Source organism: Streptomyces sp. NPDC002520 (assembly GCF_053595235.1).
Genome location: NZ_JBSFXG010000004.1, coordinates 171,173 through 227,143, shown reverse-complemented (window position 1 = coordinate 227,143; position 55,971 = coordinate 171,173). Strand labels below are relative to the sequence as shown.

The 55,971-nt window shown below is 71.8% G+C and carries 51 protein-coding genes and 3 tRNA genes (2 of these 54 only partly in view); 27 read left to right on the top strand and 27 right to left on the bottom strand.

Features of this window, described 5'->3' with window-relative positions:
* On the top strand, positions 1 to 47 hold the end of the coding sequence (locus ACWD5D_RS09190; protein WP_451372151.1) for a hypothetical protein. Its footprint begins 1,426 nt before the window's first position; 47 of the gene's 1,473 nt are visible here — the last part of the coding sequence; its start codon lies off the left edge, out of view; it ends in the stop codon at positions 45 to 47.
* A 127-nt stretch (positions 48 to 174) separates the two neighbouring features.
* Here ACWD5D_RS09190 and ACWD5D_RS09185 read toward each other — a convergent pair whose 3' ends face one another.
* Positions 175 to 771: a histidine phosphatase family protein gene (locus ACWD5D_RS09185; RefSeq protein ID WP_451372150.1), complete on the bottom strand. Its 597-nt coding sequence runs from the start codon at positions 769 to 771 to the stop codon at positions 175 to 177.
* 224 nt (positions 772 to 995) lie between these two features.
* Here ACWD5D_RS09185 and ACWD5D_RS09180 point away from each other — a divergent pair, with 224 nt between their 5' ends.
* The 7 genes from ACWD5D_RS09180 to ACWD5D_RS09150 all read left to right on the top strand — a co-directional run bounded on the left by ACWD5D_RS09180 (position 996) and on the right by ACWD5D_RS09150 (position 7,714).
* Positions 996 to 1,949 carry a phosphatase PAP2 family protein gene (locus ACWD5D_RS09180; RefSeq protein ID WP_451372149.1) on the top strand — a complete coding sequence of 318 codons (954 nt, stop codon included), beginning with the start codon at positions 996 to 998 and terminating at the stop codon, positions 1,947 to 1,949.
* Complete coding sequence (locus tag ACWD5D_RS09175) at positions 1,882 to 3,081, top strand: hypothetical protein (RefSeq protein WP_451372315.1); 1,200 nt, start codon at positions 1,882 to 1,884, stop codon at positions 3,079 to 3,081. Before ACWD5D_RS09180 ends, ACWD5D_RS09175 begins: the two co-directional genes overlap by 68 nt.
* A gap of 187 nt (positions 3,082 to 3,268) precedes the next feature.
* Positions 3,269 to 4,867, top strand: coding sequence for a hypothetical protein (locus tag ACWD5D_RS09170; RefSeq protein WP_451372148.1), 1,599 nt, complete (start codon positions 3,269 to 3,271; stop codon positions 4,865 to 4,867).
* The gene (locus tag ACWD5D_RS09165) at positions 4,864 to 6,222 is read left to right on the top strand and encodes an AAA family ATPase (RefSeq protein ID WP_451372147.1); all 1,359 of its coding nucleotides are present in this window, start codon (positions 4,864 to 4,866) and stop codon (positions 6,220 to 6,222) included. Before ACWD5D_RS09170 ends, ACWD5D_RS09165 begins: the two co-directional genes overlap by 4 nt.
* 304 nt (positions 6,223 to 6,526) lie before the next feature.
* The gene (locus ACWD5D_RS09160) at positions 6,527 to 6,898 is read left to right on the top strand and encodes a hypothetical protein (RefSeq protein ID WP_451372146.1); all 372 of its coding nucleotides are present in this window, start codon (positions 6,527 to 6,529) and stop codon (positions 6,896 to 6,898) included.
* Between the two features lie 167 nt (positions 6,899 to 7,065).
* Positions 7,066 to 7,650: a bifunctional DNA primase/polymerase gene (locus tag ACWD5D_RS09155; protein WP_451372145.1), complete on the top strand. Its 585-nt coding sequence runs from the start codon at positions 7,066 to 7,068 to the stop codon at positions 7,648 to 7,650.
* Positions 7,641 to 7,714, top strand: a tRNA-Lys gene (locus tag ACWD5D_RS09150). Before ACWD5D_RS09155 ends, ACWD5D_RS09150 begins: the two co-directional genes overlap by 10 nt.
* 106 nt (positions 7,715 to 7,820) lie before the next feature.
* On the opposite strand, the gene ACWD5D_RS09145 is transcribed toward ACWD5D_RS09150, so the two are convergent.
* Entirely contained in the window at positions 7,821 to 9,035 is a 1,215-nt protein-coding gene (locus ACWD5D_RS09145) for a M6 family metalloprotease domain-containing protein (RefSeq protein ID WP_451372314.1), read from the bottom strand.
* A 365-nt stretch (positions 9,036 to 9,400) separates the two neighbouring features.
* Between ACWD5D_RS09145 and ACWD5D_RS09140 the strand changes: the two genes are divergently transcribed.
* Positions 9,401 to 11,212 (top strand): putative bifunctional diguanylate cyclase/phosphodiesterase, encoded by a 1,812-nt coding sequence (locus tag ACWD5D_RS09140; RefSeq protein WP_451372144.1) that lies wholly within the window; start codon positions 9,401 to 9,403, stop codon positions 11,210 to 11,212.
* On the opposite strand, the gene ACWD5D_RS09135 is transcribed toward ACWD5D_RS09140, so the two are convergent.
* From ACWD5D_RS09135 to ACWD5D_RS09125, 3 genes are all read right to left on the bottom strand, one after another.
* A complete protein-coding gene (locus ACWD5D_RS09135; RefSeq protein ID WP_451372143.1) occupies positions 11,191 to 12,279 on the bottom strand; it encodes an LLM class flavin-dependent oxidoreductase in 1,089 nt (362 codons plus the stop codon). The two genes, ACWD5D_RS09140 and ACWD5D_RS09135, sit on opposite strands and share 22 nt — an antisense overlap.
* Before the next feature lie 106 nt (positions 12,280 to 12,385).
* Entirely contained in the window at positions 12,386 to 13,117 is a 732-nt protein-coding gene (locus ACWD5D_RS09130; protein WP_451372142.1) for a maleate cis-trans isomerase family protein, read from the bottom strand.
* Between the two features lie 11 nt (positions 13,118 to 13,128).
* Positions 13,129 to 13,935, bottom strand: coding sequence for a maleate cis-trans isomerase family protein (locus ACWD5D_RS09125; RefSeq protein WP_451372141.1), 807 nt, complete (start codon positions 13,933 to 13,935; stop codon positions 13,129 to 13,131).
* Between the two features lie 172 nt (positions 13,936 to 14,107).
* Between ACWD5D_RS09125 and ACWD5D_RS09120 the strand changes: the two genes are divergently transcribed.
* Entirely contained in the window at positions 14,108 to 15,064 is a 957-nt protein-coding gene (locus tag ACWD5D_RS09120) for a D-2-hydroxyacid dehydrogenase (RefSeq protein WP_451372140.1), read from the top strand.
* A gap of 16 nt (positions 15,065 to 15,080) precedes the next feature.
* Entirely contained in the window at positions 15,081 to 16,475 is a 1,395-nt protein-coding gene (locus ACWD5D_RS09115; RefSeq protein ID WP_451372139.1) for an amidase, read from the top strand.
* On the opposite strand, the gene ACWD5D_RS09110 is transcribed toward ACWD5D_RS09115, so the two are convergent.
* A complete protein-coding gene (locus tag ACWD5D_RS09110; protein ID WP_451372138.1) occupies positions 16,450 to 16,950 on the bottom strand; it encodes a DUF3830 family protein in 501 nt (166 codons plus the stop codon). The two genes, ACWD5D_RS09115 and ACWD5D_RS09110, sit on opposite strands and share 26 nt — an antisense overlap.
* 222 nt (positions 16,951 to 17,172) lie before the next feature.
* Between ACWD5D_RS09110 and ehuB the strand changes: the two genes are divergently transcribed.
* The 6 genes from ehuB to ACWD5D_RS09080 all read left to right on the top strand — a co-directional run bounded on the left by ehuB (position 17,173) and on the right by ACWD5D_RS09080 (position 21,422).
* Positions 17,173 to 18,072: an ectoine/hydroxyectoine ABC transporter substrate-binding protein EhuB gene (ehuB, locus tag ACWD5D_RS09105; protein WP_451372137.1), complete on the top strand. Its 900-nt coding sequence runs from the start codon at positions 17,173 to 17,175 to the stop codon at positions 18,070 to 18,072.
* A 13-nt stretch (positions 18,073 to 18,085) separates the two neighbouring features.
* Entirely contained in the window at positions 18,086 to 18,832 is a 747-nt protein-coding gene (gene ehuC, locus ACWD5D_RS09100) for an ectoine/hydroxyectoine ABC transporter permease subunit EhuC (protein WP_451372136.1), read from the top strand.
* On the top strand, positions 18,829 to 19,473 hold the full coding sequence (ehuD, locus tag ACWD5D_RS09095; protein WP_451372135.1) for an ectoine/hydroxyectoine ABC transporter permease subunit EhuD: 645 nt from the start codon (positions 18,829 to 18,831) through the stop codon (positions 19,471 to 19,473). Before ehuC ends, ehuD begins: the two co-directional genes overlap by 4 nt.
* Positions 19,469 to 20,284, top strand: coding sequence for an ectoine/hydroxyectoine ABC transporter ATP-binding protein EhuA (gene ehuA, locus ACWD5D_RS09090; protein WP_451372313.1), 816 nt, complete (start codon positions 19,469 to 19,471; stop codon positions 20,282 to 20,284). The genes ehuD and ehuA overlap by 5 nt, the downstream gene beginning before the upstream one ends.
* A 209-nt stretch (positions 20,285 to 20,493) precedes the next feature.
* Positions 20,494 to 21,252 (top strand): IclR family transcriptional regulator, encoded by a 759-nt coding sequence (locus tag ACWD5D_RS09085; RefSeq protein ID WP_451372134.1) that lies wholly within the window; start codon positions 20,494 to 20,496, stop codon positions 21,250 to 21,252.
* A gap of 96 nt (positions 21,253 to 21,348) precedes the next feature.
* Positions 21,349 to 21,422: transfer RNA gene (locus tag ACWD5D_RS09080), tRNA-Lys, on the top strand.
* A 359-nt stretch (positions 21,423 to 21,781) separates the two neighbouring features.
* Here ACWD5D_RS09080 and ACWD5D_RS09075 read toward each other — a convergent pair.
* The 4 genes from ACWD5D_RS09075 to ACWD5D_RS09060 form a co-directional block, all read right to left on the bottom strand.
* Positions 21,782 to 22,213: a hypothetical protein gene (locus ACWD5D_RS09075; RefSeq protein ID WP_451372133.1), complete on the bottom strand. Its 432-nt coding sequence runs from the start codon at positions 22,211 to 22,213 to the stop codon at positions 21,782 to 21,784.
* Between the two features lie 101 nt (positions 22,214 to 22,314).
* Positions 22,315 to 22,929 carry a lytic polysaccharide monooxygenase auxiliary activity family 9 protein gene (locus tag ACWD5D_RS09070; RefSeq protein WP_451372132.1) on the bottom strand — a complete coding sequence of 205 codons (615 nt, stop codon included), beginning with the start codon at positions 22,927 to 22,929 and terminating at the stop codon, positions 22,315 to 22,317.
* 168 nt (positions 22,930 to 23,097) lie between these two features.
* Positions 23,098 to 24,246, bottom strand: coding sequence for an SPFH domain-containing protein (locus ACWD5D_RS09065; protein ID WP_451372131.1), 1,149 nt, complete (start codon positions 24,244 to 24,246; stop codon positions 23,098 to 23,100).
* Positions 24,247 to 24,397: 151 nt separating this feature from the next.
* Entirely contained in the window at positions 24,398 to 25,702 is a 1,305-nt protein-coding gene (locus ACWD5D_RS09060; RefSeq protein WP_451372130.1) for a peptidoglycan-binding protein, read from the bottom strand.
* A gap of 196 nt (positions 25,703 to 25,898) precedes the next feature.
* Between ACWD5D_RS09060 and ACWD5D_RS09055 the strand changes: the two genes are divergently transcribed.
* Positions 25,899 to 25,972: transfer RNA gene (locus ACWD5D_RS09055), tRNA-Lys, on the top strand.
* 346 nt (positions 25,973 to 26,318) lie between these two features.
* Here ACWD5D_RS09055 and ACWD5D_RS09050 read toward each other — a convergent pair.
* From ACWD5D_RS09050 to ACWD5D_RS08995, 12 genes are all read right to left on the bottom strand, one after another.
* Positions 26,319 to 26,969 (bottom strand): class F sortase, encoded by a 651-nt coding sequence (locus tag ACWD5D_RS09050; protein ID WP_451372129.1) that lies wholly within the window; start codon positions 26,967 to 26,969, stop codon positions 26,319 to 26,321.
* A gap of 16 nt (positions 26,970 to 26,985) precedes the next feature.
* Complete coding sequence (locus ACWD5D_RS09045) at positions 26,986 to 27,612, bottom strand: hypothetical protein (protein ID WP_451372128.1); 627 nt, start codon at positions 27,610 to 27,612, stop codon at positions 26,986 to 26,988.
* A gap of 131 nt (positions 27,613 to 27,743) precedes the next feature.
* Positions 27,744 to 28,523, bottom strand: a complete 780-nt coding sequence (locus ACWD5D_RS09040) for an HAD-IIA family hydrolase (RefSeq protein ID WP_451372127.1) — start codon at positions 28,521 to 28,523, stop codon at positions 27,744 to 27,746.
* A gap of 170 nt (positions 28,524 to 28,693) precedes the next feature.
* Positions 28,694 to 29,752 (bottom strand): 2-aminoethylphosphonate ABC transporter substrate-binding protein, encoded by a 1,059-nt coding sequence (locus ACWD5D_RS09035; protein WP_451372126.1) that lies wholly within the window; start codon positions 29,750 to 29,752, stop codon positions 28,694 to 28,696.
* A 53-nt stretch (positions 29,753 to 29,805) separates the two neighbouring features.
* Entirely contained in the window at positions 29,806 to 30,603 is a 798-nt protein-coding gene (locus ACWD5D_RS09030) for an ABC transporter permease (protein ID WP_451372125.1), read from the bottom strand.
* A complete protein-coding gene (locus ACWD5D_RS09025) occupies positions 30,590 to 31,492 on the bottom strand; it encodes a 2-aminoethylphosphonate ABC transporter permease subunit (protein ID WP_451372124.1) in 903 nt (300 codons plus the stop codon). Before ACWD5D_RS09025 ends, ACWD5D_RS09030 begins: the two co-directional genes overlap by 14 nt.
* Complete coding sequence (locus tag ACWD5D_RS09020; protein ID WP_451372123.1) at positions 31,485 to 32,531, bottom strand: ABC transporter ATP-binding protein; 1,047 nt, start codon at positions 32,529 to 32,531, stop codon at positions 31,485 to 31,487. Before ACWD5D_RS09020 ends, ACWD5D_RS09025 begins: the two co-directional genes overlap by 8 nt.
* Position 32,532: 1 nt before the next feature.
* Positions 32,533 to 33,189 carry an HAD family hydrolase gene (locus tag ACWD5D_RS09015; protein ID WP_451372312.1) on the bottom strand — a complete coding sequence of 219 codons (657 nt, stop codon included), beginning with the start codon at positions 33,187 to 33,189 and terminating at the stop codon, positions 32,533 to 32,535.
* Positions 33,190 to 33,263: 74 nt separating this feature from the next.
* A complete protein-coding gene (locus ACWD5D_RS09010) occupies positions 33,264 to 34,388 on the bottom strand; it encodes a TIGR03364 family FAD-dependent oxidoreductase (RefSeq protein ID WP_451372122.1) in 1,125 nt (374 codons plus the stop codon).
* Between the two features lie 231 nt (positions 34,389 to 34,619).
* A complete protein-coding gene (locus tag ACWD5D_RS09005; RefSeq protein ID WP_451372121.1) occupies positions 34,620 to 35,375 on the bottom strand; it encodes a GntR family transcriptional regulator in 756 nt (251 codons plus the stop codon).
* Positions 35,376 to 35,607: 232 nt separating this feature from the next.
* The gene (locus tag ACWD5D_RS09000; protein ID WP_451372120.1) at positions 35,608 to 36,678 is read right to left on the bottom strand and encodes a hypothetical protein; all 1,071 of its coding nucleotides are present in this window, start codon (positions 36,676 to 36,678) and stop codon (positions 35,608 to 35,610) included.
* A gap of 215 nt (positions 36,679 to 36,893) precedes the next feature.
* Positions 36,894 to 38,057 (bottom strand): ROK family transcriptional regulator, encoded by a 1,164-nt coding sequence (locus ACWD5D_RS08995; protein ID WP_451372119.1) that lies wholly within the window; start codon positions 38,055 to 38,057, stop codon positions 36,894 to 36,896.
* A gap of 251 nt (positions 38,058 to 38,308) precedes the next feature.
* On the opposite strand from ACWD5D_RS08995, the gene ACWD5D_RS08990 reads away from it, so the two are divergent.
* From ACWD5D_RS08990 to ACWD5D_RS08980, 3 genes are all read left to right on the top strand, one after another.
* Positions 38,309 to 39,376 carry a Gfo/Idh/MocA family protein gene (locus ACWD5D_RS08990; protein WP_451372118.1) on the top strand — a complete coding sequence of 356 codons (1,068 nt, stop codon included), beginning with the start codon at positions 38,309 to 38,311 and terminating at the stop codon, positions 39,374 to 39,376.
* The gene (locus ACWD5D_RS08985; RefSeq protein WP_451372117.1) at positions 39,376 to 39,876 is read left to right on the top strand and encodes a heme-degrading domain-containing protein; all 501 of its coding nucleotides are present in this window, start codon (positions 39,376 to 39,378) and stop codon (positions 39,874 to 39,876) included. Before ACWD5D_RS08990 ends, ACWD5D_RS08985 begins: the two co-directional genes overlap by 1 nt.
* 119 nt (positions 39,877 to 39,995) lie before the next feature.
* Positions 39,996 to 40,874, top strand: coding sequence for an LLM class F420-dependent oxidoreductase (locus ACWD5D_RS08980; protein ID WP_451372116.1), 879 nt, complete (start codon positions 39,996 to 39,998; stop codon positions 40,872 to 40,874).
* A 104-nt stretch (positions 40,875 to 40,978) separates the two neighbouring features.
* Here the strand turns inward: ACWD5D_RS08980 and ACWD5D_RS08975 are convergent, their stop codons facing one another.
* Entirely contained in the window at positions 40,979 to 41,836 is an 858-nt protein-coding gene (locus ACWD5D_RS08975; RefSeq protein ID WP_451372115.1) for a fumarylacetoacetate hydrolase family protein, read from the bottom strand.
* Positions 41,837 to 42,254: 418 nt separating this feature from the next.
* A complete protein-coding gene (locus tag ACWD5D_RS08970; RefSeq protein ID WP_451372114.1) occupies positions 42,255 to 43,085 on the bottom strand; it encodes a class E sortase in 831 nt (276 codons plus the stop codon).
* Between the two features lie 212 nt (positions 43,086 to 43,297).
* On the opposite strand from ACWD5D_RS08970, the gene ACWD5D_RS08965 reads away from it, so the two are divergent.
* The 6 genes from ACWD5D_RS08965 (at position 43,298) to ACWD5D_RS08940 (ending at position 52,201) form a co-directional block, all read left to right on the top strand.
* Complete coding sequence (locus ACWD5D_RS08965) at positions 43,298 to 44,317, top strand: SEC-C domain-containing protein (protein WP_451372113.1); 1,020 nt, start codon at positions 43,298 to 43,300, stop codon at positions 44,315 to 44,317.
* 207 nt (positions 44,318 to 44,524) lie between these two features.
* On the top strand, positions 44,525 to 46,105 hold the full coding sequence (locus ACWD5D_RS08960; RefSeq protein ID WP_451372112.1) for an ATP-binding protein: 1,581 nt from the start codon (positions 44,525 to 44,527) through the stop codon (positions 46,103 to 46,105).
* A 126-nt stretch (positions 46,106 to 46,231) separates the two neighbouring features.
* Entirely contained in the window at positions 46,232 to 49,120 is a 2,889-nt protein-coding gene (locus tag ACWD5D_RS08955) for a Z1 domain-containing protein (RefSeq protein WP_451372311.1), read from the top strand.
* Between the two features lie 54 nt (positions 49,121 to 49,174).
* Complete coding sequence (locus tag ACWD5D_RS08950; protein WP_451372310.1) at positions 49,175 to 49,606, top strand: very short patch repair endonuclease; 432 nt, start codon at positions 49,175 to 49,177, stop codon at positions 49,604 to 49,606.
* A gap of 9 nt (positions 49,607 to 49,615) precedes the next feature.
* A complete protein-coding gene (locus tag ACWD5D_RS08945) occupies positions 49,616 to 50,602 on the top strand; it encodes a DNA cytosine methyltransferase (protein ID WP_451372111.1) in 987 nt (328 codons plus the stop codon).
* A 45-nt stretch (positions 50,603 to 50,647) separates the two neighbouring features.
* Positions 50,648 to 52,201, top strand: coding sequence for a DNA cytosine methyltransferase (locus tag ACWD5D_RS08940; RefSeq protein WP_451372110.1), 1,554 nt, complete (start codon positions 50,648 to 50,650; stop codon positions 52,199 to 52,201).
* A gap of 10 nt (positions 52,202 to 52,211) precedes the next feature.
* Here the strand turns inward: ACWD5D_RS08940 and ACWD5D_RS08935 are convergent, their stop codons facing one another.
* The 3 genes in view from ACWD5D_RS08935 to ACWD5D_RS08925 are tightly spaced (at most 3 nt apart) and all read right to left on the bottom strand, a layout consistent with a single transcriptional unit that may run on beyond the window.
* A complete protein-coding gene (locus tag ACWD5D_RS08935; RefSeq protein ID WP_451372109.1) occupies positions 52,212 to 53,090 on the bottom strand; it encodes a DUF6339 family protein in 879 nt (292 codons plus the stop codon).
* Complete coding sequence (locus ACWD5D_RS08930) at positions 53,087 to 54,082, bottom strand: hypothetical protein (protein WP_451372108.1); 996 nt, start codon at positions 54,080 to 54,082, stop codon at positions 53,087 to 53,089. The genes ACWD5D_RS08935 and ACWD5D_RS08930 overlap by 4 nt, the downstream gene beginning before the upstream one ends.
* A gap of 3 nt (positions 54,083 to 54,085) precedes the next feature.
* Positions 54,086 to 55,971: the 3' portion of a helix-turn-helix domain-containing protein gene (locus ACWD5D_RS08925; protein WP_451372107.1), read on the bottom strand. 259 nt of this gene lie beyond the right edge of the window; 1,886 of the gene's 2,145 nt are visible here — the last part of the coding sequence; its start codon lies off the right edge, out of view; it ends in the stop codon at positions 54,086 to 54,088.

Genomic DNA, 55,971 nt, shown 5'->3' with positions numbered 1-55,971 from the left:
ACTTCCTCGACCGTCATGCGTCGCTGCCAAGGGCTGCGCGGACCTAGCGGGGGGGCTGAGGGTCGGTAGGGTCGGTTCTTCGGCCGCGGGTGCGTGGGGGCTTGTCGCGCCCACGCGGCGGAGCCGCACATCGATACAGCCCCGCGCCCCTGGGGAGTTGGTGGTGCCCGGCGGTCAGCAGGTCAGGTGGCCCAGGTCGTTCCAGGATTCGATCGCCGGGTCGCCGTAGGCCCAGCCCAGGACGGACAGGGAGGTCGGGTTCAGGCGGATCCGGGCGGCGAAGTCCAGCGGCAGGCCCAGCCAGCGCGCGCCGATGGAGCGCAGGATGTGGCCGTGGGCGAAGACGAGGACATCGCGGTCGGCGGAGCGGGCCCAGGTGACGACCTCGTCCGCGCGGGCGGTGACTTCGGCGAGGGTCTCGCCCTCGGGGACGCCGTCGCGCCAGATGAGCCAACCCGGCCGGAGGGCCTGTATCTCGGCGGGGGTCATGCCTTCGTAGGCGCCGTAGTCCCACTCCATGAGCGTGTCCCAGGACTCCGCCCGCTCACCGAACCCGGCCAGTTCGCACGTCTCACGCGCGCGTGCCAGCGGGCTGGTCCGCACCTCCACCCCGGGCAGCCCGTCCAGCGGGGCGTGGTGCAGGCGTTCGCCGAGCAGCTTGGCCCCGCGCCGGCCCTCCTCCAGGAGCGGTATGTCGGTCCTGCCGGTGTGCTTGCCGGACAGCGACCACTCCGTCTGTCCGTGCCGGGCCAGCAGGATGCGCGGTGCCATGAGGGACCTTCCAGGAGAGGGGTGTCGGACGAGCGCCGGGAAATCGCCGGGAAATGACGAGGCGCCGCCCGTCCATCATCGCTCACCCTGGACCGGGGCAACCCGCCGGGCGATCTCGGCGTCTTTGAGGGCCGGAGCGCCGGCACGGGCTGGACACGGACACCGTAAAGTGTCACGGTCGCCCGCCAGGGCGCACCGCACAGCAGAAGGGGGAGGGCGATCGGATGCCGCAGACCGAGACACCGGGCACCGAGGTGACCCCGCGAACCCGGCTGCGCTGGTGGACCGAGCTGCCCCTGATCCTGCTGGTCTACGGCTGCTACACGGCAGGCCGCCTCCTCGCACGAGGTGACGTTTCCTCCGCCGTCGACCACGGTCTGGCGATCCTCCGCTTCGAGAAGGCCTTCCGCCTCAACGCCGAGCACCCCCTCAACCGCCTGTTCACCCGCGAGCCCTGGCTCGGCATACCGGCCGACTTCTGGTACGCCTCACTGCACTACGTGGTCACGCCCATCATCCTCGTCTGGCTGTTCCGGGCCCGTGCCGAGCACTACCGGGCGGCCCGCACCTGGCTGATGTCGTCCACCTTCATCGGTCTGATCGGCTTCACCCTGCTGCCCACCTGCCCGCCCCGCCTGCTCTCCCCGGAGCACGGCTTCGTGGACACGATGGCCCAGTACAGCTCGTACGGCTGGTGGGGCGGCGAGGCCAGCGCCCCGCGCGGCATGGGCGCGATGACCAACCAGTACGCGGCGATGCCGAGCCTGCACGTCGGCTGGGCCCTGTGGTGCGGGGTCATGCTGTGGCGCCACGGCGGCACCCGTGCCGCGAAGGTCCTCGGCGTCGCCTACCCGCTGCTGACGGCGCTCGTCGTCATGGGCACCGCCAACCACTACTTCCTGGACGCGGTCGCGGGTGTGGCCGCGATGGGCGTCGGGCTGCTGATCGCGCCGCGCGTGATGCGGGCGACGGACCTGCTGCGGGCCCGCCTGACCACTCCCGCCACCCCGGTCACGGGTGGCTCGGACGGCGCGGTCTCCCCGATTGTCAGTGCCGAATGCCAGACTTCCGCGGGTGAGCACATTCCCAGGCAGCGCCAGTCGCGGCACGATGCCGCAGCCGAGCCGGACACCTCCCCCAGCGACGCGGGCGAGGACGCTCCGGCACCGGCTCGCTGAGCTGCGCGGTCCCGAGGTACCGGCCAAGGCCCTCGACGCACGTGCCCTCGCGGCGCTCGCCGCGAACCCGGGGTGCCGCAGGCGGGCGATCCTGGACGGCGCGGGGGTGGACAAGGCGGCGCTGGCGAACGCGCTGGGCACCCCGTCCGGCTTCGGCCAGTCCCAGTTCGCGCTGACCCGGGGCAACGCGTTCGAGGCGAAGGTGAAGGCCGACGGCGGCGCGGAGCTGCTGCGGCTGGTGCACGCCCGGCTGGACCCGGGCGCCGAGCCGCCCGCCGGGGCCGCTCTGCCCGACCTGAGCGCACAGGGCCCCGAGGGGCGTACGGCGCGTACGGCGCTGGCGCTGCGCGAGGCCGTGCGGGCGGGCGGCTGGACGCTGCTGGACCACCCGATGCTGGCGCTGGACGTGGCCGGCTCGTCGGCGTTCCTGGAGCCGGACGCGGTGGTGGTGCACCCGGACGGCAGCTGGACGGTCGTGGAGATCAAGTCGTTCCCGATGCTGGACGGTTCGGCGGACCCCGCGAAGGTCGGCGCGGCCGCCCGGCAGGCGGCGGTGTACGTGCTGGCCCTTGAGGACGTGGCCGCACGCCTCGATCCGCCCCCGCGAGTACGTCACCGGGTGCTGCTGGTGTGCCCGAAGGACTTCTCCAACCTGCCCACGGCCTCCGCCGTCGACGTGCGCAAGCAGCGCGCGGTCACCGCCCGGCAACTGGCCCGGCTCACCCGGGTCGAGGAGATCGCCGACACCCTGCCCGAGGGCACCTGCTTCGCGCCCGACCGGCCGGCCGAGGAGCTGACGGCGGCCGTCGAGGCGGTCCCGGCGGCCTACGCGCCGGAGTGCCTGTCCGCCTGTGAACTGGCCTTCCACTGCCGGGAACGCGCCCGCGCGGCCGGCGCGGTGACCCGGCTCGGCCGCCCGCTCCGGGCCGAACTGGGCGGCCTGAGCACGGTCGAGGACGTCCTGGCCGCGGCCCGGGGCGAGACCGGCGACCCGAACGACCCGACAGTGGCCGCACTGCGCCGCGCGGCGATCCTGCGCACCGAGGCACTGACGAAAGCGGCCCTGCCCGCACAGGCACGCCCGGACGGCGCCCGGCACACCGACGTGCTCGCGGCGGAGGTGGCCTCGTGACCGCGGCCCTCCCCCGCTGTGAAGCCACCGGCACCGGCCGCCGCCGGCCCGCCCGACCGCCGGCCACCGCCCCGCGCACCCTCCGCCTGCCGACCGCCCCGCGCACCCCCGCCGCCGCATCACGCGCCCCTCTCGGCGCCCCCGGGACGTCCGCCCTCCGCGCCGCGGCCCCCGTGCAGGAGGCCCCGTGTCCCTGATCGCCACGCTCGCCCGTCTGGAGGCCGTCAGCACCGGTCGGGCCCAGCCCGCCGCGACCGTCCGTCATCGCCGGCTGTCCGAGCGCCCGCTGGTGTTCGTGCCGCTCACCACGGCGGGTGAGGCCGGTGCGCCGCTGGGCGCGCTGGTGGGCACCGACCGGGACGCCCCGCGCCTGCTGGTCGTACCGCAGCCCCGCGACCGCGACCTGCGTTTCGCGTTCCTCGCCGACCTGGCCGACGTCGTCCTGCCGTACCTCGACTCCTACGCGCAGGACATCGAGGCGGCCGAGCGCACCGAGACCGACCCGGAGACCGGCAAGCGGGTGAAGGTCGAGGTCGAACTGTGCGCGGACGCGCCCCAGCTGATCGTGCCGAGCCGCGCGGGCATCGACCACGTGCGGCTGCTCGGCCGTTCGACGCGGTTCCGGCGCACCGCCGAGCAGGACCCCGAGACGCCGTACCCGGCACCGCCCCGGGTGCCGCTGCTGGGTCGCTGGCTGACCCACTACGGCGAGCGCGCCCGGGTCCCCGGCTCGTCCCTGCTCCTGGCGCTCACCGAGGTGCTGTCCCGGCACTGGGCGACCGGCCAGTCCGGCCTGGAGGACCAGCACCTGGGCGCGCTGCTGGCCTGGATCGCACCTCCCGGGGACAGCACCGGCGCCGAGGCCGCCCAGCGGGCCGAGCTCGCGCGGGACGCCGACGGCCAGCTGCTGTGCCCGCCGGCCGGCCCGGCCACCGACCCGGCGTTCGACAACAAGCTGCTGGCCCCGGCGATCGAGCGCTACGACCGCGCGCGCGGCGCCCTGGCCGCCGCCGAGGACGCCCTGGAGGCGGACGACCGGCTGGCCACGCTCACCGCCGCCGAGCGGGACATCCGCGACCTGGTCGAGAGCCGTACCCGGCCCACCTGGGACGCGGTGTGGCGGGGCCTGGACCTGCTGCGGGCACTGCCCGAGGGCGCGCACGTCGAGGAGCGCTGGACCCGGGACCGCTGGTCGTTCACGGGCCACCGGGACCGGGTCGTGGCCGGCGAGCCCCCGCAGCCGCGCCGCGACGACGCGGTGACGGCGGCGAACAAGCTGGCCACGCGCGAGCGTGAGCAGGCCCGGCTGGAGGCGCAGGAGGCGCTGGACGACCCGCTGGTGATGGCGGGGCGGCGGCTGTCCGGTGAGGCGTTCGCGGGCGAGGTGACCGAGGTCGTCATGGCGTACAGCGAGGGCAAGCGGCCGAGCCCCCGCCCGCTGGTGACGGTCCGCACCGAGGACCGGCCGCATCTGGCGGAGCGGGCGAAGGTGTACCGCTCGCTGGGCGGCAAACCGCAGGCGGCGGAGTTCGTGGGCCACGAGGGCTCCCCGGACGAGGGCGTTCTGGTCCTGCGGATCGTGGACAAGATGGGCCGGGGCAAGGAGCCCGAGCCCGGTTCGGTGCCGGAGAAGGGCGACGCTATCTGCTTCACCCTCTTCGAGCACGAGCAGCGCGGCGGCGCGAAGCTGCCCGACCCGGAGGACACCCCGTGGACGCACGGCGGCCCGCCCGGCGAGGCCGCGCCGGAAGCCCCCGACACCGTGACCGAGGAGGACCTGCTGTGACGACGGTCGACTTCGACCCCGGAGCCGCTGCCGGCCGCGCCACGGACGCGATCCTCCACGACACCCTGCACGGCACCGAGCGGGGCGTGGTGGTCGACTCCCCGCCCGGCGCCGGCAAGTCCACCCTGGTGGTCCGCGCGGCCCTCGAACTGGCCGAGGCCGGGCGCCCGTTGATGGTGGTGGCGCAGACCAACGCCCAGGTGGACGACCTGGTGCTGCGGCTCGCCGCGAAGAACCCCGAGCTGCCGGTGGGCCGGCTGCACAGCAGCGACTCCGACGCGTACGACAAGGCGCTGGACGATCTGCCGCAGGTGCGCACGTCGGCCAGGGCGGCCGACCTGAGCGGGCTGCCCGTCGTGCTCTCCACCGCCGCGAAGTGGGCGCACGTGTCGGTGGACGAGCCGTGGCGGCACGCGATCGTGGACGAGGCGTACCAGATGCGCTCGGACTCCCTGCTGGCCGTGGCAGGTCTGTTCGAGCGGGCGCTGTTCGTGGGCGACCCGGGCCAGCTGGACCCGTTCGCGATCGTGGGCAGCGAGCAGTGGGCGGGCCTGTCGTACGACCCCTCGGCCTCGGCGGTCTCGACGCTGCTGGCGCACAACCCGGGCCTTCCCCAGCACCGTCTCCCGGTCTCCTGGCGCCTCCCGGCCTCGGCGGCGCCACTGGTCTCGGACGCGTTCTACCCGTACACACCGTTCCGCAGCGGCACCGGCCACGGCGACCGCCGGCTGACCTTCGCCGTCCCGTCGGACGGTACGGGCCCCGACCGGGTGATCGACGAGGCGGCGGAGTCCGGCTGGGGCCTGCTGGAGCTGCCCGCCCGGCACACCCCGCGCACGGACCCGGAGGCGGTGCGGGCGGTGGCGGCGGTCGTACGACGCCTGCTGGACCGGGGCGGCGCGACCGTCTCCGAACTCCCTCAGGCCCCAGCCGGGGGGACCCCCGTCCCGGCCCCGCTCACCGCCGACCGCGTCGCCGTCGGCACGGCGCACCGCGACCAGGCGGCCGCGGTCCGCTCGGCACTCGCGGAACTCGGTGTCACGGACGTCACGGTCGACACCGCGAACCGCCTCCAGGGCCGTGAGTACGACGTCACGGTCGTCCTGCACCCGCTCTCCGGCCGCCCCGACGCCACCGCGTTCCACCTGGAGACCGGCCGCCTCTGCGTGCTTGCCTCCCGGCACCGTCACGCCTGCATCGTGGTGTGCCGCGCGGGCGTCGGTGACCTGCTGGACGACTACCCGTCCACGGAGCCGGTCCAGCTGGGCACCCTGGTGAAGTTCCCGGACGGCTGGGAGGCGAACCACGCGGTCCTGGCCCACCTGGCCGAGCACCGGGTGGCCTGGCGGCCATGACCGACGCCGCCGCCCTTGCCGACGGACGTCGACTGCCGCACCCAGCCGCCGGACGGAGTCCGGCACGCCGCCGGAGGCGGCCGAAGGTCGCAGCCCGGACGGCTGGGAGGCGAACCACGCGGTCCTGGCCCACCTGGCCGAGCACCGGGTGGCCTGGCGGCCGTGACCGGACCTGCGCGCGACTCGGTGATCCCGGCGGTCCGAGGTCCCCTTGCGCACGCGCGAGACAATGGACGGTGGCCCACCTGAGGGGGGTCCACCGGACCCTACGAGGAACCGGACCGTACGAGGAGGAGATGAAGACATGGCGGAGCCCACGCCGCGTCAGAGCCAACCGCGGCTACGCCCCGCGCCCCTGATCTTCGAGCCCGCCGCGGCGGCCGGCGATCCGGAGCATTTCTTCGACCTGGATTCGATCGAGGACCCCCGGGTGCTGCTGTCGCGGGCCACGGAGCTGACTCAGGCGTTCCGCGCGGCGGCGGACCGTGCCGTGGAGTTCCAGGCCATGGCGGCGGCCCAGCTCGCCGACCCCCGCCGGTTCGACCGGCTGACCCCGGCGGACATCGCCGAGCGGGCGGAGTGGACCGAGGACTACGCGAAGCGGATGGTCGAGTTCGGGCGGGACCTGCTGCGGGGGGCGGACACGGAGGGCCGCACGCCGGTCGATCCGGTCTAGGACAGGTCCAGGACCTGATCCGGAAGACGGGAAGAAGGGTCACGGGCCCGCGGGCCCGCGCACCCGGCATATGCCAGGCGGGCAAGGTACTCCTGCCCGCCCGCTCCTGTCCCGGTTTTCCGCAACCCAGCGGAGTCGCGCACGCACCGCCGGTAGACGTAGACGGCATGAGGAGCGCACCGAACGTCACGTCCGCCACCGCCGACGGAGCCGCCTGGCTCGCCTCCGCCGCACCGTATCCGCGCAGCACGTCCGCCCTGTGGGAGGAGCGGCCCGGCGCCCCGGTCGTGCTGCCCTGCGGCGCCGTCTTCGACGTGGTGAGCGCCCCGGCCGTCTTCGGGCGCCGGATGCTGGACCGCTTGTGGGAAGAGGGGCCGGGCTCGGGGCCCGTCGCGGCGCACCGGGGCCGGACGCTGCTGTTCGCCGCTCCGGGCACGGCCCAGCGGCTGCCCTCGCTGCTGACCTGGGAGGAGTGGGGAGGCGCCCACGGCAGCCGTACGGACGCCGTACCGCCGCTGCTGTGCCACGGCACGGGGGACGCGGTGACCCTCCCGGCGCCCGTCGGCGGCGACTCCCGCGCGCCTGGCGACTCCCGCTGGCTGGTCGCCCCGGACACCCGTCACCCCTGGCTGCCGGGCCCCGAGGTGGTGCTCTGGGCGGCCGTACGGGCGGCCCGGGCAGCGGTGCGGATATCGATTTTTCCTCCCGCCGATCAGGATGCTAAGGTCTACGACGTCAGCAGGCGCCGCTAGCTCAGTTGGTTAGAGCAGCTGACTCTTAATCAGCGGGTCCGGGGTTCGAGTCCCTGGCGGCGCACGCGAATGAAAGCGGTGGGCCGGTTTCGAGAGAAGTCGGCCCACCGCTTTCGTATGCCCGGACCGCGCCTCCACGGGCCGCTTCCCGACCGGTGTCGCGGCCCCGTTCACCCGGTCGCCCCCGGCGTGATCTTCACCGTCCACGCCCCGGACGCCGTCCGCCCCTCCACCTCCACCCTGACTCCCTCGCCGGGCACCGTGAAGCTCTCCCCCTGGCCGACCGGGGCGTCGGCCAGGGGCGGGTAGACGGAGTTCTCCCAGCAGGCCTCGGAGTGCGGATGGGCGTCCACCACCTCGACGGGACCGCCGCCGGACTCGGCGCCGCCGCGGACCCGGTAGACGAGGATGCCCTGCCGGCAGGCGGCCCGGTCGTTCCCGGCCGGGCCGCGCGCCTCGAAGGCCAGCACGCTGTCCGGGCCGGTGCGCACGACTGCCAGTTTGGTGCCGTGACCGAGGCCGAAGGCGGGTTCGCCGGCGGTGCCCTGCACCGGGACCCCCGGTCCGGCGGCCAGCGGCTCCAGCGTCAGCCGCGTCGACCCCTCCCCCCGGACGCACACCACCTGGCGCGGATCCAGCCAGCCCAGCTTCCACTTGTGCCACGCGAACAGGTCGGGGGCGAGTCCGAACTGGCTGCCCATCAGGTCCCAGTCACCGACGTAGGTGTCCCAGTCGCCCTTGCCGTCGACCGGGCGGTGGTAGAGGTCCGGGAGGTCGAAGACATGGCCGGTCTCATGGGCGAGAACCAGCCGGTCGGGCGGGTGCTTCTCGAAGACCGTGACGACCCGGCGCACGTCCGTGCCGTCCACGCGCATGGGGGTGTCGAGGTTGACGACCTTCGTGGCGTCCGAGTCCACCCCGGGCGCGTCCGGGTCGGCGACGAAGTAGACGACGGGGTAGCGCGAGAAGTCGACCTCCTTGTCGGCGACGGCGAACGCGTCGCTCAGGTAGTCGGCGCGGTCGGCGGCGCTCCAGTCCCGCTTCATGGAGTACGAGGACGAGGAGTGCGGCATGCGCAGCCAGTGGTTCAGCGGGTGCGGGCGCAGGGTGAACCGGCCGTAGGAAGCCTGTGCGAAGAAGCGGCTGGTGGCGGGGAAGTGATCGGCGGTCAGCTCGGCCGGTGTGGTGTGCGGGGTGGCGTCCGGGAACGACAGGAAGATCATGACGGCGTCGAGCGAGCCGACCGGACGGGTGTAGGCGGGGTTCCAGTTGTCCACGCCCTCCGAGTGGTGGGCCTCGGTGCGGTGCAGCGCGCACGGGGTCGTCGAGAAGGGCTCGGCGGCCGACGGGCCGGAGAGGATCGAGGTCGCGGCGAGCGCCGACATCGTGGTGACCACGGCGGCGGTGCTGCGCAGCTTGGGCACGGAAGGACCTCCGGATGCGGTTCGCGGGACACCACCTCCAGGTTGTGGTTGCTTGACGCGCTTTGCCCTGTTTGTCTGAACCAGAAGGGTGAGTACGGCCGTTTGTGCTCCGGCGCGCATCGGCGAACGACACCCCGAACCACTTACGGAACGTCACAACTGGTCGGGGGCTCGTGGAGCCCGTCCAGGTGTGGGCAGAAACGGTCTGTCAGAACCGTGGGCCGGTCGGGGACACTGGTTGGTGGCTGGAAGGGCCGGGGGCCACCCTCTATGATCGGCACACTTTCCGGCACGGACAGAGATCGAGTGCACTGCGGGAGCGAGCGGTGAGCGCAACGTCCGAAGGACCGACGCCCGTGGCAGACCTCGACCGGTCAACCGTCACAGACGGTGACCGGTCTCCCTATCACCATGTCTTCACAGCCGCCCCGCTCGCCATGGCCGTCGTGGACCGCGAGGGGCTCGTCGTCAGCGCCAACCCCGCCTTCGCGGAACTGCTCGGCACCGGCGTCGAGGCGCTGACCGGCCGGGTCGCCGCCGACCTGGTCGACCTGGCCTCCGACGCCCGTACCTGGCACGCCTACCGGGAGGTGCTGCGCGGCCGGCAGGCGAAGCTGCGCTGCACCCGGCGGCTCAAGCACCCCGACGGGAACTCGCTGTGGGCGCAGGTCACCGTCGCCCCGCTGGCCGAGGGCGAGCCGGGTGTCCTGCTCTCGGTCGCCGACATCAGCGCCCGCCGTGAACTCCAGGCGCGGCTGCGGCACTTGCAGATGCACGACCCGGTGACCCGGCTGCCCAACCGCACCCTGTTCTTCGAACGCCTGTCGGCCGCGCTGGAGGCCGATTCGTACGAGCGGAGCGGCACCGGGCGGATCGGTCTGTGCTATCTGGACCTCGACGGATTCAAGGCCGTCAACGACACCCTCGGCCATCGCGTCGGCGACCGGTTGCTGGCCGCCGTGGCCGAGCGCCTCACCCGGGTGGCCGACGAGGCCGGGTACGCCCGCACCGGCACTCCTTTGGTGGCCCGGCTCGGCGGTGACGAGTTCGCCCTGCTCGTGGAGGACTCCACCGGCACCGAACAGGTCGCCGACCTCGCGGAGTCCGCGCTGAGGGCCCTGGAGGAGCCCTTCGACCTGGCCGGGCAGCGGCTGTCGCTGACCGCGTCCATCGGGGTGGTGGAGCGGCACGCGGCCGGCACCACCGCCACCGGCCTGATGCAGGCGGCGGACACGACGCTGTACTGGGCGAAGGCGGACGGCAAGGGCCGCTGGACCCTGTTCGACCCGGAGCGCAACGCGCATCTGGTGACCCGCCAGGCACTCGCCTCCACCCTGCGCCCCGCCATCGAGCGCGGTGAGTTCACCCTGGAGTACCAGCCGTTGGTGGGCATGGAGGACGGCCGGCTGAGCGGGGTCGAGGCGTTGATCCGCTGGAATCATCCTCAGTTCGGCACACTGACGCCGAATCGGTTCATCGGACTGGCCGAGGAGGACGGTTCGATCGTCCAGCTCGGCCGCTGGGCGCTGATGACCGCCTGCCGGCAGGCCCGGCGCTGGCAGCTGGACCGCCCCGCCGAGCCGCCCATCTTCGTCAGCGTGAACGTGGCCGTACGGCAGGTGTGGGACTCCGACCTGGTGGCGGACGTGGCGAAGACCCTGGCCGAGACCGGGCTCGCTGCGCACCTGCTCCAGCTGGAGCTGACCGAGTCGGCCGTGATGGGGTCGGCGGGCGGCCCGCTGCAGGCCCTCCAGGCCCTCAGCGACATGGGCGTGCGGATCGCCATCGACGACTTCGGCACCGGCTACTCGAACCTGGCGTACCTGAGCCGGCTGCCGGTGAAGGTCCTGAAGCTGGACGGTTCCTTCGTGCGCGGCTTCCAGTACGAGGAGACAGCGGCGCCCAAGGGGGTGCCGCCCAATCCGGCCGACGAGGTGATCGTGGAGGCGATGATCCAGCTGGCCCACCGGCTCGGCCTCACGGTCACCGCGGAGTGCGTGGAGACCTCGGCGCAGGCCTCGCGGCTGCGCCGGATCGGCTGCGACACCGGGCAGGGCTGGCTGTACTCCCGTCCGGTGCCGCCGGACCGTATCTCCGAGCTGCTGGGCGTGCGGACCTACGCGGCCGGCAAACCGTAGGCGTCCGCGACCAGGGTGTAGGAGCGCAGCCGCACGTCGCCGCGGTGCGCGTGCGAGGTGAGCATCAGCTCGTCGGCGCCGGTGCGCTTGTGCAGGTCGTCCAGGCCGGAGCGGACCTCGTCCGCCGTGCCGTGCACGACGTTCGCGGACCAGGAGGCCACGAACTCCTCCTCCATCGGGCTGAACTCGTGGGTCTCCACCTCCGCCGGGTCGGGGAAGAGACCGGGGCGGCCCATGCGCAGCCGCAGCATGTTCAGCGCGGCCGCCCGCACCTGCCGGCGGGCCTCGCGCTCGTCGTCCGTGGCGAGCGCGGAGACACCGATGAGGGCGTACGGCTCGGCCAGCGCCGCGGAGGCCCGGAAGGTCTGCCGGTACAGGTCGAGGGCCGGGATGGTGTTCTGCGCGGAGAAGTGGTGCGCGAAGGCGAAGGGCAGCCCGAGCAGACCGGCGAGGCGGGCGCTGAAGCCGGAGGAGCCGAGCAGCCAGACCGGCGGCCGGTGCGTGGACTGGACGCCGCCCGGGGCGGTGCCCTGGACCGGGCCCGGGATCGCGTGGATGCGGGCGTAGGGGTGGCCGTCGGGGAAGTCGTCGTCGAGGAAGCGGGTGAGTTCGGCCAGCTGCTGCGGGAAGTCGTCGGCGCCCTCGTTCAGGGTGTCGGTGCGGCGCAGGGCGGCGGCGGTGGCCCCGTCGGTGCCCGGCGCGCGGCCGAGGCCCAGGTCGATCCGCCCCGGTGCCATCGCCTCCAGCGTGCCGAACTGCTCGGCGATCACCAGGGGGGCGTGGTTGGGCAGCATGACGCCGCCCGAGCCGAGCCGGATGCGGTCGGTGTGGGCGGCGAGGTGGGCGAGGATCACGGCCGGGGAGGAGGAGGCGACCCCGGGCATGGAGTGGTGCTCGGCCACCCAGTACCGGTGGAAGCCGCGCCCCTCGGCGAGCCGCGCCAGCTCCACGCCGGTGCGCAGGGCGTCGGTGGCCGTGCTCCCCGCCCCCACGGTCACCAGATCCAGCACGGAGAGGGGGACGGGCGCGGTTCCGTGCGTCGTCCCCCGGATCTCGTCTGCCGCCACGGTCTGTGCCTCCTGTTTTCGGCGCGGGCTGTCCTTCGAGGTGCTAACAGGAGGCTGCCTCCGGTTATTCCGGTGAAGGGCCCAGCGCTGTTCCGCCCGGCCGCGACTACATCTGCACCAGCGGTTCCCTGGTGAACAGAGTCCCCAGGGAGGGCGCGTTCACGCGCCGGTCGGCCAGCCTCAGGCCCTCCCAGACGGAGACCTGGTTGGCGGTGAGCACCGGCTTGGACAGCGCCTTCTCCAGCAGCCGCAGATGCGCGACCGTGTGCAGCGCGGTGTCCGGCAGCAGCACGGCCTGCGCCCCGGACACGTCCGCCGCCCTGGCGAGCGTCAGCACCTCCTCCTCGCCCCACGTGCCCACCTCGGCGGCCGTGACGATGCCGGACGACCGCACCGCCATCACCTCCAGTCCCCCGGCCCGCAGGAAGTCCGCGAAGAGCGCGGCCACGTCCTGCGGGTACGTCGCCCCCACGGCGACCCGCCGCACCCCCAGCTCCCGGGCCGCGTGCACGAAGGCGAAGGACGTGGAGGAGGCCGGCATCCCCGCCAGCCGGGCCAGCGCCCGCACCTGCTCCTGCGCGCCCTCCCAGCCGTACACGAAGCTGCCGCTGGTGCACGCCCACACCACCGTCTCGGCCCCGGACAGCCGCAGCTGCTCCATGCCCGCGGCCAGCCGCCGGGTGGAGCCCATCTCCAGCAGCGCGTCCACCCGGTGCGCGTCCTCGCCGATGTCGGTGTGGACCAGGTCCACCCGGATGTCGCTGCCCAGGAGCTGTTCGATGCGCGGATAGTCGTCCTCGCCGGAGTGGCCCGGGTAGAGGAATCCGAGTGCTGTCATGGCGGCCCTTCTCAGTGGTCCTGCGTCTCTTCCGGTTCCTGCGTCTGTGCCTGCGCCGGCAGGGCAGGCCAGTCACGCGCCGATTCGTCGAGCAGCGCCTGGTACGGCCCCACAGCCTGGGTACCCAGGCGGCGCAGGGCGGCCCACATCGTGACCTGGTTGGCCGAGAGGACGGGTATGCGCAGCTCGGCCTCCAGCTGCGGGATGACGTCGTAGGTGGGCAGGTTGGTGCAGGAGATGAACAGCGCGTCGGCGCTCCCGGGCCGCACGGCGTGCCGGGCCATCCGGACCACGTCCCGGTACGGCACCTGCCAGATGTGCCGGGTCAGCCCCATGTAGGCGCGGCCGGTGACCCGTACGCCGGCCTGGGCGATGTACTTCTCCAGCGCCCGGGTCACGGACACGGTGTACGGCGTGACCAGCGCGACCCGCTCGCACCCCAGCTCCGCCAGGGCCTCCAGGAGCGCCCCCGAGGTGGTGACCGCGGGCAGCGTGCCCCCGGCCCGGCTCATCTGCTCGCACATCGCCCGCTCGCCGGCGATCCCGCCGACGAAGCTGCCGGAGGTGCAGGCGTAGGCGACGACCTCGGGGGCGACGGCGCTCAGTGCCCGCACGGCCTCCCCCAGCGTCTGGTGCTCGCTGACCAGCCGGGCCAGGTCCAGGCTCACCTCGACCGGCACGAACGGGGTCCGGGTCAGATGCAGCGAGACGTCGTCGGGCACCCAGCGCCACAGCTCACGGTCGAGGGCGAAGTCAAAAGGGGCGACGACACCGACACCGCGCTGGGGGCGGGGGCCACCGAGAAAGGAAACGTCCATGGCAGGCACCGGCCTCTTGCTGAAAAGGAACCGAAGACGAACGGAAAAGGAGTTGGCAACGGATCGTGTGTACGCCCGTGTTGACGAAGGTAGGTTCGGGTGCGAGCGTGGTCAATCCGTGCATGTCAGACACCCTGCCCGCGCCCGTGTATCCGGGAGGAACGACCTGCCGATGCCCATCCCGACCCGCCCCACCCTGCTCGTGCTGGACGCCGACCCGCCGCCCCGGCTCGGCCGTCTCACCGGGCGTGCCCGGATCCTGCACACCGACGCGGCAGGCCTTGCCGAGCGGCTGCCGGAGGCGGACGTGCTGCTCGTGTGGGACTTCACCTCGCACGCCGTCCGCGAGGCCTGGCCGGGCGACGGGCCGCGGCCGCGCTGGGTGCACACGGCGAGCGCCGGTGTCGATCACCTGATGGGACCTGAGCTGGCCGCGTCCGACACGGTGGTGACCAACGCGCGCGGGATCTTCGACCAGCCGATCGCCGAGTACGTGGCCGCGCTGGTTCTGGCCGTCGCCAAGGATCTGCCGCGCACCCTGGAGTTCCAGCGGGAGCGCACCTGGCGGCACCGGGAGACACGCAGGGTGGCGGGCACGCGCGCGTGCGTGGTCGGGTCCGGGCCGATCGGCCGGGCGATCGCGCGCACGCTGAAGGCCCTGGGTGTGACGACGGCACTCGTGGGCCGGGCGCCGCGCACCGGCATCCACGGCCCGGCCGACCTGGACCGGCTGATCTCCCGCGCGGACTGGGTGATCGCCGCCGCGCCGCTGACCGAGCAGACGCACGGCATGTTCGACGCCCGCCGGTTCGGTGTGATGCAGCCCTCGGCGGTCTTCGTGAACGTCGGGCGCGGTCAGCTGGTCGACGAGGACGCCCTGGCCGAGGCGCTGCGGCGGCGCTGGATCGCGGGTGCGGCCCTGGACGTGTTCACCGCCGAACCCCTGCCCTCGGACAGCCCGTTGTGGGGGCTTCCGGGGCTGATCGTCTCCCCGCACATGAGCGGCGACACGGTCGGCTGGCGGGACGAACTGGGCAAGCAGTTCGTGGAGTTGTACGAGCGCTGGGCGGCGGGCAGATCTCTGGTGAACGTGGTCGACAAGAAGCGTGGATACGTACCGGGCCATTGACCCACCAGGAGGGTGCATGCAGCTCACCGACCTGACCGCCGTACAACTCCTCGACGGCTACCGCAAGGGCGAGTTCAGCCCCGTGGAGGCCACCGCCCAGGTACTGGAGCGGGCACGACGGGTACAGCCGGAGGTCAACGCGTTCACACGGTTCCTCGAGGAGGACGCCGCGGCGCGGGCGCGGGAGTCGGAGGAACGGTGGCGGCGCGGCGAGCCGGCCGGGCTGCTGGACGGCGTACCGGTGACGGTGAAGGACCTTCTGCTGCTGCGTGGCCACCCGACCCCGCGCGGCTCGAAGGCCGTCTCCGAGCAGGGCAGTTGGGACGAGGACGCGCCGTCCGTGGCCCGGCTGCGCGAGCACGGCGCGGTGTTCGTCGCCAAGACCACGACACCGGAGTTCGGCTGGAAGGGGGTCACGGACTCCCCGCTGTGGGGGGTGACCCGCAACCCGCACGACCCGTCCCGTACCGCGGGGGGTTCCAGTGGCGGCAGCGCGGTGGCGGTGGCCGTCGGCGCGGGTCCGCTGTCACTGGGCACGGACGGCGGGGGCAGTGTCCGTATCCCGGCCGCGTTCTGCGGGATCTTCGGGCTGAAGCCGACCCACGGCAGGGTGCCCGTGTATCCGGCGAGTCCGTTCGGCACGCTGTCGCACGTCGGGCCGATGACCCGGGACGCGGCGGACGCGGCGCTGATGCTGGACGTCATCGGCGTGCCCGACGCCCGCGACTGGTCGGCGCTGCCCCCGGCGCCGGGGTCGTTCGCGGGGGCGCTCGGGGGTGGTGTGCGCGGGCTGCGGGTGGCGTACTCACCGTCGTTCGGGGGGCAGGTCGCGGTCCGGCCGGCGGTCGCTGCGGCCGTGCGGCGGGCCGTTGCGGGGCTCGCGGACCTCGGCGCGTACGTCGAGGAGGCCGACCCGGACTTCAGTGATCCGCTGGAGGCGTTCCACACCCTGTGGTTCAGCGGTGCGGCCCGGCTGACCCAGCGGCTCTCCCCGCAGCTGCGGCAGCTGCTGGACCCCGGCCTGCGGGAGATCCGCGCCCAGGGTTCCCGCATGAGCGCGCTGGAGTATCTGGCCGCGCTGGACGTCCGCATGGACCTCGGCCGGCGGATGGGCCGCTTCCACGAGCGGTACGACCTTCTGGTGACACCGACCCTGCCACTGACCGCGTTCGAGGCGGGTGAGGAGGTGCCGAAGGGGTCGGGCCTGCGGCGCTGGTCGGGCTGGACGCCGTTCACGTACCCGTTCAACCTGACGCAGCAGCCCGCGGCGACGGTCCCCGTGGGCGCCGATGGCGACGGGCTGCCGGTCGGGATGCAGATCGTCGCGGCCCGGCACCGGGACGATCTGGTGCTGCGGGCCGCGCACGCGCTGTACGGGGCGGACCTCACCCTCCCGCTCGCCGGAAGCTGAGCGTCTCCCCCGCCGCCCCGGTGCGCCAGAGGTCGTTACAGGCCTCGGCCATGCGGTCGAGGCCGTCGACCACCTCGCCCCAGACGATGCCGGGCACCCAGCCCATGTCGCCGTTGAGCAGGAGGTTGTTGCGCTCGTAGAAGAGGGCGAGGTCGACGACGGTGGTGCCGGGGCGGACCTCGCGGTCGTAGCCGTAGGCCTTCGTGCCCAGTTCGGAGCCGGCGAAGGAGAAGTAACAGAGGTCGCCGGGGATCGGGGTGACGGTCGGGTTCTCCAGTGGGGGTTCGGCGGGGGCGAACGGCGGGAAGAGGGCGTAGATCTCGTTGCGCGCGTACTTCGCGTGGTAGACGTCGCCGCTCAGGGGCAGCGCGTCCCACACCGCGGCGCAGGTGAGCGGTGCCCGGTCGTCCAGCAGGCGTGCCGTGCAGCGGACTCCACGCGCGTCGAGCGCGACGTCGACGAAGCGGTCTGCCATTGCCTCTCCTCCCGTTCCTCCCGTCTGCGCGGGTGCGCCTGCCCGTTCCGCCGCGTCTCAACCGCCCCGCGCACCGCCGGGAATTGGACACGGAGCAGGCTCGCGTAGATCACGGTTGCGTTACGCCCCTCAGTCTCACCGCATAGTTCACGGAGATCGGGCAGGCGCCACCACTGGTTTACGGCCAGACCTGGCAAGGCTCTCCCTGGAGGTTGCGCGTCCATGTCCGAGTTCCCGAACCTGTCCCGCCGGGGCTTCCTCACCAGGAGCGCGGCCGTCGGAGGTCTGCTCACCGTCCCCGGTCTCCTGACCGCCTGCAGCAAGACCGACACCGGCGCCGACGGGGCCTCGAAGCTGGACCAGCTCAAGAAGCAGGGCTATGTGCGGGTGGCCTACGCGAACGAGGCCCCCTACGGCTACGAGGAGAACGGGAAGCTGAAGGGCGAGGCGCCCACCCTGCACCAGGAGATCTTCAAGGCGCTGGGCGTCGGCGAACTGCGCCCGACCTTCTCGGAGTGGGACGGCCTGATCCCCGGTCTGCAGGCCGGCAAGTACGACGTCATCAGCGCCGGCATGGCCATCATCCCGGACCGCTGCGCGAAGGCGCTGTTCTCCGAGCCCGAGTTCATCTCCCCCACCGCGATGATGGTCAAGAAGGGCAACCCGAAGAAGCTGACCGGCCTGGCATCGCTGAAGAAGGCCGGGGCAAGCGTCGGCGTGATGTCGGGCGCGGTCGAGAAGAGCTACGTCACCGCCGCGGGGATCTCCGAGGGCGGCATCAGAACCCTGCAGAAGCCGCAGGACGGGGCGGACGCGGTCAAGAGCGGCCGGATCGACGCCTTCGTGCTGACCGGCATCTCGCTGCGCTGGCTCGCCAAGACCAACCCTCAGGTCGAGGTCACCGACTCGTTCGTGCCGGTGGTCGGCGGTGTGAAGCAGTACAGTCCGGGCGGCGCGGTATTCCGCAAGGGCAGCGAGGAACTGCGGGACGCCTTCAACGCCCAGCTGAAGAAGATCACTTCGGACCCGGCGCAGTACGTGAAGCTCATCGGCCAGTACGGCTTCGGCCAGGACACCATCCCGCCGGCGAGCCTGAAGACCGCCGACCTGTGCAAGGCCTGACGGGGCCCCGCGCATGAGCGGTTTCTACTCCTATTTCTTCGGCCACATCTCCCAGGTGTGGTCCGGTCTCGCCGTCACGGTCGAGGCCACGGTCCTCGGTTCGGTCCTCGCCCTGGCCCTGTCCTTCGTGTTCGGCTTCATGGCGAACAGCAGGCCGGTGCTCGTACGGGGCACGTCCCGGGTCGTCGTGGAGTTCTTCCGCGGCACCTCGCTGTACGTCCAGCTGTTCTGGCTGTATTACGCGTTCCCGCTGCTGGCCGGGTACCAGCTCACCCCGCTGCTGTGCGGCGTGGTGGCGTTCGGCATGAACTACGGCGCCTACGGCTCCGAAGTGGTGCGCGGCGCGCTGAACGCCGTACCGCGGGCGCAGTGGGAGGCGGCGGTCGCGCTGAACATGACGCCGGCGCAGCGCATGCGCCGGGTGATCCTGCCCCAGGCCTGGGCGCAGATGATCCCGCCGTTCACCAACCTGCTGATCCAGCTGCTGAAGAGCACCCCGCTGCTGTGGCTGATCTCCGCGGCGGACCTGACGACGGTGGTCCAGCAGATGCGTGACCGCACGGGCGCGACCACCTGGGCCTATCTGACCCTGCTGGTGATGTACTTCGCGCTCGCCTACGCGCTGACCCTGGCGATGAACGCGCTGGAGCGGCACGCCAGGGCCAGGCTCGGACAGCGCACGGGCGCCCGCAGCCTGCTGCGCGGCCGCAGCGCCCAGTCGGCGGAGCGGCCCGAGATGACCGCCGGAGGTGCCCTGTGAACTACGACTGGGACTGGGGTGCCGTCCGGGACTCGTTCCCTCTGCTGTGGGACGGGTTCCTCACCACCCTGCTGGCCACCGTGCTCGGCACGCTGGTGGCCGCCGTGCTCGGGCTGGTCGTCGCCGTCGCGGGCCGGGCGCCGACCCGGCTGGTGACCGTTCCGGTCCGGGTGGTCACCGAGTTCGTCCGGTCGACCCCGCTGCTGGTGCAACTGGTCGGCGCCTACGCCGTCTTCAACACGGTGCGGCCGCTGACCATCGGGATCGCCGTGCTCGGCATCCACTACGCCGCCTACCTGTCGGAGGTGTACCGGGCGGGGATCGACGGGGTACCGAGGGGCCAGTGGGAGGCCTGCCGGGCGCTGTCGCTGTCACCGCGCCGCACCTGGCAGGCGGTGGTCCTGCCGCAGGCCGTGCGCGGCGTGCTGCCGGCGCTGGGCAACTACGCCATCTCCATGTTCAAGGAGACCCCGTTCCTGGCCGTCATCACGGTCACGGAGATGGTCGCCCAGGCCCGGGAGTACGGCGCGGACCACTTCACGTACGCCGAGACGTTCACGCTCGCGGGCCTGATCTTCCTGGCGGCCAGTTATCCGACCTCGCTTCTGATGAGAAAGCTGGAACAGCGCCTTGGCCATTGACCCTCTGCAGAAGCCGACCCCCCAGGACGGCACCCCGGGCCCGCCCACCGACCTGGTGCGCTTCGACCACGTGGTCAAGCGCTTCGGCGACCATGTCGTCCTGGACCGGCTGGACTTCGCTGTACAGCGCGGCAAGCACGTGACCCTGATCGGGCCGAGCGGCTCCGGCAAGACGACCATCCTGCGGCTGCTGATGACCCTGGAGCGGGTCAGCGACGGCGTGATCTGGGTGGACGGCGAGCCGTTCTCCCACATGCGCGGCCCGGACGGCGAGCTGAAGCCGGCGAGCGAGAAGTACCTGCGCGGGGCCCGCCGGAAGATCGGCATGGTCTTCCAGCAGTTCAACCTGTTCCCGAACATGAAGGTGTTGCAGAACATCACGGAGGCGCCGGTCAGCGTCCTCGGGCTCGACAAGGAGGAGGCCGAGCAGCGGGCGCGCGAGCTGCTCGACCTGGTCGGGCTGTCCGACAAGGTCGACGCGCACCCCTCGCAGCTCTCCGGGGGCCAGCAGCAGCGGGTGGCGATCGCGCGGGCGCTGGCCATGCGCCCGGAGATCCTGCTGCTGGACGAGGTGACCTCCGCGCTCGACCCGGAGCTGGTCGCGGGCGTCCTCGATCTGCTCAGGGACATCGCCCGCTCCACGGACATCACCATGCTGTTCGTGACCCACGAGATGGGTTTCGCCCGGGACGTCTCCGACACGGTGATGATGTTCGACTCGGGCCGGGTCATCGAGGCGGGCCCGCCGGAGAAGATCTTCAGCGATCCGGAGCAGGAGCGCACCCGGGAATTCCTGAGCGCGGTGCTGTGACTACGAGGCGTGAAGGCCGAAAGAGCCGAGGTCCGAACACTGGATGATGACTCTGGCATATGCCGGAAGGTCTCCGTCCCAGATGGGAGGGGGCGGCGCCGGCACAATCTCGCCAACCCCCTCTCCCCGGAGGGCCTTTGCCCGTTATCGTGGTACCGATCCGCAGACCGGATCTCGCGGCCACAGACAGGCGAGCGCAGGGGGAAACCGTGGCGCTGATGCACGAGCCGACCGCCCCGTACCACTCGGCCCAGGACGCCCTGCGCATACTGGAGACCGTGGCCCGTCACTCCGCCGGCATCACGGACACCGAGCTGGCGCGTGACACCGGCCTGAGCGCCGAGCGGCTGACCGCGCTGCTGCGGATGCTGCGCCGCGAGGGCTACGTCGAGCAGATCACCGACGGGGCGTACGTCACCGGTGACACCCTGCGCCGGCTCACCTCGGCGCACGACCGCGAGCGGGCCCTGCGCGAGAAGCTCCAGCACACCCTGGACCGGTTGCGGGACTCCGTCGGCGCGGCCGTCTACATCAGCCGGTACGTGGACGGCGAGGTCCGGGTCACCCAGTACGCCGCCGGTCCGGCCACCCCGGCGGTCAACGAGTGGGTCGACTTCCGCTGCTCCGCGCACGCCACCGCCGCCGGCAAGAGCCTGCTGACCCAGCTGGACCACAACGCCCGCCGCGACCACCTCTCCCGGCACAAGATGCCACGCCTCACCTCGCGCACCATCACCAGTGACAAGCTGCTGCTCTCCCGTCTGGAGGCCCAGCCGCCGACGGTGCCCGTCCTGGACCTCCAGGAGTACGCGGTCGGCACGGTCTGCGCGGCCGTCCCGATCACGGCCGGCTCCTCGGTCGGCTGCCTGGCCCTGTCCCTGCCGGTGGAGCACGCGCACCGGCTGAAGCGGGCCGCGGACACGCTCAACCGCAGCGCGGCGCCGCTGCTGCTGTCCCTGACCCTCTAGCCGGGCGTCCGGTGGTCACGAGCACCCTCTCGGACCGGGTATTATTTTTCTCGTCGCCGACCGCGGAACGAAATAACCGCGGAAGGCGGGAGTCATGCGCCGCTAGCTCAGTTGGTTAGAGCAGCTGACTCTTAATCAGCGGGTCCGGGGTTCGAGTCCCTGGCGGCGCACAGAAGAAGGGCCCTTCGCGCGAGCGAGGGGCCCTTCGGCATTCCCCGCACCCTCGGCACCCTCCGCGTCCTCCGCGTCCTCCGCGTCCTTCGCGGTCAGCCTCCGGTAGGCGTCCTCGCCCGGCGGCCTCCACCACACCGGATCGGTACACCGGACCCCCTCCCGCCGCGGCAACGCCCGGTGGATCTTGTCCGTGGCCGTCACCGGCATCCGCTCCACCACCCGCACGAACCGGGGCGCCGTCTTCGTCCCGAGGCCCGGCTGGGCCGCAGGAACCGCGCGAAGGGATTCGGGCCCCGGCCCACCGGCTCGCCCGGCCCCGGCATCACGCCGTCGCCGCTCGCGGCGAGCGGGCCCCTCAGAACCGGGACAGCGACGCCCACTCGTAGATCAGGAAGATCCCGGCGGCCACGAGGAGGACCAGCCAGACGGCCGTGCTCGCCGCGTCCTTGCCGGCCTGGGGCTCGCCTGCGGTGGCCCGGTCCGGCTCGTGCGGGGAGTAGTAGACGAGGACCAGTTCGCCCTCGGCGCGGTCGCGGGGGCCGCCGGCCTCCTTGAAGCGGACGGCCCGGCCGTCCTGGGTGGTGTAGTCGTACTCGTGCCACTGCACCCGGCGGGCCACGTTGTCGACGAACTGGGTGGTGACCCACGCCCGCACCACCCGGGCCTGCGCGGTCAGACCGCTCTCCCAGGCGGCCCGCCGCTGCCGCGTGCGGCGGACCAGTCCCACCGCGGTCGCGACGATGACGCCGAGCAGGAAGAGCATGCATATGTTGAAGAAGGCGCCCATGGCGCGCGTACCCCCGTACGTCGGTTGTCAGGACTCGCGTGCGCCGGGGATCAGACCGGAACCGGCCGTACCGGCGCACGCGGACCCTACCCGAGGGGGGATCAGAAGGTGACGTCGGAGCAGGCGTAGAACGCGTTGCCCGTGTCGGCGATCGTCCACACCGCGAGGATGACGTGGTGACCGCTCAGCCCGGACGGCAGGGTGCCGCTGTGGCTGAGGGTGGCCGGCGGGCGCTGGCCGTTGTACGGCACCGTCAGGAACGGGGTGAGGTTGAGGTCCGAGCGGGACAGGCCGTGGTTCTGGTTCCAGCCCGGCTTGGTGACGTAGTACTTGAAGTCCGTCGTGGCGTGCATGGCGGTGAACTGCCAGCGGAAGGTGTACGACTGACCGCCGGTCACCCTCGTGGTGGGCCAGGCCCCGCCGGACGGCGTCCGATCCGAGCTGAGCTGGGCGAAGCGGCTCAGGCCGCCGTTGCAGATCTGGCCGTCGGCGGGGCCGGCGGCCGGGAAGCCCTTGGGGCCCTCGACGCTCTGCGGCTCCCACTGGATGTCGCCGCAGTTCGTCACGGTGCCGTTCTGGCAGAGCTTCTGCCTGCTGATGGGGAGGTCGGTGTAGCCGTGCCCGCTGGCGCCGCCGGTGGAGAGCACGAAGGCTCCGGCGGTCACCACGCCCAGCACGGCCGCGGATAACGCGGACAATCTGGTCTTGGTGCGCATGCTGTCGCTCCTGGAGAACGTGGGGGATGTTCACTGAGCTGAGCTGTGCGGTAGGTCTAGACCAAGTCTCAGATTATTACCGTCAATTGAACACGTCCATACCGATTGCGGAATCGGTCGCGTGCCCGGTCCCGGCCGTCGACTGCCCGGTTCCGGCCGCCGGCCCGGTCACGTCGGCTCCCCGCGACCCGAGCAGAACGCCACCGTCAGATCCCGGACCAGGAGCTTGCGTTCGTAGTCGTCGAGTTGGACGAGCCCGCGCACGGTCAGCCGGGTCACCGTGTCCTCCACCGAGTCCACGACCGAGTTGAGCATGACGGACCGCTGCTGCGCGTCCAGCGCGGCGATCCGGCGCCGGTGCATCGCGGCGGCGACCTCGGGGTCGTACTCGGCCCGCAGCGGCTGCACCGAGAACACCTGAAGACCGGCCGGCGCCGCGTCCGCCGCCACCAGCCGGGTCAGCGCCTCCCCCGCCACGTCCCGCACGCCCCGCACCCCGCCCGGCGGCTCCACCGGCACCCGGGCCAGGACCGCCTCCACGCACTCGCGCAGATACCGCTCGTGCTCCTCGACCCCGAGCAGCGCCCGCGCGGTGTCCCGCACCCGCCACACCACCAGCACGACCACCCGCAGCGCGACCCCGTTCGCGTCCGCCGCCGGCATCGACTCGCTGCGCCAGTGCCGCAGCCGTACGTCCGCCCGGCGGCGGCGCAGCAACGGGTTCACCCAGAGCAGGCCGGTACGGCGGACCGTGCCCTGGTAGCGGCCGAACAGACCGAGCACCCAGGCCCGTCCGGTCCTGCCCCGGGCCAGCCCGCCGAAGCCGGCCAGCCCGAGCGCCCCGGCCCCGGCGTACGCCGCCCACTGCGCGGGGCCGAGCCCCGAGCCGGTGGAGGCCGGCAGGCGCAGCGCCTCGACCGCGAGCGGCGGCAGCACCCCCGCCCACCAGGAGGTGGCCAGGCAGCCGGCGATGCCGCTCATCCCGGCGAACACCCCGGCCGCGCCGGGCAGCACCCGGGCCGGCCGCTCCACCAGCTCCGGGTCGACCTGGGGCACCGGGCGGCCGCGCACCGGGGCCACCCGGTGCCCCAGGCGCGGCTGCTCACCGGTGCCCTGCCGGCGGCCCACCACGGCGGGCTTCAACGGCACGGACGCGGGGGCGGGTTCGTCACGGAAGAGCAGATGGACGGGGATCTCGGTGGTGATCTCGTTCTGGATGAGCCGGGGTGGACGGGTGGTCGTGCCCGTGGCGAGCGGCATACCGTCCGGAAGTTCCTCGGGCTCGGGCGTGTGTGACGTGGTCGTACTCGTACTCATGCGTGCCTCCAGCCTCCGCGCCAGATGCTTCATGACAAGGGATTGAGAACGGGGGTCGGGATGCGCCGCCCGCGCGAGGGTGCCCCTGGGGACGGACCACGCGGACGGCGTGCCGGACCGCCCGCGTGAGTGACCGCCCGGCGGAGGCGGCCTACGCGAACAGCCGGCGCCAGGTCTCGGGCCCCGGGTAGCCGTCCGCCGCGCCGCCGCGCCAGCCCTGGCCGCGCTGGAAGGCCTCCACGGCCCGCCGGTCCGCCTCGCCCCAGACCGGACCGGGCCCTGTCTCGTAGAACCTGCCGAACCCTTTCTTCACCAACTGCCGCCCCAGCTGGGTGACGTAACTGTTCTCCACGCCCGGCCGGAAGTAGTTCCGGCCGGGATAACCGGGCACACCGTGCGAGGCGGGCTGCCCGGGGGAGCCCGTGCGGGCTGCGATGCCCTTGCCCCGGCCGGCCACCAGGAGTTCCCAGGTGCCAGGGCCCGGCAGTCCGTCGGCGTCCGCGCCGGTCCAGCCCTGGGCCTTCTGGAACGCCTGTGTCGCCTGCCGGTCGGCCTCGCTCCAGGCCGGGCCGGGGCCCTTCTTGTAGTAGGAGCCGGCGCCCCGGGCCACGAGCATCTCACCGAGCATGGTCACGTACTTGTTGTCGGCACCGGGGCCGAAGTACGACGCACCCGGATAGGGGACCGCGGTGGTGCCGGTGCCCGACTGTGCGCCCGCCGTGCCCTTCGTGAGCCCCTTGTAGCGGTAGGGGACGTACTTGGTGGCATTGGTCCAGTACTGGTACGGGGTGGGCTGGGAGCGGGTGCGCGGCGGCGTCTGCTCGTACACCTTGTAGTAGGTGTGCGTGTAGTCCGTCCAGCCGCCGAAGATCACGACGTGGGATCCCTTCTGGGGGTTGTTCTTGTTGTGGAAGAGCAGCATGTCGCCGGGTTGCAGCTCATCCTTGGTGATCTTCACGCCGAACTGGGCCAGGCTGCCCGTCCACTCGTTCGCCCCCAGCCCCCAGGCCATGGACACATAGCCCGAGCAGTCCTGCCGGTACCCGTCCGGCCAGTAGTCGGTCGTCTTGTACGGCACCTTCGCGGCGACCCAGATCTTGGCCCGGTTGATGATCGCGGTGCGGGTGGTGGCAGGGGTCTTGGTGGTCGAGGGCCTGGCCGGCCTGCCGGCCTGGCCGTGCAGCGGGGCCTTGGGGCCCTGCGGGGTGTCGGACTCTCCGTCCGTCCTGGTGACGCCGGGGCGGGGCGGGGAGTGGGGAGCGGTCTGGGCGGCGGCCGGGGACACCGCGCCGAGGGCGGCGGACGCGGCGGCGGCCACGACCATGGCGCCCCGGACCGCGGGGGGAGCGCCAGGGCGGCCGGGCAGCGGGCGAGGGGCCGTCCGTCGGACGTGGGCGCAGCCGGGGCAGACACAGTCGCTCGCGGGATCGAATTCCTCGAAGACCGGAGCGCCCATGCGATCTGCCTCACATTCGGGGTGGATATGTCCGCGAGTGTGCACGTTGATCAGTTTCACAACTGTCCGCGGGGCGCGCATGTTGACGGTCCGAATGATGTACGGCCACCCGGGGGCGCACACCGCGGGAACAGCGGGAGGCCGTCCGCCGGTCGGGAGCACCCTCCCTGGTCATGTAGAGTTTTCCTGTCAGCAGGCGCCGCTAGCTCAGTTGGTTAGAGCAGCTGACTCTTAATCAGCGGGTCCGGGGTTCGAGTCCCTGGCGGCGCACGATGACGATGGCGAGCCACGTCCGCGGAAAACGCGGACCTGGCTCGCCATCTCTGTTGTCGGCGCGGCTGCGCCGCGCGCGGTGGGGGCTCCGCCCCCCCCACACCCCCACACACCCCCGAACCCTTCCACCGGGTCCGGCGACTCCGTACGAGCGGAGCGGGCCATAAGGGACCACTTCGGCGACATCCGCGCACGGCTGTCCCCCGTCGCCACCTCCGATCGCTGAGCACCGCATGTCGCGTCCCGCGGTCACGCCGGGACGGCGCGGCACCCTGACCGTCCAACGTGCCGATGGCGTACGGCAGTTGAGAGGGAGAGCCGGACACGAGGGCGCGCGGGTGACTCAGGAGGTGGCGCCGGTGAGGTACGCCGAGACGACCACGTTGGCCGTGTAGCTGTGGCTCGCACGGTCGAAGGTGCCGCCGCAGGTGATCAGCCGCAGCTCGGCGCGGCCGGGGACGCGGGGGCCGTAGGCGAGCTGGGCGTCGAAGTGGTCGACGGGCAGGACCCGTACGTCGTCGATGGTGAACTCGGCGACCTTGCCGTCGGAGCGGACCACCCGGACCGTCTCGCCGGGCTTGAGGGTGCTGAGCTGGTAGAAGACGGCGCGTCGGGTCTCGGTGTCGACGTGTCCGACCAGGAGCGCGGGGCCGGCCTCGCCCGGTGTGACCCCGTCGCGGTACCAGCCGACGACGCCGGGCTGGTCGAAGGGCGGCGGGTCGACGGCGCCCCGGGAGTCGAGGCCGCGGGCCACCACCGGGGCCTGGATGCCCAGTTCCGGGATGTCCACGCGTTGCGGGAGCGCGGTGCCCATCGGCTCGGCCGGGGAGGGCAGCTGGAGGGACCCGAGGCCGGCCACGTCGCCGCGGGCGGGGCCGGCCGGAAGGCCGGTCAGGTCACGGCCCCACAGCCACAGCCCGCACAGCAGGACGGCCCAGGCGAGGACCGTGATCAGACGCCCGGTACCGGTGGCGCGGCCCTGGTCGTCGGACATGGCAGCGCGGGCCCCCTCAGTCCGTGCCGCGGCTCCGGCGGGCCCTGAGCACCCCGACGGCGGCCGCGGCACATCCGGCGAGCGCCAGGCCCGTCACGCCCTGGGCGGTGTCGGGCCCGGACCCGGTGGTGGCCACCGTGGCGAACTGGGCGGCGCCGCGCTCGGCGGCGTCGTCCTGCGCCGCGGGACCGCCCGGGGCGGTGCCGCCGCCGCCCGCGTGGACGGGGGCGGCGGGTGAGGACAGCGCGTCCGGCTCGTCGGCCGACGACTGGCCCGGGGTCCGCCCGGACTGGCCGTCGGCACGGTTCGCGACCGTCATCCGCTCGGTGAAGGAGGAGCCGCCGCAGCTGACTCGGACGTCGTACGCGCCGGGCTCCAGCGAGGAGCGGACCCGGGTGTCGCCGCCCAGCGCGCCCTGGGCGCCGGTCAGCCGGGCGTCGGAGACGAACGCGTCCGAGACGGCGGTGCCCTGTGATCCCGGGCAGCCGCGCACCCGTAGTGACACGTCGGTGCCCGGGGCGGGGGAGGCCGGGGACACGGTGACTCCCCCTTCGTTCGTGCCCCCGTCCGCCGCATGGGCCGCCGGGGTGAGTGCGGCGACGGCGAGAATTCCGGTACTGAGAGTGAGGCGAAGTGAGCCCATCGTGAAACCTCCAGATATTGGGAGGCTCCCCCGTACCGTGCGCCTCCGCATCCTCGGGAGGCGCACGTTTGCTCCATACGGGTGGCTCGATGTCCGGCGGGCCCTGCTCCCCGCCCCTCTCCGCTCCCCGCTCAGACCATGTCGACCAGGTCCGCGATGGAGTCGACGATCCGGGAGGGACGGAACGGGTAGCGGTCGATGTCCTCGGGCTGGGTGACACCGGTCAGCACCAGGAAGGTGCGCATGCCGACCTCCAGGCCCGCGAGGACGTCGGTGTCCATGCGGTCGCCGATCATCGCGGAGGTCTCCGAGTGGCCGCCGATCACATTGAGTCCGGCCCGCATCATCAGCGGGTTGGGCTTGCCGACGAAGTACGGCTTCTTGCCGGTCGCGGCGGTGATCAGGGCGGCGACCGAGCCGGTGGCGGGCAGGTCGCCCTCGGTGGAGGGGCCGACGTTGTCCGGGTTGGTGGCGATGAACCGGGCGCCGTCGTTGATGAGGCGCACGGCCTTGGTCAGGGACTCGAACGAGTAGGTGCGGGTCTCGCCGAGGATCACGAAGTCGGGGTCGTGGTCGGTGAGGATGTAGCCGACGTCGTGCAGGGCGGTGGTCAGGCCGGCCTCGCCGATGACGTAGGCGGTGCCGCCGGGCCGCTGGTCGTCCACGAACTGGGCGGTGGCGAGCGCCGAGGTCCAGATGTTCTCGACCGGCACCTCCAGGCCCATCCGCTGGAGCCGGGCGTGCAGGTCGCGGGCGGTGTAGATGGAGTTGTTGGTGAGCACCAGGAAGGGCCGGCCGGACTCGCGCAGCTTCTTCACGAAGGCGTCGGCGCCGGGGATCGGGACGCCCTCGTGGATCAGGACACCGTCCATGTCGGTGAGCCACGACTCGATGGGCTTGCGGTCTGCCATGTGTGCGTCTCCTGGCGTGCGTAAGGTCGAGAAAGTTGGGGGCGCCGGAACCACGGCGTACCGACGCCCACAGCCTAATCAGGAGGTCCGGGTCCTGACCCCGGTGCGGACATGGCGACGCCCCCGGTGGTCCCGGGGGCGTCGCGCGTCGGACGGGCTGTCGGCGCGGATCAGCTGCCGGTGGCGGACTTCCAGTCCTCGACGTAGGTGGTGAGGTTGCCGGAGACGTCGGTCCAGTCCGGCGTGAAGATGTCCACGCCGTCCATCACCTTGGCGAGCGCGACGGCGTTGGCGTCGGTGGCCTTGACGTCCTGGCGGGCGCTGAAGCCGCCGCCGATCTCGCTGACCTCCTGCTGCTGCTTCTGGTCGAGCATGAAGTCGAGCAGCTTCTTGCCGTTCTCGCTGTGCGGGGCCTTGGTGACCAGGCCGGCCGCGTAGGGCAGGGCGAACGTGGTGGGCTTGCCGCCCTTCGTGGCCGGGAACCAGATGCCGAGGCCCGGCATGTCCTTGGACTGGGCGTAGTTCATCTGCACATCGCCGTTGGCGACGAGCAGTTCGCCCTTGTCCACCTTGGGGGCGAGCTTGCCGGTGGAGGCGGACGGGCCGACGTTGTTGGCCTGGAGCTTCTTCAGGTAGGCGAGGGCCGCGTCCTTGCCGCCGAAGTCGTGCATCGCCTTGATCAGGACGGCCGTGCCGTCACCGGCGACACCCGGGGTGGAGTACTGGAGCTTGTTCTTGAACTTGCCGTCGAGCAGCTGCTCCCAGGTGGTGGGGGCCTGCTTCAGCTCCTTCTTGTTGTAGATGAAGCCGAAGTAGTTGTTGACGATCGAGGTCCAGGTGCCGTCGGGCGCCTTGTCGGCGCCGCTGACCTGCACGGAGCCCTTCGGCTCGTACTTCTCCAGCAGGCCCTTGCCGCCGGCCTGCTGGATGAACGGCGGCAGGGTGACCAGCACGTCTGCCTGCGGGTTGTTCTTCTCGCGGACGGCGCGCTGCACCATCTCGCCGGAGCCGCCCTCCACGTACTTGACCTTGATGCCGGTCTTCTTCTCGAAGTCGGCGAAGACCTTGTCGTACCAGCCGTCGCCGTTCTCGCCCTTGAGGCCGTCGGCGCTGTAGACGGTGACGACCTTCTCGTCGGAGGCGGCGGAGGAGGAGCCACCGCAGGCGGACAGCAGCGGGGTGGCGACGAGGGAGACGGCTATGGCGAGCTTGAGGGTGTTCCTGGGCATGACGGGGTGAACTCCTTGCGGCGAAAGGGGTGGTGAGGAGCGGAGCGGCAGGGTCAGCGGTAGGAGGCGCGGGTGCGGATGCGGGAGACGGCGAACAGGACGAGGAGGGTCGCCGCCATGAGGACCACGGCGACGGCGGAGCCCGCGAACAGGGCGCCGCGGTCGGTGGCCGCGTAGATGAGGACGGGGAGGGGGGTCCAGTCGGGCGGGTAGAGCATCATCGTGGCGCTCAGCTCGCCCATGGAGAGGGCGAAGCAGAGGCCGGCTGCGGCGGTGAGCGACGGCAGCAGGAGCGGCAGCCGCACCCGCCACAGGACGTACGCGGGCCGGGCGCCGAGGGAGGCGGCGGCCTGCTCGTACGCCGGGTCGAGGCGGGTGATCGCCGCCGACACGGACTGGTAGGCGAAGGCGGTGACCAGCACGGTGTGGGCGAGGATCACGATCCACCGGGTGCCGTTGAGCAGGATCGGCGGCTTGGAGAAGGCCACCAGCACCGACAGTCCGACCACGACCGACGGCACGGCGACCGGCAGGACGAACAGCGCGTCCAGCACCCGGCGGTAGCGCTTCTTCAGGCTCGCTCCGGCCAGCGCGGCCCAGGTGCCGGCGGCCAGCGCGAGCAGGCTCGCGGTGACGGCGGTGACCAGGCTGGTGGTCAGGGCCTGGAGGGACTCGCCGCGGGTGGCGGTGCGGTAGTGGTCGAAGGTCAGGCCCGAGGGCAGGACGCTGGACCAGTGGGTGGCGAAGGAGGCACCCAGGACGACCAGGAGGGGCAGCGCGAACAGGGGCAGGAAGAGGACGAGGAACACCGTCCACGCGGCCCACTTGGCCTTGCGGCTATGCACCAGCACGACGGCTCACCACCCGGTAGAGGCCGTACAGACCCACGGAGATCAGGACGTTGACGACGGCGACCACGCACGCGCCCGGATAGTCGGACTCGAGGATCGCCTTGCTGTAGACGAGCATCGGCAGGGTCGTGACGCCCTTGGCGCCGGTGAACAGCACGATGCCGAACTCGTTGAGGCAGAGCACCAGGACGAGGCTGCCGCCGGCCGCGAGCGCGGGCAGCGCCTCGGGCAGGATCACCTGCCGCACGATGCGGGGGGCTCGGGCGCCGAGCGAACTGGCCGCCTCCAGCTGGGCGGTGTCCAGCTGGGAGAAGGCGGCGAGCAGCGGCCGCATCACGAACGGCGTGAAGTAGGTGACCTCCGCCAGCAGCACGCCCCAGGGCGTGGTCAGGAACTGGAAGGGTCCGTTCGCCGCGCCCGTGACGTCCGTCCACAGCCCGTTGGCCATGCCGACACTGCCGTAGATGAACAGCAGCGCCAGCGTGATCAGGAAGGACGGGAAGGACAGGAACACGTCGATGAACCGCGCCACCGCCTTCGCCCCGGGGAACGGCACGAACGCGATGACCAGCGCCAGCAGGAACCCGAGGACCACGCACCCCACGGTGGAGGCCAGCGCCAGCCAGACGGTGGTCCACAGCGCGTGCCGGAACGCCTCCGAGGCGAAGACGTCGGTGTACGGCTGCAGGGAGGTGCCGCCGCTGTCCGGCTGGAAGGACTGCTGGACGACGAGGGCGAGGGGGTAGAGGAAGAAGAGGGCGAGGAGGGCCACCGGGGGCAGCGCCCACAGCAGCCGCACCCCGGTCGAGCGGGCGACGTTCGCGTCGCGGCTGCCGCCCGGCCGCGACCGGCCGGACACGACGCCCGCCTTCTGTACGGCCTCAGCCATGGCTGACTCCCGCGGGCAGCAGCACCGCGTCCTCGGGAGCGAAGTGCAGGGACACCTCGTCGCCGAGCCACGGCGGGTTCTTCAGCTCCAGCAGGTCCGCCATGACCGTGTGCCCGTCGACGTCGACGTACAGCCGGTGCGTGGCGCCGCGCCACTGGATCTCGGTGACGGTGCCGACGACCCGGTTGGGGCCCTCGCCGAGCCCGACCAGGTGCGGCCGTACGCACAGTGTGGCCCGCGCCCCGGGGAGCACCCCGTCGGTGCCGACCTTCAGCTCGATGCCCGCGAAGGAGACGTACCCGTCCCCGACGGTCACCGGGACCAGGTTCGCGCCGCCCACGAAGGAGGCGGTGAACTCGTTGGCCGGGGAGCGGTACAGCTCCCGCGGCGTCCCGCAGGCCTGCAGCCGCGCCTTGTCCATCACCGCGATCCGGTCGGCCAGCGTGAGCGCCTCGACCTGGTCGTGGGTGACGTACAGCATCGACACGTCCGGCAGCTCCCGGTGCAGCCGGGCCAGTTCGGCCAGCATCCCGGAGCGCAGCTGGGCGTCCAGCGCGGACAGCGGCTCGTCCAGGAGCAGCACGTCCGGCCGGATGGCGAGCGCGCGGGCGATGGCGATGCGCTGCTGCTGGCCGCCGGACAGCTCCCGCGGATGGCGGCGGGCGTAGGAGGCCATGCCGGTCATCTCCAGCGCCTCGGCGACCCGCTGCCGGATCTCGCCCTTGGGGGTCTTGCGGGCCTTCAGTCCGAAGGCCACGTTCTCGTCCACCCGCATGTGCGGGAAGAGGGCGTACTGCTGGACGACCATGCCGATGCCGCGCTGGTGCGGCGGCAGGTCCGTCACGTCCCGGTCGCCGAGGAACACGCGCCCGGAGGCGGGCCGTACGAACCCGGCGACCGCCCGCAGCGCGGTGGTCTTGCCGGATCCGGACGGCCCGAGGAGCGCCATGACCTCGCCGGGCTCGACGGTCAGGTCGAGCGAGTCGAGGACGACGTTGCCGTCGTAGGCGACCGTGACGGAGTCGAAGCGGATACCCATCTCACCGGGCTCCCGTGAGCAGCGCGGGCAGGTCGGCGACGGAGTCCAGGACGTGGGAGGCGCCCGCCTCCCGGAAGGTGTCGTCGCCGTGGGCGCCGGTGCGGACACCGGCGACGAGGCCCGCTCCGGCGCGTACGCCGCTGAGCACGTCGTAGGACGTGTCGCCGACGACGGCGACCTGCCGGACGTCCTCGGCGGCCTTGGTCCGCACGAAGGCCTCCAGGACCATGTCCGGGTACGGCCGCCCGCGCCCGCCGGCGTCGGCCGGGCACAGGGTGAGCGGGACGAGGTTCTGCCAGCCGAGCGCGGCCAGGATGGCGTCCTGGGTGACCCGGGCGAAGCCGGTGGTCAGGACGACGGTACGGCCGTCGGCGAGTATCGCCTCGATGGCCTCGCGGGCACCGGGGACCGGGGCGATGAGCCCGGCGTCGACGAGGTCGCCGTACGCCTTCTCGAAGGCGGCGTTGGCGCGCTGGGCGAGGTCCTCGTCGCCGAACAGGTGCCGGAAGACGGAGATCTTGGACTCGCCCATGGTGGCGCGGACGTAGTCCAGCTTCTCGGCGTGGTCGGCGGAGCCGGGCTCGACGCCCAGCTCGGCGGCGGCCGCCTCGAAGGCGCGCTCGACGAGGCCGCCGTCGGCGACGGTGGTGCCCGCCATGTCGAGGACGACGAGACGGATATCGCGGGTGTCGCGGATGTCGTGGATGTCGCGGATGTCGGTGGTCAACTCTTTCACCAGCCCAGTTCGTTCGCGGTGGTTTCGGCTATCGCGGGCGAGCAGGTCATGCCGCGCCCGCCGGGCCCGGTGACCAGCCAGACACCGTCGCTCACCTGCTGGCGGTGCACGATCCGGCTCGTGTCGGTGCACTGCGCGTACACACCGGCCCAGCGGCGGCGGATCTTCGGCAGCGGCCGGCCGAGGAGGGACTCGACGACCTCGGTGAGGTGGTCGTAGGGGTCCTCGAGGGTGTCGAAGGCGAAGGGGTGCTCGTACTCGTGGGTGTCGCCGATGGTCAGGCCGCCGTCGGCGCGCTGCACCATGAGCAGCTGCATCTTGTGGTCGGCGGCGGTCCGCGTCTGCGCCTGGCCGGCGTTGAGCGCGTCCAGCTCCGCGGAGGCGTAGGCCGGGTAGTACCGGAAGCTGTCGGCGTCCGCGACCGAGGTGGTGAGCGGCTCGCCCAGCGGATCGGTCTGCATCATCTGGAGCCGGACGCGGCGCACGGGCAGGTCGGGCCCGGCCAGCTCGCGGACGAGTCCGCCGAGCCAGGCGCCGGTGCACAGCACGACGGCGTCGGCGTGGTGCACGTCGCCGTGGTCGTCGCGCACGCTGCCGGCGCCGACCACCTCGCGCACCTCGCGGCCCGGCAGGAAGGTGTAGTTCGGGGACTTCAGCAGCTCGGCGCGCAGGGCGCGCTGGGCGGTGCGGGGCTCGACGGCGGCGTCGCGCTCGCAGTGGAGGGCGGCGGTGAACTCACCGCGCAGGGCGGGGTTGATGGCCCGCGCCTCGCTGGGGGTCAGCAGCTTGTAGCCACGGGCGGCGGCGTCGGGGCGGGCCACGGCGGCCTCGGCGACCGCGAGCTCGAGGTCGCCGCGCACCGGGGTCAGGGAGCCGTTGGCCCGGAACCCGAGCGCGGGCACCCGCGCGCCGATCCCCTCCCACAGCTCCCGCGCCCGCAGCGCGGTGTCCAGCTCTTCCCCACCCGCACGTCCACTGACCCAGATCTGGCCGAAATTGCGCAGCGATGCGCCGCGAGCCTCCGCCTCACGCTCGATCTGGACGACCTGATGGCCGCGTTCCACTGCATGCCAGGCGTGCATGGTGCCCACGACGCCTGCTCCAACGATTGTCACTCTCACGGGTCAAACACTCCTCGGAGTCGGGTAACCGGAAGGGTCCGGATGACAACGAGAGGGTGAACGACCCGTCACTTTTGGGCTAGACCCGTTATCTTTCTGAGACATAACAGGGGTGCCGATAGGCGGATTCAAGCCGTTATCGAACCCCTGAGCCGGGCGTCATCACCTGGTGAGGCGGGCGGAACAGGCCCTCGACGGCCCTCGATGGCCCTCGACGTGCGCGGTGGACCCTCAGCCCTCGAGATGCGTGGTGAAGGAGAACCGGTCGCCCCGGTAGAGGGAGCGCACACGCTCCAGCGGCCGGCCGTCCGTGTCCCGGGAGATGCGGTGGATCAGCAGCATCGGCAGGGCGGGCGGGGTGCCGATGAGAAGGGCCTCGCGCGGGGTGGCCAGCACGGTCTCGATGCGCTCGTCGGCGTCACCGCAGGCGATGCCCTGGGCCTTGAGGTAGGCGTAGAAGGAGGAGTCGGGGTCGAAGTCCCGGTCGAGACCCGGCACCCGCTCGACGGCGACGTACGTGCTCTCCAGACCGACCCGCTCGTCGTCGGCGAGCAGCACGCGCTCCAGGTGCCAGACGGGTTCGCCCCGGATGAGGCCGGTCTCGGCCGCCAGGGGCGCCGGGCACGGGAAGCTGTCGAGGGTGACGAGGGTACGACCGGGGGTACGGCCCTGCCTGCGGACGCCCTCGGTGTAGCTCGCGAGCGACAGCGGCTGGGCCAGCTTCGGCCCGGCGACGACGGTGCCACGGCCCCGCCGCTGCAGGCGCCCCTCCAGCACCAGCTCCCGTACTGCCTGCCGCACGGTCTCGCGGGCCACGTCGTACCGCTCGGCGAGGTCCCGCTCGGTCGGGATGAGGCCGCCCTCCCCCAACTCCTCGAGCAGCGCGGCGAGTCGCGCCTTCACCGCGTAGTACTTCGGAATGCGCCCGTGCTCGGGAATGCCGGAGCGGACGGGGGCGCCGGGGGCCTGGTCGTTCGGGTAGTCCACGCAGACGATCGTCGCAGATGAGACGGGGTCGAGGGCGGATGGGGTGCTGAGATGGCGAGGAACTGCCGCACGGGCGGGGCCCGGAGAGCGCGGGGAGGGGGCGGGGAGGGAGCAGAGAGCGGACGGGGGCTGGGCGGGGCGGGGGCGGCGTGCGGTGGGGGGGGCGTGCGGGTCGACGAACTGGTCAAGGCGCTGGTCAGAGCGCCGGTCGGGTCGCTGGTCAGAGCGCTGGTCAGCGACGCCTGCGGGTCAGCGCGAGGACGGCGCCGCCGACGGCGAGGAGGGCGATGGCGGACGCGAGGACACCGCGCGTGAAATCGGGTCCGGTACTGGCGAGTTCGCGCGCGCGTTCGCCGGCTTCCTGGGCGTCGTCGGCGAAGGGGAGGGGCGGGTCCGAGGGTGAGTCGGGGTTGGGGCGGGGGGTGAGGGTGGAGGTGGTGCCGGGGTTGAGGCTGGTGGTGCCGGTGCCGGTGCCTGTGCCGGTGCTGATGGAGGCGCCGGGGGAGGTGGCGGTGGGGGACGCGCCGACGGGGGTGTCGGATCCGGACGACTTGTCGGAGGGGTCGCCGGAGGGGTTGCCGGGCGGGTTGCCGGAGGGGGTGTGGGCCGACCCGGTCCCCGTGCCGTCCGAGTCCTGTGTGCCGTCCGCGTCCTGTGTGCCGTCCGAGTCCTCGGACCTGTTCGGTTCCTCCGCCTCCCCCGTGTCTCCGTTCCCTTGCGCGTCCTGCTCGTCGGCGACTTCGAAGCGGTACTCGTTGGACTCGCCGATCCAGTCGCCGTCCTGGCCGCGGCGCTGGACGACGGCGGCGTTGGCGGTGACGTGGTCGGGGGCGGTGTCGGAGGTGAGGGCGAGTCTCACCTTGACGCTGACGGTCTTGCCGGCCGCCACAGTGAACCCGCGGAACCCGTCCGCGTCCAGCACGCCGACCAGTTCCTGCTCGTCGGTGGTCTCGAAGCGGACGGGCCTGGCGTGGGAGCCGTCGTAGAAGTCCAGCTTGGGCTGCGACGGCTTCAGGCTGCGTTTGTCGTCGACGAGGACGACGACCGGGTGGACGTCGGTACAGGTCTGCCGGGTGGTGTTGGTGAGGTCGATGTACCAGGTGCCGTAGCCGCCGCCGGCCTCGTAGGAGGCGGGGCCGCCGCGGATGCCGGCGGTCACGGGGAAGGCGCGGTCGCCGGGTGCGGAGCAGGAGGAGGTCTCCGCGTGGGCGAGGGCCGGCGAGAGGGGAGCGAGGGCGGCGGCTGCGGCGAGGCAGAAGGGGAGGCCAAGCAGGGGTGGGGGTGAGGGCGGGGGCAATCGCATAAACACATAACCCTGCTGGGTGGGGCGGGCAGCTGGGGATGCCACTCCGAGGGCGGGCCCAAGTTCGCTCGATCAGCGGAGGCCGAGGTAGCGGGTACGGAGTTCGCAGGGTCGGGCGCATGGTGGCCGGTCGCGGAGTTCCCCGCGCCCCCAGGGGTTGCAGCCCCGCCGGCCGCCCAGGCGTGGCAAGGCGGGGAACGGCCTCCTCGGCCGCCTCAGTTGTCCGCTCGTCCGAAAACCGGGGCCAGCAGCAGTTGGGCGGCTCCCTCGGCCACTCCTCGGTCCCCGCCCGGGGCCACCCGTACGGGCACCGTCCCCCCGAGCATCCCCTCCCGCCGGGCCCGAGCCGTGAGGACCTCGCAGACTCCGTGGACGTACGTGTCCGGAGCCGAGGCGATGGTGCGTCCGCCGAGCAGGACGAGGTCGATGTCCAGCAGACCCACCAGGTTGCCGGCGCCCTCGCCCAGCACCCGCGCCGCCTCCTCGACCTGTCCCCGCGCGACGGCGGCGAGGCACAGCACCTCCATGCACCCCCGGTTCCCGCACCCGCACAGGGGCCCGTCCAGCTGGATCACCTGGTGTCCGAACTCCCCGGCCCCGGTCCGCGCCCCCCGGTGCACACGTCCGCCGATCACGAGGCCGGCCCCCAGCCCCGTACCGAGGTGGAGGTAGGCGAAGGACCCGCCCTCACCGCGCACCGAGAGCCCGAGCGCCGCCGCGTTCGTGTCCTTGTCCACCACGACCGGCACCCCGAGCCGCTCGGCGAGCGCGTCCCGCAGCGGAAACCCGTCCCACTCCGGGAACCCGGTGACCCTGTGCAGCACCCCTCGCGCGTGGTCGAGTGGCCCCGGCAGGGCGACCCCGACCCCGAGGAGCGACGGGACCTCCCCGAGCCCGACCTCCCCGAGCCCCCGGTCACCGCCCTCACGCTCCCGGCCACCCTCCAGGTGCCCCCTGCCGTCACCCCCGAGAGCCTCCTCCACCAGCCCGGTCACCTCCTCGGCGACCGACCGCAGCACGGCCTGCGCTCCGCCCCCCAGGCCGACCGTCCCGCGCCGCTCCCCCACCACCGCGCCGTCCAGGTCGGCCAGTACGACCCGCAGCTCGTCGCGGTCCAGGTGGACCCCCACCGCATGCCCGGCCTCCGGCACCAGTCGCAGCACGGTGCGCGGCTTGCCTCCGGTGGAGGCCCGGCGGCCGGCCTCCGCAGCGAAGCCCTCCTCCCGCAGCCGCGCGGTGATCTTGCTGACGGCCTGGGGGGTCAGCCCCGTCCGTTCGGCCAGCTCCAGCCGGCTGATCCCCTCCGCGCCGGCGCCGCGCAGCAGGTCGAGCACGAGCGCGGTGTTGTGCGACCGCACCGCGAGCAGATTCGCGCCCACCGGGCCGCGCTGCCCCGGGCTCTGCCCCGCACCTCGCCCGGCGCCGTGCCCCGCGCCCCGCCCCGCGGACCGCCCCGTCTGCGTCCGCACCTGATCGCTCCCACTCGTCCCGCCCGTCGTCCCACTCGTCCCGCTCGTCCCGCTCGTCCCGCTCGCCGTCACGTTCACGTCTTCGTCCTGTTCACGCCACCCATCCCCTCCATTCTCCCCGCCGCTTGCACTTTGGCAACAGCGTTGCGAAAGTAGGACGCATGACTGGTACCCCCCTCCGCGTCGGCCTGATCGGCTACGGCCTCGCAGGCTCCGTCTTCCACGCCCCGCTGATCGCCGCCACCGAGGGCCTGACCCTGGACACGGTGGTCACCTCGAACCCCGAGCGGCAGGAGCAGGCCCGCGCCGAGTTCCCGGACGTCCGCGTCGCCGGCGACATCGATGAGCTGTTCGACCGCGCCGGCGAGCTGGACCTGATCGTCGTCGCGTCGCCGAACAAGACGCACGTGCCGTTCGCCACCGCCGCGCTCGCGGCGGGTCTGCCGGTCGTGGTCGACAAGCCGGTCGCCGGCACCGCGGCCGAGGCGCGCGAGCTGGCCGTCCTCGCCGAGGAGCGGGGCCTGCTGCTGTCGGTCTTCCAGAACCGCCGCTGGGACAACGACTTCCTGACCCTGCGCGGCCTGCTGGAGAAGGGCGAGCTGGGCGACGTATGGCGCTTCGAGTCCCGCTTCGAGCGCTGGCGCCCGCAGCCGAAGGGCGGCTGGCGCGAGTCCGGGGACCCCGCAGAGATCGGAGGTCTGCTGTACGACCTCGGCAGCCATGTCGTCGACCAGGCCATGGTCCTGTTCGGCCCGGTCACCGAGGTGTACGCCGAGACGGACGTCCGCCGCCCCGGCGCGGAGACGGACGACGACACCTTCTTCGCCCTCACGCACGCGAACGGCGTCCGCTCCCACCTCTACGTCTCCGCCACGACCGCCCAGCTCGGCCCGCGCTTCCGGGTGCTCGGCTCGCAGGCGGGCTATGTGAAGTACGGCCTCGACCCGCAGGAGGCCGCCCTCAGGGAGGGCCTGCGTCCCGGTCCCCGGTGGGGCGCCGAACCTGAGGCCCTGTGGGGCCGGATCGGTTCCGGGGAATCCCCGCTGACCGGCGGCGGCCGCCCCGTACCGACCCTCCCCGGCGACTACCCCGCCTACTACGCGGCCGTGGCCGCGGCCCTGACCGGCGCCGGCCCCAACCCGGTGACCGCCGTCGAGGCGGCCGCCGCACTCGACGTACTGGAAGCGGCCCGGCGTTCCGCCCGCGACAAGGTGACGGTGACCCTCTGATGCACCACCCGCAGATCACCCCGAAGTTCTCCCCCGAGATGACCCCGACCGTGGAGGAGCTGGAGGAGCAGGAACGCCGCCTGGTCTTCCGGCAGTTCACATACGACGACGCCTGGGCGCTCGGTTCCCTCCTGGTCGAGATGGCCCGGGAGCGCCAGGCCCCGGTCGCCATCGACATCCACCGCGCCGGCCAGCAGCTCTTCCACGCGGCCCTGCCCGGCTCCACCCCGGACAACGACGCCTGGATCGCCCGCAAACGGCGGGTGGTGGAGCGCTACGGCGCCGCCTCCTACCTGGTCGGCACGCGCTTCCGCGCCAAGGGCACCACGTTCGAGGAGTCCTCCCGCCTGGACCCGGACACGTACGCGGCGCACGGCGGTTCGTTCCCGATCAACGTCGAGAACGCGGGCATCATCGGCAGCGTGACCGTCTCCGGTCTGCCCCAGCTCCAGGACCACCGCCTCGTGGTGGAGGCGCTGGAACGGTTCCTGGAGAGCTGACCGGGGACGAGGGCCGACCGGAAGCGAGGGCCGATCGGGGATTAACCCCGGACGCCCTCCGGTTGGCACCGGTGTCACACCCGTCACGGCACCGCACCCGACCGGAGGGACCCACGTTCATGAGCGACACCCCGAAGCTTCTCAAGGAGTCCGTCGGGCGGTACGGCATCTGGAGCCACGGCCTGCGCTCCGAGGACCCGTCCCTGCGCGGCGAGATCGGCGAGGCCGCCGCCGAGCTGGAGGAACTCGGCTACGGCGCCGCCTGGCTGGGCGGCAGCAGCGCCGCACGGCACGCCGTCCCCCTCCTGGAGACGACTTCGACGCTCACCGTCGGCACCAGCATCCAGAGCATCTGGCAGTACGAGGCCGCCGAGAGCGCCGCGGCCTTCGCCGAGGTCGAGGCGGCCCACCCCGGCCGCTTCGTGCTGGGTCTCGGGGTCAGCCACGCCAAGCTCACCGACCAGTACCGCCGCCCGTACTCGGCCCTCGTCGCCTACCTCGACGCCCTGGACGAGGCAGGGGTGCCCGCGCACCGCCGTGTGCTCGCCGCGCTCGGCCCGAAGACCCTGGACCTGGCCGGCACCCGCGCGGCCGGCGCGGTCCCGTACCTGGTCACCCCCGAGCACACGGCCCAGGCCCGCGAGATCCTCGGCGACGGCGCGCTGCTGGCCCCCGAGTTCAAGGTCGTCCTGGAGACCGACGCGGACCGCGCCCGCACCGCCGCCCGCGACACCCTCGCCATGTACCTCACCCTCCCCAACTACACCAACACCTGGCTCCGTCTGGGCTTCACCGAGGACGACTTCAAGGACGGCGGCAGCGACCGCCTGATCGACACCTTCTTCGCCTGGGGCGACGACGCCACCATCCGTTCCCGCGTCGACGCCTTCCACGACGCGGGCGCCGACCACGTGGCCCTCCAGGTGATCGACCCCGGCTCCCGGACCGAGCTGCCGCGCGAGGGATGGCGGAGGCTGGCCTCGATCCTGGCGGCGTAACCGCCACCAAGGGGCGCGGGGCCGCATCGATGTGCGGCTCCGCCGCGCGGGCGACAAGCCACAACGGACCCGCGGCCGCCATAAGACCGCGGTTCCCCCACCCCTCAGGCGGACTTGAGCTCCTGCCGCTGCCGCCCGAGCCCCTCGACCTCCAGCTCGACCACGTCACCGGCCCGCAGATACGGCTTCGGCTCCGGCTGCCCCATCGCCACTCCCGCGGGCGTCCCCGTGTTGATGACGTCTCCGGGGTACAGCGTCATGAACTGGCTGACGTACCGCACGACTTCCGCCACGGGGAAGATCTGCTCGGCGGTGGTCCCGTCCTGCTTCAGCTCACCGTTGACCCACAGCTTCAGCGACAGGTTCTGCGGGTCGGCCACCTCGTCGGCCGTGACCAGCCAGGGCCCCAGCGGATTGAACGTCTCGCAGTTCTTCCCCTTGTCCCAGGTCCCGCTCCGCTCGATCTGGAACTCCCGCTCGGACACGTCGTGCGCGACGGCGTACCCCGCGACGTGCGCGAGCGCCTCCTCCCGGGACTCCAGGTAGCGGGCCGTACGTCCGATGACGACGGCCAGCTCCACCTCCCAGTCGGTCTTGACGGACGCGCGCGGCACGAGCACGGTGTCGTTCGGCCCGACGACCGTGTCCGGCGCCTTGAGGAAGACGACCGGCTCGGCGGGCGGCTCGGCCCCGGTCTCGCGGGCGTGGTCGTGGTAGTTGAGCCCGATGCACACGACCTTGCCGATCCGGCCGAGCGGCGGTCCGATCCTGAGCCCGGCCGCGTCCAGCGCGGGCAGCTCTCCGGCCTCGGCCGCCGCCCGTACCCGGCCGAGCGCGGCGTCGTCGGCGAGCAGCGCGCCGTCGATGTCGTCCACGAGGCCCGACAGATCCCGCAGGGTCCCCTCGGCGTCGAGCAGCGCGGGGCGCTCCGCTCCGGCCGTACCGACTCGCAGCAGCTTCATGGTCACAATCTCCCTCGATCGCGGGGCGCCCGGCCGATGGGTGCAGCCATCGGAGGACTGGTCGATCCTCCAAGCACGCCATCCACTCCGCAAGACCCTGTTCAGGTAGTGGACCGTCACCCGGGCAATCCGGGCGGGTGCCCGCCGCTCGTCCCAGCCGCCGGGAGTACTCGACGGCACGATGGTTCCGCACGCGGAACATTCGCCGTGCGAGCCGGTCTCGGTCCCGCAGTCCGCGTGGCGGGTGCCGGCGGGGCTGGCGGCGCTGGGAGCGGTGGCTGCCGTAGCGCTACGGGACCGGGCGTGAGGCCCCTCTCTCCCCAGCTGTCCCTCACCCCGAGGCCACCCGACCGAGGCCACCCGGCCGAGGTCGCCCTGCCCCGCCCTGCCCCCTTCCCCCACGGCGTCCGACCGCCCCTCACCCCCGAGGCCGCATCGACACCAGCTTTCCCCACACCGCCATCCGGTACCGCGAGGTGAACTCCGGCGTGCAGGTGGTCAGGGTGATGTAGTAGCCCGGCTCGTCGTACCCGTACCCCGGCCTGACGATCGAGCGCGGCACAGGCCGTACGACCCCCGAGTCCCGGGCAGTGGTCTGCGGCAGGATCCGGTCCACCGCGTACACGTACACCGCCCCCTTCGTCTCGACCTGGATGACGTCCTCGATGCGGAGACTCGGCAGGTACCGGAAGGGCTCGCCGTGGGTGTTGCGGTGCCCGGCGAGCGCGAAGTTCCCGGCCTGGCCGGGCTGTTGGGTGCCGGGATAGTGCCCGACGTACCCCTTGTTGAGCACGTTCGCCTTGCTCACCCCCTCGGCGACGGGGACGCGCAGGTGCAGCCGGGGGATGGTGAGGACGGCGTACGCCTGGGAGGGAAGGGGCCGGCCGGACACGACGGCGACGGAGCCGTACGACGACCGCTGCCGGGCCGCCCGCTCGTGACCGCCGGACCCGACTGGCGCGGCGGACGCGGCTGGCGCGGCGGACGCGGCGGACGCCGACGGAACGGGTTCGGCGGACGCACCAGCGGGCGCGGAAACCCCTCCCGCACCACGCCCACCCCACTCCCTCTCCAGGGCCTCCACCTTCCGCTCGGCCCCCTGCCGCGCCTCCCGGTTCGTCCACCACACCTGATGCACGACGAGCAGCATCACCACCACCCCGACGGTGACCAGCGCCTCACCGGCGCCCCACAGCCCCCGCCGCCACCTCGCCCGCCTCCGCCGATCACGGTGCCGCACGACCCGCATCCGTACACCCGCCTCTCCAGAAGCCGCCCGCACGATAAGGGCACGGGCTTCAACTGGCCATAGACAAAGGACTTGTCACCGCTGTCCACCGCAGGGTCCGCGCGAGTGTCCGCGCGACGGTGACACTCCACCCCCACGGTGACCGAGCCCACGGCCACCGATGACCAGCACGCACTGCACCTCCGTCACCGGTCGGCAGTACGGTGTCCCCCATGCGCCCCGACACTCCCGCCGAGAACGTCGACCACACCGCCGAAGCAGCACGCCTGGAGCGGACCGCCGGCCTGTACCCCGAGGACGCCGAGGCCCTCCTCCTGCGCGCCGCGGCCCACCTGGAACTCTCCGGCGACCGCCCCGCCGCGACCACGCTCTACGACCGCCTGCTGTCCGACGCCGCCTCGCTGGACGACCCCCACCTCGTCCGCGCCCTGAAGGCCTCGAACCTCTGGGAGTACGGCCACGAGGCGGAAGCCAGGGCGATCATCGACGGCATCCGCGCCTCGGCCCCTCGCGACCCGGCGCCCTGGGTGATCGTCGCGGAGTCCCTGGAGTCCCACGACGAGCTGGAAGCGGCGGCGGAGACCTTCACCGAGGCGGCGGCCCTGTTGCTGACCGACGCCGGCGACCCCCCGCACTCCACCCACCCCGTCCTCTTCGGCCGCCACCGGGTCCGCCGCATGCTGGGCCTCCCCCACGACGACTGGGACACCCTGGCGGACTCCCTCCACGCGTCCCCGGTCACCCTGGACGAACTCCACGACCCCAAACGCGTGTGGTCCCTGGGCTCGGACAACCCCGCCGAACTCCAAGCGGAGATCTCCCGCCTCCGCGCCGAACTGGGCGCCTACCGCGAGGCCCTCTCCCGCCCCTTCCCGGTCGCCGTCCTCCACTGGCCGGCCCCCGAACTGGCCGAACTCCTCTCGGCCTACCCGGACCTCGCCACGGAGTACTCCTCCCACGAGGACCACCTCGCGACCATAGAGACCTCCCTGCGCGAGCTGTCCTCCTCGGGTACGGCGAACCTGGGCATCGTCACAGGCACGGTCCCGTCGTACGAGGCGTTCGCGGCGTCGGAGGGTTCGTCGCCGGGCGACATCACCTTGCTCCCGCAGTACGCGACGACGCTGGCGGCACGGGGACGGGCGGTGGCTTGGCCTCCGCAGAGGGGGGTGGGGTGCTGGTGTGGGTCGGAGCAGCAGTACCGGGATTGTCACGGGACCTCGAGAGCCTGAAACCGGCAGCGTCAGGACTCCTGAGAGCTGCCCCGGGACAGAGTCTGGGAACGGTTCGCCCCTGGAGTGCGTCCAGGAACATCGAGCGCGTTTATTCCGATCCCACCACTCCTTCACAACATGCCCACGCTACCGTCATATACGACAAGCTGAACTGGCATGCCCGCACACATCCCGGGCACGTCCCGGCCCGCGAGGAACACCTGCATGACGCCCAACCAGCCGCCCTCGGAATGGCAGTTCGACGTACCCACCACCGGGAGCAAGCGACTCCCTCCGGCGGCCAGGTCGTTCGAATCGCTCGCGCACCAGGGCTACGGGTTCGAGGCGGCCATTGCCGACCTGATAGACAACTCGATTGACGCAGGGGCCCACAACGTCGTCGTGAGCTTCCTGCGGGATACGGGTGAGCGAGGCGGACGAGACCGCCTCGTCGGCCTGCTCGTCATCGACGACGGCCACGGCATGGACGAGGCGGCCCTGGACACGGCCATGACGGTCGGTGGGCGCGAGGGATACGCCGCTGGTGCCCTCGGACACTTCGGTGCTGGACTGAAGGCCGCCTCCCTCTCTCACGCCAACGCGCTCACGGTGATCAGCCGGACCAAGCGCAGCCCTTCGGTCGGCCGCCGATGGCTTACCGCCCGCGCGCAGGCCGACTTCACCTGCGACATCGTCGACGCGACGTACTGCCAGAGTCTGGTCGACCGCTACGACGGGGTCATCGGCTGGCACGGCACGATCGTGCGCTGGGACCAGGTTCGCACTTTCGAGACCATCACCGACGGTCAGACCGACCGCTATCTCAATGACGCGATCGAGCGGCTCGAGACCCACCTCGGTCTTCACCTCCACCGGTTCCTCGCCCGGGAGGACTTCCACGTCGATATCGTCGTCGAGGACGTACACACCCGTGAAGAGCTGGACCATCGGGGGGTGGAGCCCATCGACCCCTTCGGCTACCGGATCCCGGGCCGCCCTGGTTATCCCCGCACGTACGTCGCGCCCGTCGAGGGCGTCGGGGACGTCGCGCTCACCGCGCACATATGGCCACCCAAGTCACCGCTCGTCGCATACCGCGGCATCGGGCCACTCTCCGAGCGTCAGGGCTTCTACCTCTACCGCAACGACCGGCTCGTCCAGGCCGGCGGCTGGAATGACACCCGCAGCCCGGAGGGTCATCTCGCCCTCGCTCGCATCGCCGTCGATCTGCCACCCGAGCCCAACGATGTCTTCGCCCTGACCGTCAAGAAGGACGGAGTCCAGGTCACCCCTGCGTTCGCCCGGGGGCTGGAGAAGGCAGCGGCCCTCGCCACCGACCACACTTTCACCGAATACGTCCGTGAGGCCGAGACGACCTATCGCGAGGCCGCCAAGCGACGTACAGAAGTCAAGCGCACGGCCGTCATCCCGCCCGGCAAGGGCCTCGATCCGAAGCTCAAGCGGACGCTGCGGGACGAACTGCCACAGTTGGAAGGCGACGACCCCATCACCTTCAGCTGGGCGAAACTCGACGTGCCGACCGGCGTCGACTCCGCAGACCTGCTCTTCACGATCGACCACAAAGAGCGCTTGGTCATCCTCAACAAGGACTACCGGCACGCCTTCAACGGCGGCCGCCATGGGGGGTCGAACGATGCCCCGGTCCTCAAGAGCCTTCTCTATCTGATGCTCAACGAGATCTTCCAGAAGGAGCGGGTCTGGGCCAACCAGACCGACAAGGTCGCCCTCTGGAACAGCGTGCTCGTTACCGCGGCACGGGCCGAACTCGCCCGCGCCGAGGACTAGTTCCTACCTTCTCCCGCGACCTCCCCGCGCCTCCGTCTCCAGAAAGGCCGCCCAGCCGCCGTGACCGCCGAGAAGACGCCCGCTCCCGACCACCTCACCGCCCTGCACGGCGACGTCCTCGACGCGATGAGCCGGCGCGGCCCCAAGCCCTTCGCCAGCCTCGCTCTCGCGCTCTCCGATGGCGACGAACCGGCGGACACGGACATGTCCCGCTTCCGCGACCGCGTCCTGGCCGCGAGCCCTGGCGACGAACTGCTCGCTCTCTGGGGCCGCAAGCTCACGGCATGGGACTTCGAACAGTCCCCCGCGTGGTCGAGCACCACGCCGCGCACCCCGGAGCGCCGCGCCGAGGTCTACGACCGGCTCGCGCTCGGCGCGGATCTACGCAAGGCGCTCGACGCGTCCGTCCCTGTCCACGAGGAAGCGGGCCCGGTCACCATCAGCCGCGAGTTCCAATCCTGGTACACCCGGGAGCAGGCGGCGAACCGCTCCTTCTACTGGACCTCGTACGAGCGGCTGCTGCGCCGCAAGGGCTGGAGCGACGCGGCCGTCTCCAACCTGGACGAGGCGGCCCACGCGGTCGTCGAGCGGCTCGCCGACCCCACCCGCGATGCCCCCTACGGCGCGCGCGGACTCGTTGTCGGCTACGTACAGTCCGGCAAGACCGCCAATTTCACCGGCGTCACCGCCAAGGCCATCGACGCGGGCTACCGCTTGGTCATCGTTCTGGGCGGCACCCTGAACCTCCTGCGCGGCCAGACCCAACGCCGGCTCGACATGGAACTGATCGGCCAGGAGAACATCCTGGGCGCCGCCGACCCGGACGACCCGGACGCCCTCGTCGGCATCGACTACCAGGACGACGAGGACTGGCCTGCGAAGTTCGTCTCGTTCGGTGCCCGGCCCTCCATGCTCGGCGCCTTCGACATCGAGCGTCTGACCTCGCGCGACCGTGACTACATGGCGCTGGAGCGCGGTATCAGCGCCCTGGAGTTCGAGAAGCCGGACCGGACCCGCCCCCTGTACGACCCGGCGAACCTGCATGCGGCCCGCGCCCGCGTCATGGTCGTGAAGAAGAACAAGTCGGTGCTGGAGAAGCTGGTCAAGGACCTCAAGAAGATCGGCCCGATCCTCGGCGAGATACCGGCGCTGATCATCGACGACGAGTCGGACCAAGCCTCCGTGAACACGACGGACCCGAAAAAGTGGGAGGCCGGCACGGTCACCCGCACCGCGATCAACGGCCAGATCAGCAAGCTCCTCAAACTCCTGCCCCGCGCCCAGTACGTGGGCTACACCGCGACTCCTTTCGCCAACGTGTTCATCGACCCGGGCGACGAAGAGGACCTGTTCCCGCGCGACTTCCTGATCTCCCTCCCCCGCCCCACCGGGTACATGGGCGTTCAGGACTTCCATGACCTGGACACCGCCGACGGCGACGAGGGTGAAGCCGAGAAGAAGCACGTCCGAGGCATCTACGACTCCACGGGCGACCGTCTCCAGGAAGCCCTGGACGCCTTCGTCCTCACGGGCGCTCTGAAGCTCTACCGCGCCGAGCACGGCCTCCCCTCCGGCCCGTTCCGGCATCACACGATGCTCGTGCACGAATCGGTCCGCATGGCCGAACACGCCGCCCTCGCGCTGCGCATCAACACCATGTGGCACAACGCCGCATACACGGGCCCGGAGGGCCACACACGCCTGGCATCCCTCTTCAACAAGGACTTCCGCGACCACGTGGAGGGCTCCCTGCCCACTCCCACGACGTACGCGGACCTCAAGCCGTACGTCCATGGGGCGCGCCGTCTCATCAACAAGGGCGGCACCCCCGTCATAGTCGTCAACGGCGACAGCGAGCGCGACTACGACCAGCCCGACCTGGACTTCGACCGCACCCCGAACGTCTGGAAAATCCTCGTCGGCGGCACCAAGCTGTCCCGGGGCTTCACGGTCGAGGGCCTGACGATCACGTATTACCGCCGCACGACACAGCAGGCCGACACCCTGATGCAGATGGGCCGCTGGTTCGGTTTCCGCCCCGGGTACCGGGACCTGGTGCGGCTTTACATCGGCCGCGAGGAGCAGCTCGGTAAGGGCCGCGCCGCGAAGACGGTCGACCTGTACGAGGCCTTCGAGGCAATCTGCCGCGACGAGGAACTCTTCCGCGCCGAGCTCGCCCGCTACGCCCCAATGGTGGACGGCCGCCCCCAGGTCACCCCCGCCCAGATCCCGCCGTTGGTGGCCCAGCATCTGCCGTGGGTGAAGCCGTCGGCTCGGAACAAGATGTTCAACGCGGAGTTGGTGGAGGTGCGGTCGCCGGGCACGTGGGTGGAGCCGACGGCCTACCCGGACACCGCGGACGGGCTGGCTCACAACACCGACTGCTGGGAGCCGGTGCTCGCCGCACTGGGTCAGGGCCCGGTACGCCTGTCGGTCGGGGACGGCCCCGCGTACGAGGCGCGCGTGGGGACGGTCTCGCACGAGACGCTGACCAGAGTGCTGTGCGACCTGCGTTGGTCGATCCCGAGCCAGTTCTCGCCGCACCTGGAGTTCCTGCTGGAAGCGGGGCGGCAGCCAGCGGCGATCGACGACTGGCTCGTGATCACGCCGTTGCAGACCTCGGTCAAGCGCGTGGAGGCCCGGATCCTGGGGCACGGCCCGTTCACCCTAGCCCGCCGTACCCGCCGGCGCGGCTCGCTCTTCGGCGCGCTCAGTGAGCCCAAGCACCGCGCCGCCCCCTTGCGCATCGCGGGCGCCGTCGCGACGGCCGGGAACACGTCGGTCGAGCATCTCGTCGGCCCGCGCCGAGGGGCACTGCTGCTCTACCCGGTGGTCGAGTCCGAGCCGCGCCTCGCCTCCGACGGGACGATGGACCCTGGTGACGTCGTCATGGCCTTCTCCTTCGTCGCGCCGGAGTCGTCGGTGGGAACCGATCGCCCGCTGGTCCGGTTCCGTACGATCGACTCGGGCCGGCAGGATGCGATCGTCGTCGACCGAGACGACGCACAATCCTGAGGCGCGACATCATTGGACAACGTGAAGCCCTCCTCCTCCGGCGTCTCGGCACGCATGTCCCGTCAGGCCAGCAAGGACACCAACGCCGAGCTGGCCGTGCGACGCCTGCTGCACGCGGCCGGCCTGCGCTATCGCGTGGAGTACCCGGTGCCGGGAATGGCGCGGCGACGCATCGACGTGGCGTTCACCCGGGCCAAGGTCGCCGTCCTGATCGACGGGTGCTTCTGGCACGGGTGTCCGGATCACGCCACGCAACCGAAAGCCAACGCCGAGTGGTGGCGCAAGAAGCTCGACCGGAACATGGCCCGCGATCTGGAGACGACGGCGCACCTGACCGCGCAGGGGTGGACGGTGCTGCGGTTCTGGGAGCACATGCCGCCCGACGAGGTTGTCGCGGCGGTACGGGCGGCGGTGGAGCTGGAGGGACAGGGCCGGGCCGCGGCAGCAGAAGGACGCGATCGTCGGACCGCTGAAGGACAGCAGTAGGGGGATCGAATGTCCGACCGGCTGGGTTTCGTGGACATCTGCGCGGGTGCGGGCGGCCTCGCGTCGGGGCTGGAGAGCGCGGGTTTCTCGCCGGTGCTCCTGCTCGACAACAAGCCTCAGGCCTGCGAGACGCTCCTCGCCAACCGACCGGACTGGAAGGTCGTCTGCGAAGATCTGATCGACTTCCTCCCTGACGAGCACCCGGAGACCCTGGACGTCGATCTGCTCTCGGCAGGCCTGCCCCGGGTGAAGTCCTCGGCCGCGGTGGGACGGCCGGACAGCGAGCCGGAACTGCGGCTGCTCACGGCCACGATCTATCTGGTCCACGCGGTCCAGCCGCGCGCCCTGCTGCTGGAGAATCTCCCGGCACTCGTCGATTCGCCCACCTATGCGGAGGTGCGCCGGTTCGTCGCGGAGGAACTGACCCACCTCGGCTACCGGTTGCGCTGGTTCGTGCTGAACGCCGCGGACTTCGGCGTGCCACAGGACCGCGAACAGGGTGTCCTGGTGGCGCTCAAGGAGCCCTGGTTCGACGCATTCGCCCCGCCGGAGCCGACGGTGAGCGAGCACGTCTCGGTCGGCCAGGCGCTGCGCGGCTCGATGGCGGCACGTGGTTGGCCGGAGGCCGACGCTTGGGCGGACCAGGCGAGCGCCGTGGCTCCGACCCTCGTCGGCGGCTCGGACAACCGGGGCGGTGCCGACGTCGGTCCGACCGGCACGAAGCGTGCCTGGGCGCGGATGGGGATCAATGGGAACGCGTTCGCCGACGAGGTGCCGGGGCCGGACTACGTGTGGCCCCGCTCGGACGACGTGGCGCAGATGCCGAAGATCACGGTGGACCAGGCCGCCGTCGTCCAGGCCTTCCCCCCGGAGTGGCGGATCACAGGCCAGAAGACCGCCCGATACCGGCAGATCGGCCATGCCACACCTCCGCCGGTCGGCAGGGCGCTCGGCGAGGCGATCGCGACCGCGCTGCGGTCCTCAGGCGGGGAGTAGCCGGTGGGCGATGGCACACCTGACGGCCGGCTAAACTTCTCGCTCATGAGCCACGCCACGCACACACCCTCCTCACCTGCGGTTTTTCGCATCGTGGACCTGTTCGCAGGACCTGGAGGGCTGGATGTGGCAGCGGAGGCCCTCGGTCATCAGGTCACCGGCATCGAATGGGACGACAACGCCTGCGAGACCCGTGCGGCGGCGGGGATGGACACGTTCGCCGGTGACGTCAGGGATTACCGTGCCGCCGACTTCCCGCACGCCCAGGTGCTGACGGGCGGGCCGCCCTGCCAGACGTTCACCGTCGCCGGACACGGGGCCGGCCGTAGGGCCCTGGACGAGGTGCTGAGGTACATCGAGCAGTTGCACAAGGCCGTGCGCTCGGATGCGACGCCTTGGCCTGAGATCGACCGCACCTGGAGCGGAATCTCCGAAGAACTGCGACTCAAGGCCGCCGAGGCGGACACGGTCAAAGCCCTGAAGCGTGAGGACGAGGCAGCCCGCTCTGTCACCCGCAAAGCGGCCCGGAAGCGCCTCGCCGAGCACGGTTGCTCGACCGAGGAGATCAAGCTCGCGCTGAAGACGACGGAGGCGCCGCGCGGGCTCGCCCGTCGGGACGTCGACCTCAAGAACCTCTTCGATGGCCTCGTCTACCTGGAGAAGTCACTCGACGCACACCGGGCCAGGTTGGAGGAGCTGGGCGACGAACGGACTGGGCTCGTCCTACAACCATTGTGGTGGGTGATCGAACGCAGTCGACGCCCGGGGTTTGTGCCCTACGAGGCCGTCGTACTGGAACAGGTGCCCGCTGTGATGCCTGTGTGGAAGGAGTACGAGAAGGTGCTGGCCACTCTCGGCTACCGGACCAGGACGCAGATGATGCACACCGAGGCGTTCGGCATCCCGCAGACCCGTAGGCGTGCCGTGCTCATGGCCAGGCTCGGGGAGATCGACATCCAGGAGCTGGAGGAGCCCCACGAGCGCTACCGGTCGGGCGGTGCTCCCGCCGCCTCCCGCGACGCGGATCGCGCGGACGCCGGACTCTGGGAGGTCGACGAGAAGAGCGTGGGCGGGAGGAAGGGGCCGAAGGACTCCTGGGTGTCCATGGAGGCCGCCCTGAAGAAGGCCCGGGACATCGCGCGGGAGATCGTTCCGGACCTGGACCTGCCGGACCGCCCCGCCTTCACCGTCGTCTCGAACTACGGGACAGGCGGCGACCCGGCCGCACGAGGACGCCGTGACCACGACGCCCCGTCCTCCACGGTCACCGGGAAGGTGTCCCGCAACCGGCTCATCGACAAGGCCACGAACACGGATCTCCCCCGTTTCGAATTCGCCGAGGCCGGGGTGCTCCAGACGTTTCCCGTCGCCTACCCCTGGCGGGGCCGCGACCGGTCCCAGCAGATCGGCAACGCGGTGCCGCCCCGGCTCGCACTGCACGTGCTCCGGCATGTGCTCGAACCGGAGCTGAGCGAGGAGGATGCCGACACCAGGCTGGAGCAGGCCGTGGCAAAGCTCGAGAACTGGCGTCCCCCGAGCGAGCCGGCGAGGATCCGCCGGCGGGAGGACCTGGAGGGTCACCCCCTCACCGGAGGGTGACCCCTCCGGCTCACCCCTGCGGCGCCCGCCCTCGGACCGGTGCCGTCTCGAAGAGGTCGGCGAAATACTTGGTCAGCGTCTCCACGGACTCCTCGGGAACGGGCTCCTCCTCCGGCCCCGTCGGCAACTCGTGGCGGGGCACCGGGGGAGCCGTCTCGGCCTCGTCGATCCAGCGGCGCAGATCTTCGGGATCCCGCCACTCGTCGGCGGCCATCGCGTCGTAGACCAAGGTGGCACCGGCCGTGTTGATCGCAGCCATGAGGCCGTTGACCTCTCGGCCGGTGGTGGCGATGCCGCTCTGGAGGACACGGACCAACGCCTGGGCCGTGGGGCGGTGGTCGACCAGGTCCGACCGCATCACGGTGTGGATCAGATCCTGATTGGAGCAGGCAAGCACCACTGGGGCGTAGTCCCCGCCGTTGCGGAACAGTTCGGCCGCCCACCAAAGACGTGAGAAGCACTGCCGGTCGGGGGCGCCCTTGAAACGGGCCGGGTCGACACGAGGCTCGGGAGTCTTTGCCGAAGGCGCGGAGAGATGCCGCCACACCACGTAGTCCGGGGCGACACCGAGCGCGAGGTGGTTCCAGATCCGCCGGTCGGCGGCTTCCCTCCGAGTCAGGCGGAGAGCCGCGTGCAGACGGGGTGCCAACCAGGCGTCGGCCTCCGTCCGGTTCTCCTTGAACTGGTGCAATGCGTCGTCGATCAGTTCCCGGAGGGGTTCCACCCGCCATCGGGGGTCGTCCTCCGGGAGGGGCACGACGACCTTCGCCAGGTCCACGCCCCCGTGCCCCTGGATCCCCCGGAGCAGATCCTCGGTGAGGAAGGGGTCGGCGGCCGTGGCGGAGAGCAGACCGAGTCGCTCGGGGTGGTGGTGCGGCTGCTCGATCACGGCCGGTCCTCTCGGTTGATCTGCTGAAGCGCGCGCAGGACGTTGGCGAGCGACTGACGCGCACCGGCACGACGCACGGCGGCGTAGTGGACGCGGGTCTGGAGTTCCACCCATCCCGCGTCGCCGGTCCGCCGCCGGTGGACCTGGCGCAGCGCGTCCTCGGCACGGAGGCCGGGCACCACGTCGGGGAGCATCTCCCGCAGCACCTCCCCCCTCCAGTCGGTGGGGAACACGGGCGAGCCGTCGGGCTCGATCTCCAGGTCACCGACCGCGCTGTGGAAGACGGCCGTCCACACGTCGGTGGCCATCTGTGAGAGCAGCAGCTCGTGGACCTTGTTCTCCATCCCGCCGGTCTCGCCGCCGAGAAGGTCGGAGAACCCCTCGACGTCGGTGTTGACCATCACCAGCGGGAGCCGGCCCGAGGCGTCGACGACCCAGGGGGCGTCGGCGTAGGGGCGCAGCCATTCCCGCGCGCTCTTGCTGAAGCTCGTCTGCCTCACGTCGAGGCGCAGTCCGCCGAGCGGTTCCTCGGCGGTCGTGTCGATCGTCCAGTCGGAGTCGGTCTCCGTGATCGCCCGGCCCCGCACCCCATCCAGGGTGGCGACCGCATGGACCGCCAGATCGGCACGGCCGACGTGGTCGTCGCGGCGCACCTCGATCGTGCCGGACCACTCCTTGCTGTCCGGGGCGTCCTGGCGAAGTTCGGCCGTGGTGCGGACATTGGTGTCGCCGTCGGTGAGCACCGCGAGGACCCGCAGATCGCTCCACGGGGCGTCGGGGTCGGTTGCGCCGGGGGGCAGGGTGGCGGACAGGCCGATCCTGGCGGACAGCCAGTCCTCGTGCTGTGCCACGCCCAGGGCGACGGTCCTCTGCGGCGTCGAGAACGCAGAGGTATCCAGGTGGTCACGGGTACGGTCGGGCAGCCTGAGCGAGACCGAGGTCACCCTGAGACCGACCGGGCGGTTGAGTCGCTTGTACGGATAGAACTTCATGCCTCACTCCCCTGAACCGGCACGGAGTTCGAGCGCGAGTCGCGTGAGTTCAGTGCGGACCGGATGGCTGGTGGGATCGGTGGCCCCGCGGAACACCGCCTTGCGGGCGCCTTGCTCGAAGTGCAGTACGCCTCCCTCCACCTCACAGCCCTCCACGGCGACGAGTTCGGCCCAGTCGAGTCTGGGCCTGCCGCCCGAGCGGACGTCGAGGAGGACCACGGGGGTCATCGCGGGCAGTTCGTCGGCGCGTGGAAGTTTCACCTCCGCGGTGATCCGCCACTCCCTGTTCTCGCCGATCTCGGCGTCCAGCTCGACCAGTTCCGGCACGGTCGGCCCGGACCCCCGTTTGGGCGCGGCGGTCTTGCGCGCGACCGTGAGCTTCTTGCGCAGCTTGGCACTCTCCTCGGAGCCGGGGCGCTTCGGCCGGACCACCAACTCCTTGACGGCTGCATTGACCTCGGTGGTGAGTCGGGAGATCCGGTTGTGGGCGCTGTGCGACCAGCGGAGGGTCAACTCCTCGGTCTGGCCCCATCGGTCGTGCTCGGGGGGCTCGGCGGCCCGTAGGAACTCCTCGGCCTCCCCTGCGAAGGGATCCGACTCCCCCGCCGCGTGACCCACCAGGAGAACGGCCTGGAACTGAGTGACGCCCAGGGGCAGACCGTGGACGGTCGACTTCTTGACGGTCATCCGGTTGCCGCGCAGCGAGTGGACCTGGTTCGGCACCCCGTCCTTGTCCTCAGCCTCCGTGACCAGGAGTACTCCCTGGTGCGTGCCGAGCGTGCCCGTGCGCCCGCCGGACAGGGGGAGCCGTAGCGGAACGGTACGGAGGGCCACCTGGCCGACCTCGGTGAGCCGGTCCACGGTCTTCCCTTCGTAGAACGCGCGCAGCGCCCGGCTGCGCGCGGGCTGGGTGTCCATGGGGTCGACCGTCTCCTCCTCCACGACGACCTCGCCGTTGCGATACGTGCGCACCGAGGTCTCCAACAGTGGAAGCCTGCTGCCGCCTCCAGTCATGGCCGCCCAGAAGTCCCGGCCAAGCGCCTCGACCAGACGTCGATGCATGACGCGGATGTCGCGGATCCCGTCACCGTCGCTCGAGTTCCCTTCGTCGTCGTCCGAGTCGGTTCCGCCCTGCTCGAGGCTCGCCACGTCGTGGGCGCCGACGATGAGGAAAGACGTGCCCGGCTCGTCGTTGTCGCGAGTGAGATAGAGGCGTTCGACCGTCTTCTCGTCGGCCCACCAGGACCGGACCACCTCCGCGTTGGGCGTCTCGGGGTCGGGGCGCCCCAACCAGGCGGGGCCCGCGTACGGGGTGCCGTCGACGGAACGCCACGGCAGCTCCAGCCGTCCGATGACGCGGCGCTCGGTGCGACCCTCGTGCGGGACGGAGAGCGTGGAGTTGATGAGCACCATGCCCAGCGCGCTGGTGGCCCAGAGCGTCGCCTTGCCGAGTCCGTACGAACCGCCTGCGCTTCGCCCTGTCTTGAGGCTCTCCAACTGCCTGCGGACGACGGCAGCGAACTTGCCGTCGTCGTAGTCGTCGCCGGTGAGGCCGGAGGCGTTGTAGTCGTCGACCCGGAGGAGGACCAGGCGCCCCTTCTCCAACATGTCGCGCACGCCCGCGTCCACGACGCGGCCGACCTTCTGATCGGCAGCGGACTCGGAGACCGCCGAGTAGTGGGGGCGGAGTTCGTCCCAGAGGACAGCGGCGCGGAACGCCTCCAGCTTCTCGCCGGTGAGTTCGTGGAGTGTGTAGCGCACCCGGACAGGTCGTCCGTTCTCCACGAGGCGCTCGTCGAGACTGTTCTGGCAGGTCTCGCGCGCGAGGACTTGGACGTCCGCGTCGAAGGCGAAGGCCGCGGCGTTTCCGCCGTCGCGTCCTCCGTCCT

Excerpts from the sequence above, each read along its gene's own strand:
- ACWD5D_RS08970 (WP_451372114.1), bottom strand. The coding sequence starts at position 43,085 with ATGCGGGTCGTGCGGCACCGTGATCGGCGGAGGCGGGCGAGGTGGCGG.
- ACWD5D_RS08950 (WP_451372310.1), top strand. The coding sequence starts at position 49,175 with ATGTCCCGTCAGGCCAGCAAGGACACCAACGCCGAGCTGGCCGTGCGA.
- ACWD5D_RS09050 (WP_451372129.1), bottom strand. The coding sequence starts at position 26,969 with ATGTCCGACGACCAGGGCCGCGCCACCGGTACCGGGCGTCTGATCACG.
- ACWD5D_RS09180 (WP_451372149.1), top strand. The coding sequence starts at position 996 with ATGCCGCAGACCGAGACACCGGGCACCGAGGTGACCCCGCGAACCCGG.
- ehuB (WP_451372137.1), top strand. The coding sequence starts at position 17,173 with ATGTCCGAGTTCCCGAACCTGTCCCGCCGGGGCTTCCTCACCAGGAGC.
- ACWD5D_RS09045 (WP_451372128.1), bottom strand. The coding sequence starts at position 27,612 with ATGGGCTCACTTCGCCTCACTCTCAGTACCGGAATTCTCGCCGTCGCC.
- ACWD5D_RS09015 (WP_451372312.1), bottom strand. The coding sequence starts at position 33,189 with ATGGCGGGCACCACCGTCGCCGACGGCGGCCTCGTCGAGCGCGCCTTC.
- ACWD5D_RS09000 (WP_451372120.1), bottom strand. The coding sequence starts at position 36,678 with ATGCGATTGCCCCCGCCCTCACCCCCACCCCTGCTTGGCCTCCCCTTC.
- ACWD5D_RS09125 (WP_451372141.1), bottom strand. The coding sequence starts at position 13,935 with ATGGACGTTTCCTTTCTCGGTGGCCCCCGCCCCCAGCGCGGTGTCGGT.
- ACWD5D_RS09060 (WP_451372130.1), bottom strand. The coding sequence starts at position 25,702 with ATGGGCGCTCCGGTCTTCGAGGAATTCGATCCCGCGAGCGACTGTGTC.
- ACWD5D_RS09130 (WP_451372142.1), bottom strand. The coding sequence starts at position 13,117 with ATGACAGCACTCGGATTCCTCTACCCGGGCCACTCCGGCGAGGACGAC.
- ACWD5D_RS09020 (WP_451372123.1), bottom strand. The coding sequence starts at position 32,531 with ATGGGTATCCGCTTCGACTCCGTCACGGTCGCCTACGACGGCAACGTC.
- ACWD5D_RS09145 (WP_451372314.1), bottom strand. The coding sequence starts at position 9,035 with ATGTCGGCGCTCGCCGCGACCTCGATCCTCTCCGGCCCGTCGGCCGCC.
- ACWD5D_RS09160 (WP_451372146.1), top strand. The coding sequence starts at position 6,527 with ATGGCGGAGCCCACGCCGCGTCAGAGCCAACCGCGGCTACGCCCCGCG.
- ACWD5D_RS09175 (WP_451372315.1), top strand. The coding sequence starts at position 1,882 with ATGCCGCAGCCGAGCCGGACACCTCCCCCAGCGACGCGGGCGAGGACG.
- ACWD5D_RS09070 (WP_451372132.1), bottom strand. The coding sequence starts at position 22,929 with ATGCGCACCAAGACCAGATTGTCCGCGTTATCCGCGGCCGTGCTGGGC.
- ACWD5D_RS09155 (WP_451372145.1), top strand. The coding sequence starts at position 7,066 with ATGAGGAGCGCACCGAACGTCACGTCCGCCACCGCCGACGGAGCCGCC.
- ACWD5D_RS08930 (WP_451372108.1), bottom strand. The coding sequence starts at position 54,082 with ATGAAGTTCTATCCGTACAAGCGACTCAACCGCCCGGTCGGTCTCAGG.
- ACWD5D_RS09110 (WP_451372138.1), bottom strand. The coding sequence starts at position 16,950 with ATGGCAGACCGCTTCGTCGACGTCGCGCTCGACGCGCGTGGAGTCCGC.
- ACWD5D_RS09185 (WP_451372150.1), bottom strand. The coding sequence starts at position 771 with ATGGCACCGCGCATCCTGCTGGCCCGGCACGGACAGACGGAGTGGTCG.
- ACWD5D_RS08960 (WP_451372112.1), top strand. The coding sequence starts at position 44,525 with ATGACGCCCAACCAGCCGCCCTCGGAATGGCAGTTCGACGTACCCACC.
- ACWD5D_RS09065 (WP_451372131.1), bottom strand. The coding sequence starts at position 24,246 with ATGAGTACGAGTACGACCACGTCACACACGCCCGAGCCCGAGGAACTT.
- ACWD5D_RS08985 (WP_451372117.1), top strand. The coding sequence starts at position 39,376 with ATGCACCACCCGCAGATCACCCCGAAGTTCTCCCCCGAGATGACCCCG.
- ACWD5D_RS08975 (WP_451372115.1), bottom strand. The coding sequence starts at position 41,836 with ATGAAGCTGCTGCGAGTCGGTACGGCCGGAGCGGAGCGCCCCGCGCTG.
- ACWD5D_RS09035 (WP_451372126.1), bottom strand. The coding sequence starts at position 29,752 with ATGCCCAGGAACACCCTCAAGCTCGCCATAGCCGTCTCCCTCGTCGCC.
- ACWD5D_RS08990 (WP_451372118.1), top strand. The coding sequence starts at position 38,309 with ATGACTGGTACCCCCCTCCGCGTCGGCCTGATCGGCTACGGCCTCGCA.
- ACWD5D_RS09040 (WP_451372127.1), bottom strand. The coding sequence starts at position 28,523 with ATGGCAGACCGCAAGCCCATCGAGTCGTGGCTCACCGACATGGACGGT.
- ACWD5D_RS08965 (WP_451372113.1), top strand. The coding sequence starts at position 43,298 with ATGCGCCCCGACACTCCCGCCGAGAACGTCGACCACACCGCCGAAGCA.
- ACWD5D_RS08955 (WP_451372311.1), top strand. The coding sequence starts at position 46,232 with ATGAGCCGGCGCGGCCCCAAGCCCTTCGCCAGCCTCGCTCTCGCGCTC.
- ACWD5D_RS08980 (WP_451372116.1), top strand. The coding sequence starts at position 39,996 with ATGAGCGACACCCCGAAGCTTCTCAAGGAGTCCGTCGGGCGGTACGGC.
- ACWD5D_RS08945 (WP_451372111.1), top strand. The coding sequence starts at position 49,616 with ATGTCCGACCGGCTGGGTTTCGTGGACATCTGCGCGGGTGCGGGCGGC.
- ACWD5D_RS09025 (WP_451372124.1), bottom strand. The coding sequence starts at position 31,492 with ATGGCTGAGGCCGTACAGAAGGCGGGCGTCGTGTCCGGCCGGTCGCGG.
- ehuC (WP_451372136.1), top strand. The coding sequence starts at position 18,086 with ATGAGCGGTTTCTACTCCTATTTCTTCGGCCACATCTCCCAGGTGTGG.
- ACWD5D_RS09120 (WP_451372140.1), top strand. The coding sequence starts at position 14,108 with ATGCCCATCCCGACCCGCCCCACCCTGCTCGTGCTGGACGCCGACCCG.
- ACWD5D_RS08940 (WP_451372110.1), top strand. The coding sequence starts at position 50,648 with ATGAGCCACGCCACGCACACACCCTCCTCACCTGCGGTTTTTCGCATC.
- ACWD5D_RS09115 (WP_451372139.1), top strand. The coding sequence starts at position 15,081 with ATGCAGCTCACCGACCTGACCGCCGTACAACTCCTCGACGGCTACCGC.
- ACWD5D_RS09075 (WP_451372133.1), bottom strand. The coding sequence starts at position 22,213 with ATGGGCGCCTTCTTCAACATATGCATGCTCTTCCTGCTCGGCGTCATC.